Genomic DNA, 55102 nt, shown 5'->3' on the forward strand with positions numbered 1-55102 from the left:
TGCGTGGCGTTGGGCGCGCGGGGATCAGGCACCGCGCCAAAGTAGCTCTCAAGGCAGGAAATGGCAGTCGCTCCTTCATTGGACTGCCTCTCCAAAGAATCCTTTCTCAGCCTAAACTCAACCCCAAAAAACGCCATATGCGATTCCCCTGCCCGCAAGGGGGAGATTAGCAGCTTCAGCGACGGCTTCTCGCGGCCAGCGTCCGTAACCTCAACCCATTGAGCCGAATGAATCCCTCGGCGTCCTTCTGGTCGTAGGCGCCGCGGTCGTCCTCGAAGGTGACGAGCGCATCGGAATAAAGCGTCTTTTTCGACTTGCGGCCGGTGACCATGACATTGCCCTTGTAGAGCTTCAGCCGCACCGTGCCTTCGACGTCTTCCTGGCTCTTGTCGATCATCGCCTGCAGCATGAGGCGCTCGGGCGAAAACCAGAAGCCGTTATAGATGAGCTCGGCGTAGCGCGGCATGAACTCGTCCTTGAGGTGGGCGGCGCCCCGGTCGAGCGTGATCGATTCGATGGCGCGGTGGGCGGCGATCAGGATCGTGCCGCCGGGCGTCTCGTAGACGCCGCGCGACTTCATGCCGACGAAGCGGTTCTCGACCAGATCGAGGCGGCCGATGCCGTTGTCGCGGCCGAGGTCGTTGAGCGCCGCCAGCATGGTGGCCGGCGACAACTTCTTGCCGTTGAGCGCGACTGGGTCGCCCTTGAGGAATTCGATCTCGATTTCGGTGACGGCATCGGGCGCGTCCATCGGCGAAACGGTGCGCTGATGCACGAATTCCGGCGGCTCGCTCCACGGATCCTCCAGCACCTTGCCCTCGGAGGAGGAGTGCAAAAGATTGGCGTCGACCGAGAAGGGCGCTTCGCCGCGCTTGTCCTTCGCGACCGGGATCTGGTGCTGCTCGGCGAAGTTGATCAGATCGGTGCGCGACTTGAACGTCCAGTCGCGCCAGGGCGCGATGACCTTGATGTCGGGGTTGAGCGCATAGGCGGACAATTCGAAGCGGACCTGGTCGTTGCCCTTGCCGGTGGCGCCATGGGCGATCGCGTCGGCGCCGGTCTCTTTCGCGATCTCGACCAAGTGCTTGGAGATCAGCGGCCGGGCGATCGAGGTGCCGAGCAGGTAGGTGCCTTCATAGACGGTGTTGGCGCGGAACATCGGGAAGACGAAGTCCGCGACGAATTCCTCGCGCACATCGACGATGCGGATGTCCTTGATGCCCATCATCTCGGCCTTCTTACGGGCCGGCTCCAGCTCGCCGCCCTGGCCGAGATCGGCGGTGAAGGTGACGACTTCGGCGCCGAGCTCGGTCTGCAGCCATTTCAGGATGATGGAGGTGTCGAGGCCGCCGGAATAGGCGAGCACGACTTTCTTGACGTTCTTGATCTTGGACATTTTTGGCGGTTCCGCGGGAAAAGAGCTTCGCGGGGCGAGGTATCACGGCCTTTCCGGGCGGCGCAAGAGACGAACAGAGGCCTGGCTCCAGCACAGGCTGGGCCAGAAGTTTGCCCGGGCAGACGCTGGCGGAGCAAAAATGGTCGCGTTATAGGCTGCGCGATCTCTCCCAGGGCCGCGCGCATGTCCTTCATTCCCGACACTTCGACGCTCATCCAGTTCGCCATCGCCACCGTCATCCTGGCGATCACGCCGGGGCCGGACATGACGCTGTTCGTCTCGCGCACGCTGAGCCAGGGCCGCGCCACCGGCTTTGCCTCGATGGCGGGCGCGCTCACCGGCACGCTGATCCACACCACGCTGGTTGTGGTCGGCATCTCGGCGCTGATCGTCGCCTCGCCGATGGCCTTCTTCGTCCTGAAGATTTTTGGCGCCGGCTATCTGGTGTTCCTAGCCTGGCAGGCAGTGACGAAGGGCTCGGCCTTCTCGCCGGAGAAGAGGACGGGACCGCAAGTCTCCCTGTTCTGCAGCTGGGCGGCCGGGCTCGGCGTCAACCTGCTCAATCCCAAGATCATCCTGTTCTTCATGACCTTCCTGCCGCAATTCGTCTCCGCGCACGATCCGAACGCGTCCGAAAAGCTGTTCTTCCTCGGCATGATGTTCATCATGCTGTCGATCCCGGTGACGGTGCCGATGGTGCTGGCGGCGGAAAAGTTCTCGGCGGCGATGAAGGCAAGCCCGCGCGTCACGCGCGTGGTCGACTATCTGTTCGCTGGCGTGTTCTCGGCCTTCGCGCTCAAGATCCTGACCGCGCAGGCGAAGTAGGGTTCACGGCTCCGCGTCGAGCAAGGGCGCGCGACGCCAGCTTCCGGCCCAGCGACCGGCGGAGAGCCAGTAGAAGATGCCGCCGACCATGCCGGCGCCGATCACGGCCAGCCTGGCGTTGGTCTCGGTGACATCGAAATTCGCATCGCCGACATTGTGCACGAAGCCGAGAAAGACGATGGCGATGACGGCGCCGCCGAGCGCGTAGAACAGCCAGTCGCGGCGGCCAAGCACCTCGGCGATCAAAATGACGACCGCCGCCGGCATGAAGGCGAAATAGGCGACAAACAGCGCCACGAAAGGCACCGAGAAATAGAGCGAGGCGGTGGCCGTCGGCTCCGGATCGGCCGGGGTGTAGCCCAGATGCGCCAGGACCAGGACGTTGAGGAAGGCGCTGGCCGCCAGCGAGGCGACGACATAGCCGACCAGGATGGCGGCAAAGCGGATGAGGTAGGCGATGATGCGCCTCACGCCTCGCCGTGTCCCGCGATCATCATGGCTTCGAGCGCCAGCCGGTCGACCTTGCGCATGCGCTCGGATTCCGACTTGAGCTGGCCGCAGGCGGCGAGGATGTCGCGGCCGCGCGGCGTGCGGATCGGCGATGCGTAGCCGGCATTGTTGATGTAGTCGGCAAACTTCTCGATCGTCTCCCAGTCCGAGCACTGATAGTTGGTGCCGGGCCAGGGGTTGAAGGGGATCAGGTTGATCTTGGCCGGGATGCCCCTGAGCAGCTTGACCAGCGCCTTGGCGTCGTCGAGCGAATCGTTGACGTCCTTCAGCATCACATATTCGAAGGTGATGCGCTTGGCGTTGGAGAGGCCGGGATAGGCTTTGCAGGCGGCGATCAGCTCCTTCAGCGGGAACTTCTTGTTGATCGGCACCAGCAGGTCGCGCAGGTCGTCATTGGTGGCGTGCAGCGAGATCGCCAGCATCACGCCGATCTCCTCGCCGGTGCGGAAGATTTCCGGCACCACGCCGGAGGTCGACAGCGTGATCCGCCGCTTCGACAGCGACAGCCCGTCCCCGTCGGACGCGATCAGCAGCGCCTTCTTCACCGCCTCGAAATTATAGAGCGGCTCGCCCATGCCCATCATGACGATGTTGGAAACCTTGCGGCCCTCGGCCGGCACGATGGCGCCGTCCGGCGTGTCGCGGTCGGGGAAGTCGCCGAGCCGGTCGCGCGCGGTGAGCAGCTGCGCCAGGATCTCCTCGGCGGTGAGGTTGCGCACCAGCTTCTGCGTGCCGGTGTGGCAGAAGGAGCAGGTGAGCGTGCAGCCGACCTGCGAGGAAATGCAGAGCGTGCCGCGGCCTTCCTCGGGAATGTAGACGGTCTCGATCTCGACGGGACGGCCGGCGCCGCGCGGCGGAAAGCGGAACAGCCATTTGCGCGTGCCGTCGGAAGAGATCTGCTCCTCGACGATTTCCGGCCGCGCGACGGTGAAATGCTTGTCGAGCTCGGCGCGCAGGTCCTTGGAGATGTTGAACATATGCGCGAAGTCGGAAACGCCGCGCACATACATCCAGTGCCAGAGCTGCTGGGCGCGCATCTTGGCCTGACGCTCCGGCACGATGCCGGCATTGATGAGAGCTTCACCGAGCTCGGCGCGGGTCAGGCCGATCAGCGACGGCTTCTCGGCCGGTGTTGCGCGGCGCAAGGCGTCACGAGCGCCTTCGGCGGTAAGATCAAGCGAAACGGTCATGGTGGCGCCAATATAAGCGATTTGCGGCCGATTTCAGCATCGGCCGCAGATGGAAGCGCGGCGCATAGCACAGCTCGGCGACGGAGTCATGCGCCCCGCAGGTTCAGGCGTCGGCTTCCGCCTTGCGGCGATGGCCGCTGACCTGCTGGCCGTCTTCCGGATGCAGGAAGAAGAACCCCGGTATGGAAAGCAGCGGGATCACCGCCGTCAGCAGGAACGCCCAATGGAACTGATCCGCCGTCGGCGCATGCGCCTGGCTGGAGACGAGGCCGAGCACCATGGCGGCGATCGAGACGCCGAGCGAAACGCTGAGCTGCTGCAGGACGCCGCCGAGGCTGGTGGCGCGGCTGAGCTTCTCGCCTGGCAGATCGGCATAGGACAGCGTGTTGGACGACATGAACTGCGCCGAACGCACGATGCCGAAGAAAAAGACATAGAGGCCGATCAGCCAATGCGGGCTATCGGCATCGAGCAGGGCAAAGCCCGCCACGGCAACAGAGCCGACCACCGCGCTGCCGCTCAGCACGGCCTTGAAGCCGAAGCGCCGCAGGAAGAACGACAGCAGCGGCCGCATTAGAAGCGCGCCGAAGCTGCCGACGAAGGTCAGCGAGCCGGACGTGACCGGGCTCATGCCGAAGCCGACCTGCAGCATCAGCGGCAAAAGGAACGGCGCGCCGTTGAGGCCGATGCGGCACAGCCCCCCGGCCAGCGTGCCGACCCAGAAGGAGCGGAAGCGAAACAGCGTGAGATCGACCGCAGGCGCCGCGACGCGGCGGGCATAGCGGCCGAAGGCGAGCAGCAGCAGGACCGACGCGGCCAGCACCAGCATGGTCGCCAGCGAGGAAATGATCGGCCTGCCGATATTCTCCAGGCCGAACTGCAGCAGCGCGGCGCCGGCCCCCACCATGAGGAAGCCGGCGAAGTCGAAAGGCTGCGCTCCCTCGCCGTGGAAATCGTCGACGAAGCGCAAGGCGGCGAAGATGCCGATGAGGCCGAACGGCACGTTGACGTAGAAGATCCAGCGCCAGGATGCATAGGTGGTCAGCAAGCCGCCGAGCAGCGGCCCGATGACGGGACCGACGATCGCCGGCAAGGTCATGTAGGTCATGGCGGTGATCAGCCCGCTGCGCGGAAAGGAGCGCAACAGGATCAGCCGCCCGACCGGTGTCATCATGGCGCCGCCCAGCCCCTGCAGCGCGCGCATGGCCAGGAGCATGCCGACGCTGTCGGCCACGCCGCACAGGACCGAGCCGAGGGTGAAGGTGAAGAGCGCCAGGGCGAAGATTTTTCGAGCGCCGAACCGGTCGGCGAACCAGCCGCTGACCGGAATGAACACCGCGAGCGTCAGGATGTAGGTGGTGATCGCCAGGTTGAGCCGGACCGGGGTGGTGTCGAGGCTTTGCGCGATGGCCGGGATAGCGGTGGTGAGGATGGTGGAATCGAGCTGCTCCATCAGGAAGGCGATGGCGACGATTGCCGGGATGATCAGCTTGAGACGCGGGTCGCGCTCGGTCGCAAAGAGATGCTGTTCCAATTGTCCGCCAGTTCCGTCGTGCAGGAAGCGGTCGCCCGCCTGTGGGCCATCCACGATCAAGCCGGCGTCGATGTCGTGCGGCCCAGCCGGCCTGGCCTTCCCACCGCACCCGACTGCTTTATGTCCCGATCGATGCGAAGTGATAGCGATTTCGACTGGCACAGGGGTCAACAAATTTTGAGCCCTGCCGCCTGTGCCAGGGTGGAACGGAGCTGGCTCCCGCCATGGTCGGCTGAAAATCGATCACATATTCGTGTTGGCGTAACCAATCGAAGCGCATCCGCGAACCTGAAAGGGGCGACCATGCCCCTCAACAATGGGAGTTGTTCTGATGCACTCGATCAAGTTCGCACTCGTTGCCGGCCTCGCCGGTCTTTGCGCCTCGCAGGCCTTCGCCGAGGACACGATGGGCGCCATGACGATGATGAAGGGCGGGCAGGTCACCGCGATCATGCCGGACGGTCACATGGGCACCATGATGCCGGACGCCAAGATGAGCGCCGATATGATGAAGATGGCCAAGCCGATCAAGCATTGCATGATGATGATCACCGACGCCAAGGGCAAAGCCTACATGATCGATACGTCGACCAAGAAGGCCCAGGCCGAATGTGAAAAAATGGCGATGTGAGATCCACCTTGCCCGCCTGACATTCCCGCCGGCATCGGAGCCGGCGGGACAATCTTGAGCGCATGCACGATTACGCCTGCGCGGTCTTGATCGACCCTCAGCCTGTGCTAGGGCTGAATTCCATCACGAGGGCGGACATGGCCGGCATATCCCGAAAGAATCGTATGCTGCGGCGCTCACAGGCGATGTGGGTGTCGCGGCGCGTCTGGCAGCCGCGTCTGGTCTTCTGGGCCGGCGCCATCTCGATCGGCCTGATCAGCGTCCTGTTCGCATTGCTCGCCGACCGCGCGCAAACCCTGTTCCATCTCATGACGGGCAATGACGGCGGCTGGCGCTTCTATCTGCCGCTGGTCGTGACGCCGCTCGGTTTCGTCCTTTGCGCCTGGCTGGCGCATTCCTTCTTCCCGGGATCGCAAGGCAGCGGCATTCCGCAGGCGATCGCGGCACGGCATCTGCGCGACGAGGACGACCGCAGCCACATTTTGTCGCTGCGTTTGGCGGCGGGCAAGATCGCGCTCACCATCGTCGGCCTCGCCTGCGGCGCCTCGATCGGCCGCGAAGGCCCGACGGTGCAAGTCGGCGCTTCGCTGATGCTGCAGGCGGCGCGCTGGGGCGGCATGGCGCAGGCGCGGGGCCTGATCCTTGCCGGTTCGGCCGCCGGCATCGCGGCGGCCTTCAACACGCCGCTCGCCGGCATCGTCTTCGCCATCGAGGAGATGGGCCGCGCCTATGAATCGCGCACCAACGGGCTGGTGCTGACGGCGGTGATCCTTGCCGGCCTTGCCTCGCTGGGGCTCATCGGCAACTACACCTATTTCGGCGTCGCCAAGGACACGGTCGCCTTCGCCGCCGACTGGCCGCTGGTGCTGGCCTGCGGCATCATCGGCGGCGGTGTCGGCGCGCTGTTCTCGCTCTTGGCGCTGAAGGTCATGCGCCGCATACGGCGCTGGAACGCGCTGCAGCCGCTGCCGCGCACGCTGGTCGTGGCGGCTGTCTGCGGCCTAGCCGTGGCCGCGATCGGCATCGCCTCCGGAGGATTGACCTTCGGCACCGGCTACACGCAGGCGCGCGGCGCGATCGAAGGCACGCCGCTGCCGGCCTTCTTCTTCGTCGAGAAATTCGCTGCCGGCCTGCTGTCGATGGTGTCGGGGATACCGGGCGGCATCTTCGCGCCGTCGCTGGCGGTGGGCGCCGGGCTGGGCAGCACGCTCGGCCTCGCCTTCGGCGCGGCCACGGGAACCGCGGCGCTGCTCGGCATGGCCGGCTATTTCGCCGGCGTCGTGCAGGCGCCGATGACGGCCTTCGTCATCATCCTCGAAATGACCGGCAACCACGACAATGTGATCGCGCTGATGTGCGCTGCGGTGCTGGGCTACGGCACGGCGCGGCTGATCTCGCACGAGCCGCTCTATCACGCGCTGTCGCGCGTCTTCATCGCCGAGGCGATCCGGCGGCGGCGCGCGGAGACGAGCGAAGCAGTCAAGGCGTAGCGCTTCGAAGGTGGGTCGTCGTCACAAAACCCAACGGAACGCGCGCCTGAGTTCGGCGGCGCCGTCTTTGTCATACCATCGGCCATGCGCGATTATGACGCGCTCCGGCTGCCAAGCGAGCATCTGGCGAACCGCCGCCCGCAAGGCCCGACGACGGCGAAAGAAGCTCAGCCGCATGTCGATCGGCGCCTTGCCGTCCGGATCGATCGCGCCGGCGAGCCTGACGAGCAATCGCAGAAACCAGCTATGAATCCGGCCTGGCTCGAAGTTCTCTATCAGGTCGGTGAGGATCAGCGTTTGCGATGCGCGATGGAACAGCACGGCCTCGGTGAGGACGTCGCCGCGCACGACCAAAAGGTCGATCTCAGCGGGCCAGGGCGAGGCGCGCCCCACCAGCAGCCGGTCCACGGCGATAGGACGCTTTGCCCGTTCCCGCAGGCCGCGCACGGCCAAAACCTCCGCCCTAGGCATGGCGACCTTCCAATCGGGCAGCCACCAGTAGTGAAGGGAGTTCGGCGCGACCAGGAAGCGGACTGGCCCCAGAAGCTCGACCGCGGACCGGAGCGCGGGCGCAAGCGCGACGGGCGAATGCAGGATCAGGTCGCCACTGCGAAGCCGCACGACCGTCATGCGGGTGGTGAAAGGAAATTCAAACGGTCCGACGCCGAAGCCGATCCGTGGTCCATCCACGATCCACAGATCGGGAGCGACGGGTTTCAGGACATCGATCGGCTCATAGAGATCGAGAGCGGACCTGTCGGCGGGCGATTCCTGGGGCATGGCTGCTCGGCGGTAACTCGAAGCGCGATGCGGTCAGCCGAAACCGTCCGGTGCCTGTGAGCCATATGGCGCGCCTTCGTCTGGAGGGAAGCGCATGGCTGCACGCATCGCCAGCCACTCGCGAAGCGCGACACGGATTAATTCCATGCGTCCGAGCTTCATGCGCGCCGCGATCGTCGACAGCGCAATTTCGGTGGCCGGGTCGAACGACATGGACGCGGAATCGCGTAGCATCGCCGCGGCGCGAAAATCGGCGAGCCGCGCGTCCTCGGCCGGACCGGCTTGCCCTTCGCCCGGTTTTGCATTCGCAGTCGCCTGCGACTTTGCCGGGCCCGTGGCGGTGTCGCAGTCCCGGATCGCAACGAGGTTGTCACCTTTGATCGTAACGAGGACGAGGCGCGACCCCCGCGGATAATATCGGAGCAAGGCAGCGGCTTGATCGGCGAGGATGGCGCCGTTCCATTCGCAGAGCTCGCCGCCGAGCAGCCAGTTCCGCTGCCCGCCATTCGCCATCACGGCGATGTATTCTCCATCGCAAGGATAACCGATCAGTGCGATTTCCTCGTAGTCTTCCAATCTGCGCATCGCAAATAAGTCCCTGGTCGATGAAGCCGTGCTCATCTCTTCTTGCGCGAAAACGGCCCGGCAACCTCCAAGCCGAGATGCCGGGACGTCGGGAAGCGCCCGCGCGCAGCGCTTCCCGGGTCACCTTCCCGGGTCACCTGGGGAGCCGGTAACCTGCGACAGCATCTCGTTCGCGCAGGCAATCAGGGGGACGGTCGAATTCGGCAGCCGCGCTTGCGACAGCCACAATCGGCGGTGCTCCTGCGACAGGCCCTTCATCGCGGTGCGAGCAGCGGAGGTGATCTCGAATGGCCCGCAGGCGGCACACTGGAACTCCACCTTGCGGAGCATGACCTCGGCTTCCAGGGCCACTCCGGCGCAAACGGGACAGGTGGACGGATAGTATCTCCTTTCGAACGGCAGGAGTTTCATCGCGCGGACTTATCCGACGGCATGCGGCATCGGCGGATCGTGAATTCCAGCTTCGCGTGCATTCTGTCTCCCTTGTCCGGCAGCCGGCGGCCGCGATCAGCCTCTTGTCTTGGGCGCGACGCTCCGGCGCGTGGCGACCTCGATCTGCTTTGCTTCCACTTCGAGCCGATCCGGCGCGGCGGACCCCATCAGCGCATAGGCGGTACCCCCAGACTGCCAGTAAACCGTCGGCACGCGGCCGTCGGTGGCAGGCGTCGGGGGAACGGCGTCCTCGCCGTTCATCGGTGCCGCCACAAGTGTGATGCGCCCGACGCTTGGTGTATCGGCCGTCACGACCAGGCTCTGCTGTCCGTTCCAGGGCTGCACCTGGACATCCTTGACCACCCATGCCGAGGGCAGCGTCGGCATGCTGACGTTGACGGCGCCAACCAGCCGCTGGATCTTATCCTGTTTGAGCTCGACGCCCTTTTCGGGACCGGCATTGAGTTGCGCGACGCGCAGCGCATCCCGCGCGGCCAGGATGAAGGTTTCATCCGCCGTCTTGCCGCCCTGGCGAAGCGGCACGGTCAGCGAGTTGGCCGACCATCCGATCGCGATTAGCGCGACGGCGGCGACTTGAAGTCGGAGCATCGCGAACATCCGCCTGCGGCGAAGCGCCTGTTCCAGCTGTCTCGCCTTGTCGACGGTCGCGCCGGGCGGAAACAATCGCCTTGGTTGGGAATCGCGCAACGCATCCATGCGTTGCGCGTGGGCAAAGACCTCCGCTGCCAGTTCCGGCTCGCGGGCAAGCCGGGCCTGCAGCTCGGATCGCTGCGACGGCGACAGCTCGCCATCCAGCAAGCGGCCGATATCCTGCTCGGAAACGCGACTATCGGGCCACATCACGCCCTCCAATGATCTTCAGATGACGGGAAGCTCCGTCATCCATATTTTCCATGTTGTGCTTCAAGGCAGCGCGAGCCCGGCTGAGACGGGACATCACGGTTCCCGTCGGCACGCCCAGAAGTTCGGCCGCCTCGGAATAGGTAAAACCCAGCACGCCGACCAGGTGCAGTATTTCGGCCTGGTCGGTCGGCATCCGGGCGAGGGCCCTGCCGACGTTGGAAAGTTCGGCGCTGTGCTCCTGCGGCGGCGGCGAGGCGGCATCCGACATGTCGGCGATGGACGCAAGGCGCCGCCTGTCGGCATCGGCCTGACTGGCACCGGTGAAGAAGGTATTGCGGACAATCCTGATCAGCCAGGGAAGCAGCGGCCGGGAGGGATCGTAGCTGCCGGCCATCGACAACGCACGGGCGAGAGATTCCTGCACAAGGTCATCGGCGTCGGAATCATTGCCGGTGAGCACTCTGCCGTAACGCCACAGATCCTCCAGATGCGGTATGACGTCGAACTTCGCTTTCATCCCATCTCATGCCGCCCGTCTCATGCCCGTGTTGGCGCAAGCCGGGCCTACCTTACTGCGCTGTCCAGCCAAAGCCGGCGCGAAAAGCGGCCCAGCGGTCAGGGACAGGGGGACAGGCAACCGCTGGGCCGGCTGGGAGCGTGCTCCTCCCGACTGCAAGCCCTGAAAGACACTCATCCCCAGTGCTTGCCGCCGCTCCCTGTTTCCGGCGCGGCCCTGAAAATGACGGGCCGCGTCAGAACGTGTTCTTCCTCTTTGCGCTATCTACCGGGCTTGGCGGGAAACTATTCCGTCGGCCGCGAAATTTTTCCGGGCGATTGGCCGCGGGTATGAATTCCCGGCCGTGCCTCGCCGACGCCGCCCGCCGAGACGAACCGGCACGGATACAAGGCAAGCTGAAGGGAAAAGGCCGGACCTGATGGCCCGGCCTTGCGTCAGTTCATTCGTCGTTTGGCGGTTTGTGGCTCTTGCCTATTTGCACTTGGCGATCGAGGACAGCGCGGCTGAGATGCCCTTGAGCGAGAAGACGTAGGAGGTGGGGTTGCCGCGGCCGGACTTCGCCTGCACCTTCATGTCGGAGCCGGTCTTCATGGCTGCGATCAGCACCGGCTCTTCGGCGGCGTTCTCGACCCAGGCCGACTTGCCGCGGGTGAACATCGAGAAGGATTTCTTGTCGATGGTGACGGTGGCCTTCGAGCCTTCCTGGAAGTTGTAGCCGGCGATGAACTGCGGCTCGTAGGAGACCTGCTGTCCGGGCCGCTGGCTGACGAAGAAGAACATGTCGCCATGGTCGAGCGTCGCCGGCTGCTTGTCGGTGGGCACGGTCAGCACATAGCAGACCTTGCCGGCGGCCGACTGATAGCTGTAGGTGCCCCAGGCATTGTGCTGGCCGATCTTGGTGGCCTGTTGCGCCAACACCGGCACTGCCGAGGCCACCAGGACCAGGCTGGAAACTATAGCAATCAATCCGCGCATCGTTCTTCCCGTATTCCAAATGGTGCGGAGGCGGGCCGCGTGGCGTCCTGCCGTCGCTTCATTTTGATTTAATCAGGGTTACCAAACGGTGAATTGTCCTCGAAGAAAAGGAACTCACCCCAGGAAACCGCCACCATCCGCGCCGCCACTGTGGATTGAGGCCGGCGCGACGTCCCGGCGCGGAGTTGGATGCCACGAAAACGGCAAGAGTTTGTCTTTTCGCACGCGCTGATTTACGGGCGTGAGGCGAGGCGAGATCAGTTCTTGTCCGCCAGCGCGTCCCTGGCGGCCTGCCTGTGGGCAGGCGTGATATGGGCGCTGACGGCGGTGATCGCGGCGGTCAGCACGGCAAGGTCGTCGGTGAAGCCGAGGCCGACAACGAAATCGGGAATGAAATCGAACGGCAGGACGAAATAACCCAGCGCGCCGAGCAGGATTGCCTTGGCCCGCATCGGCGTGTCCTTGTCCATGGCGCAATAGTAGGCGGCGACCACCTCGTCCATGAACGGAATCTGCCGCGCCGCCTTCTTGGCGGTGCGCCAGAATTTCTCGCGGACCTCGCCCTCGCCGGCAAGCTTGTCGCCGAAGCCGAAGAAATCGAAACCGGTACCTTGCGTCATCAGTCGCTCCTTGGCGGCCGCTCGCAACCCATGCGTGCCAACCCGCCGCGAAAGATGTGGTGAAAGCGGGGGGCTGCTACAAGAGTTTGGGCGGTTGCTTGGCCGGAAAATCGGAAAGGGATGCTGGCCAGCGGTGACCTGGCTGGCGATCGCCTAGTTTCTGCGATTGGCCGAGGCATCCCTCCCATCGTCTTCCAGGGTCTGCGGGCGTCGCTTCGCTCCTTGCTTCGCCTGGAATGACGAAGAAAGGCGAGTCTTTTCGCCCTCAGCCGAAATACCGGTTCATCCGCTTTGCCAGCTCGATATCCAGCGCCGTCACGCCGCCGGCGTCATGCGTGTTCAGCGTCACGTCGACGGTCTTGTAGACATTCGACCAGTCCGGGTGATGGTCCATCTTTTCGGCCGCCAGCGCCACGCGCGTCATAAAGGCGAAGGCTTCGGAGAAATTCTTGAAGACGAAGCTGCGTTTGATGGAAGCGCCGTCGGCGGCGAGCGACCAGCCCTCGAGCTCGGCCAGAGCCGTGGCGATCGCGTCCTTGGTCAGTTTTTCCCTGTTCATGTGTGGTCCCTGTGCTATTCGAAAATGGCCTGCACCATAGTGCATGTCGCCCAAAAGTGCGCGGCGGTTTTGGGGTGACGACATGCATGAAAGCAAAGATTTAAACCTGCCGGATCGATGCGCGAAAAGCCCTTAAAATCCATTCTGTTCGTCTGCCTCGGCAACATCTGCCGGTCACCGCTTGCCGAGGGCGTTTTCCACAGCGTGCTGGCCGAGCGCGGGCTGGCCGGGCGCATCGTGCTCGATTCGGCCGCGACCAGCGGCTGGGAGGTCGGCTCCGCGCCCGATCCACGCTCTGTCGCGGTGGCGGCAAAGCATGGCGTCGACATTTCAGGGCAGAGGGCGCGCAAGGTGCTGGCGGAGGATTTTTCGCGCTTCGACCTGATCCTCGGCATGGACAAGGCGAATGTGCGTGACCTCAAGGCGCTGGCGCCAGTGACCGCGCGCGAACGGGTCCATCTCTATCTGGATTTCGCGACGGGAAAGACCGCGGACGTGCCGGATCCCTATTACGACGGCGCCGAGGCCTTCGCTTCGGTCTATCGCATGATCCGCGAGGCATCTGCGGCGCTGGCGAAGCGGCTCGAGGCCAGCGCTTCGCCGACCAGCGGCCAGGCTTCTTCGACGATGTAGGGGCCGCCGCCGACCGAATCGCGCGACGACATCAGGACGAAGCGGCCGACGCGGAAGGGCAGCGCAGCGAAATTGCCGCGCGCCGAAAGATATTGCGCGACATCGAGCGGGCTCCCATTGCGCAGGCGCGCCAGCGTCACATGCGGCGAGAATTTGCGCGGGTCGGCCGGCAGGCCGAGCCGCTGGCAGATGCGGTCGATCTCGCCCTGCAGCGCCGCCAGGTCGGGCGAAGCCGACACGCCGGCCCACACCGCATGCGGCTTCTTGCCGCCGAAGGCGCCGACGCCGGAGAGCGTCATTTGAAAAGAGGGGCGGTCGACCCGGTCGAGGGCGTTGGCGATCTCGTCGGCGACATGGCCTTCGACATCGCCGATGAAGCGCAGCGTCAGATGGTAGTTTTCGACGTCGATCCAGCGCGCTCCTGGCAACCCGCCCCGGAGCAGGGACAAAGAGAGGGCGGCATCACGCGGAATTTCGAGGGCGGTGAAAAGACGTGGCATGTGAAGCCTCCTGTCCTCGAATCGAAACTCTCGTCCCTAGCGAATCATCGATATAAGCGCGGGGCAAGAGCTTTGTTGTCCACAAAGTTTCCCCAGCGGAAACCGTGGCGTTTTGGACTCACGACGGGCCGCCATTGTCGGCGATCGCCCTCTCGACGGTGGGCAGGATGCGCTCGACGATCACGTCGACCCCCTTCGGATTGGGGTGCAGGCCGTCCTCCAGCTGCAGGTCGGGGTGGCCGGCGACGCCGTCGAGAAAGAACGGATAGAGCGGAACGGCATATTTGGCGGCAAGCTTCGGGTAGATGGCGTCGAAGGTCTTCTGGTAGTCGGCGCCGAGATTGGGCGCGGCGCGCATGCCGGCGAGCAGCACCGGGATGTTGCGCTGCTTCAGCTTGCCCAGCATGGCGTCGAGGTTCTTCTCGGCGATGTCGGGAGCGACGCCGCGCAGCATGTCGTTGGCGCCGAGTTCGAGGATGACGAGGCTGGTGCCGTCCGGCACCGACCAGTCGAGCCGCGCCAGCCCGCCGCTCGATGTGTCGCCGGAGACGCCGGCATTGGCGACGGTGATGTCGAGGCCCTTAGCCTTCAGCGCCGCCTGCAGCCTGTCGGTGAAACCCTGGCCGGGGCCAAGGCCGAAGCCTGCCATCAGGCTGTCGCCGAAGCCGACGATGGTGAAGGTGGCGGCGCGCGCCGGCGTAATGGCGCCGCAAACGGCGAGGAAAAGCATGAGGGCTGCGGCAAAACGGTGTTTGAATGCCATGCGGCGAGCCCCATATGACCGAAACAACCCAAGGAAAGAGACACGGGCCGTCTCCTTTTTCCACATATAGGGCACTTTCATTGTGACAGAAGCCGTCATCGCGCTGAGGGACGTATCGCTGACGCTCGGCGAGGGGGCTTCCTCCGTCCACGTGTTGAAAGGCGTCAGCCTCGATGTCGCGGCCGGCGAAGCCACCGGCATCGTTGGACCGTCGGGCTCGGGCAAATCAACCCTGCTGATGGTTCTTGCCGGCCTGGAACGGGTCGATTCGGGTACCGTCCAGATCGCCGGTGAGCTGCTCAACGGCAAAAGCGAGGACCAGATCGCATCGTTTCGTGGGCGAAACATTGGCATCGTCTTTCAGTCCTTCCATCTCATTCCCAACATGACGGCGCTCGAGAACGTCGCGGTGCCGCTCGAGCTTGCCGGCCATGCCGACCCGTTCGGCGTCGCCGCGCGCGATCTCGCCGCCGTCGGCCTAAGCGACCGCGTGACGCACTATCCGGGCGAGCTCTCCGGCGGCGAGCAGCAGCGCGTGGCGATCGCCCGGGCGCTGGCGCCGTCGCCGCGCATCCTCATCGCCGACGAGCCGACCGGCAATCTCGACCAGGCGACGGGAAAGCAGATCGCCGATCTTCTGTTCGCCAAGGCGGCGGAACGCGGCATGACGCTGGTGCTGGTGACGCACGACCCGGCGCTTGCCACGCGTTGCGCGCGGCAGGTCTCGATGCGCTCGGGGCGGATCGAGGACGCGCCGAAAGCCGTGAAGGTTCCCGCCTGATGCGGACATTGAAGCTCGCCATCCGCTTCTCGCTGCGCGAGATGCGCGGCGGCCTGTCCGGCTTCATGATCTTCCTTGCATGCATCGCGCTCGGCGTCGCGGCGATCGGCGGCGTCAATTCGGTGGCGCAGGCGATTTCCGCCGGCGTCGCCAATCAGGGCCAGACGCTGCTTGGCGGCGATTTGCGCTTCCAGGTCAACCAGCGCAGCGCTTCGGATGCCGAGCTCGGCTTCATCAAAGGCCTCGGCACGGTCTCACTGACTTCCGGCATGCGCTCGATGGCGCGGCTGGAGGACGGCTCCGACCAGGCGCTGGTCGAGGCAAAGGCCGTCGACGACGCCTATCCGCTCTACGGCGCGCTGGAGACGGATCCGGCGCTGCCGAAGGACCAATTGTTCGGCGAAAGGTCCGGCGTGTTCGGCGCCGCCGCGCCCGACCTGTTGTTCGACCGGCTCAATGTTCATATCGGCGACAGGCTGAAGCTCGGCAGCGCCATTTTCGAGTTGCGGGCCAGGCTGGTCAGCGAGCCGGATGCGGTGTCGGACGGTTTCGGTTTCGCGCCACGGCTGATGATTTCGCGCGAGGGCCTTGCCGCATCCGGCCTGGTGCAGCCCGGCAGCTTAGTCGAGAACGCCTATAAGGTGCGGCTGCCCGACGGCGCGTCCGAGGCCCGGATCAAGGACATCCAGGCCGAGGCCGCGAAGGATTTCCCGCAGGCCGGCTGGTCGATCCGCACGCGCAGCAACGCCGCACCCGCGCTCTCAGCCAACATCGAGCGCTTCTCGCAGTTCCTGACGCTCGTCGGGCTGACGGCGCTGGTGGTCGGCGGCGTCGGCGTGGCGAATGCCGTGCGCGCCTATCTCGACGGCAAGCGCGGCGTCATCGCCACCTTCAAGAGCCTCGGCGCCTCGGGCGGTTTCGTCTTCACCGTCTATCTGGTGCAGATCCTGTTGATCGCGGGCCTCGGCATCGTGCTCGGGCTGATCCTGGGCGCCGCGATGCCGTTCGTGGCGAGCGCGCTCCTGCAGTCCGTCATCCCGGTGCCCGCGCAAGGCGGCTTCTATCCTGGCGCGCTTGCCATGGCCGCACTGTTCGGCCTGCTGGTGACGCTGGCCTTCGCGCTGCTGCCGCTCGGCCGCGCCGGCGACGTGCCGGCGACGGCGCTGTTCCGCGAAATGGGATTCGAGAGCCGCGGCCTGCCGCGCCTGCCCTATACGGGCGCTGCCCTGGCGATCGTCGTCGCGCTGGCGGCGCTGGCGATCCTCTCGGCCAACGACTACCGCATCGCCTCGATCTTCGTCGGCGCCACGGTTTTCGCCTTCCTGGTGCTGCGGCTGGTGGCGATGCTGGTGCAGTGGGCGGCAAAAAAAAGCCCGCGCGTGCGTTTCGTTTCGCTGCGGCTGGCGCTCGGCAACATCCACCGTCCGGGCGCGCTGACGCCCTCGGTGGTGCTGTCGCTTGGCCTCGGGCTGACGCTGCTGGTGACGCTGGCGCTGATCGACGGGAATCTCAGGCGGCAGATCTCCGGCAGCCTGCCGGAGCGGGCGCCGAACTTCTTCTTCGTCGATATCCAGAGCAGCGACGTCGACGCCTTCGCCAGCCTCGTCGGCAAGGAGTCGCCTCGGGGAACACTGGTCAAGGTGCCGATACTGCGCGGCCGTATCATGGCGCTCAACGGCGTCGACGTCGACAAGGTGAAGATCCCGGCCGACGGCGCCTGGGTGCTGCGCGGCGACCGCGGCCTGACCTATGACGCGAAACAGCCGGAGAACGCGACGCTGACCGAAGGTGCGTGGTGGCCGCAGGACTATTCCGGGGAGCCGCTGGTGTCGTTCTCGGCCGAGGAAGGCAAGGCGATCGGGCTGAAGCTCGGCGACACCGTCACCGTCAATGTGCTGGGACGCAACGTCACGGCGAAAATAGCCAATTTCCGCCAGGTGCAATGGGAGACGATGGGCATCAACTTCGTCATGGATTTCTCGCCCAACACCTTTGCCGGGGCGCCGCATGGCTGGCTGGCGACGCTGACCGACAAACAAGCCGGCACGGCCGACGACGCAAGGCTGCTCAACGCCGTCACCCGCGCCTTTCCGGCGGTGACGACGGTCCGCGTCAAAGACGCGCTCGACATCGTCAACCGGCTGGTCGCGCAATTGGGCACGGCGATCCGCGCCGCCGCCGGCGTGGCGCTGATCGCCTCGGTGCTGGTGCTCTCCGGCGCGCTTGCCGCCGGCAACCGGGCGCGCATCCACGACGCGGTGGTGCTGAAGACGCTCGGCGCGACGCGGCGGACGCTGATTACGGCCTTCTCGCTGGAATATGTGCTGATTGGCCTCGCGACCGCGCTGTTCGCGCTTGCCGCCGGCGGCATCGCCGCCTGGTTCGTAGTCGCGCATATCATGACGCTGCCGTCGCATTTCATGCCGGAGGTCGCGGTGGCGACGATCCTGGTTTCGCTGGCGGTCACCGTCGGAATCGGCCTTGCCGGCACCTGGCGGGTGCTTGGCCACAGGGCAGCGCCGGTACTGCGCAACCTCTGACGGAGGGCCGAGAGCCGCCCGCTCGGTTAAATCTTTGTAAGAATGCCGCCCGGAAGACCCGAAAACCGGCCTTTTGCCTTCTCACAAAGCGTTACGGCCCGTTACCGTCTTGTTCTTGACGTCAAGAACCATCATATTTCGCGCTAGGCATGCTGGAGCTCCGCCAGCGGCGCCTGGTCCCTGGACCGCTCCGAGCGGACCTGTCACCGGACGGGGCAGAAGCAACAGAGGATTTCCAATGGCTGATCCCATTCGCAACTACCAGACGTCCGCCGCCCCCGGCGCGCGCGTCGATATCGATCAGGGCCTGCGCGCCTATATGATCAAGGTCTACAACCTCATGGGGCTTGGCCTTTTGATCACCGGCCTTGCCGCCTGGGGCGCCTTCCAGCTCGCCGTCACCGGCGACGGCCAGCTGACCGCCTTCGGCCAGCTCATCTATGCAAGCGCGTTCCGCTGGGTCGTCATCCTGGCGCCGCTCGCCGCCGTGATGTTCCTGTCGTTCCGTATCCAGTCGATGAGCGTTGGCGCGGCGCAGGCCACATTCTGGGTCTATGCCGGCCTTGTCGGCCTGTCGCTGTCGACGATCTTCCTCGTCTACACCGGCACCAGCATCACCCAGACCTTCTTCGCCACGGCCGCGGCCTTCGGCGGCCTGTCGCTCTACGGCTACACGACCAGGCGCGACCTGTCGGCGTTCGGCTCGTTCCTGATCATGGGCGTGATCGGCCTGCTGATCGCGATGCTGATCAACATCTTCCTGCAGTCGTCGGCGCTTGGCTTCGCCATCTCGGCGATCGGCGTGCTGGTGTTCGCCGGCCTCACCGCCTACGACACGCAGAAGATCAAGGAGATGTATTTCGAAGGTGACGTCGCCGACGTCGCCGGCCGCAAGGCGATCATGGGCGCGCTGCGCCTCTATCTCGACTTCATCAACCTGTTCATGTTCCTGCTGCAGTTCATGGGCGACCGCCGCTAGAGCAGTTCGCCGTTTCACGGAAACGGCGAACCACTCTATCTCCTTGTTTGACGCAATTCCGGACGGCGCACACTTTTCCTGGAATTGCCCTAAAGGCGGTTACCCGGTCTCAGTGGACCATAGACTTTGCGACGGGCGGCCCAACGGCCGCCCTTTCTTTTTGCGCAGTCCTCTGCTGTTATCGAGGCAGGAAAGAGAACTGCACAAATTATGAGCAATGTTGCGATCAGGGCCGCCACCGCGGCCGACCTCGACCGAATCACCGAAATCTATGCCGATGCGGTCACGCATGGCACCGCGAGCTACGAGCTGGAGCCGCCCAGCCGCGCCGAAATGGGCGACCGATTCGACGCTCTGGCGGCCGGCGGCTTTCCGTATCTCGTGGCCGAGAAGAACGGCGCCGTGCTCGGCTATGCCTATGCCGGGCCGTTCCGGCCCCGCCCCGCTTACCGATTCGTCATCGAGGATTCGGTCTATGTCGCGCCGGAGGCCAAGGGGCAGGGCGTCGGCTTCCTGCTGATGCAGGCGCTGATCGAGATGGCGCGCGCGGCGGGCTTCCGCCAGATCATCGCGGTGATCGGCGACGGCCACGCGGACAGCGCCTCGGTACGGCTGCACGAGAAGCTCGGCTTCCGCCATTCCGGGCGTCTGGAGGGATCCGGCTACAAGCACGGACGCTGGCTGGACACGGTGTTCATGCAGCTTTCGCTGAATGGCGGCGCGGAATTGCCGCCCGATCCGAATTCGCTGCCGGAACGGAAGTTTCGCGAAAGGCTCAAGGGGAATTGAAGAACTGGGGAGTTGGGGCAATTGAAGAAAGGGTATTCAGAGTCCCTTTCTCCAGTTCCTCAATTCCTCTTTCCGGACTACGCCTCGACAACCTTGAGCTTCGCATCGAACACGCCAAGCACGCGGCCGAGTTCCTGGCTGCGCTTCAGGATGCGGCCGCCTGCGGCGATGACGGCAAAAGCGCCTTGCCGGCGTGCCAGCCTGGGGTCCTTGACGATCTGGAAAAGCGGCACTTCGCTGGCCCGGCGGAAGACGGAAAAGACAGCGCGATCAGTGAGGTGGTCGATCGCGTAGTCGCGCCATTCATTGGCCGCCACCATGCGTCCGTAAAGCCTCAGAATCTGGTCGAGCTCGCGCCGGTCGAATCGCACCGGCTGGTCGAGGCGGGCGTTGCGCGCCTCGTGCAACGGGATCAATATTCCGGATGCTTCCCCATCCTCCGTCCCGCTGCTGTGATCGGTCATGCCTCGATCCTTCGATTGAATCATGCGCCGGCCAAGGTTCGCGCTTTCGCGGTCGAATTGCAAGGCCTGGCTAAGCAGGCCCGATGGTCGCGCGGTTTCCCAAACGTCCAGTCACGTTTGCGAAACACATGTTGGAATTGGTGATGCTCTGCCACATTCTCGCCACAAATAATCCGCGCTCATGCCCCAATGTCCGACGAATTTACCGGCGTTGCCTGAGACGGTTCGGTCCGGCACCGGCTCGTAAACCCCAAGCCCCCCGCCCACGGGTCAGCGTCGGATCGAACCAACCTCGGTTTTTCCTTGGAAAAATCAGGTGCGACGATCCCAAAACCTGAATGACCGGCGTCAGAAGCAAGCTGACGCCGGTTTTTTGTTTTCCTTCACCCTTGTCTACGGCATGCACACATTTCCAAGCGGCTGGTCTTGGCGATAGCGTGAATGGCAGCTTGGCGCATGCATTGTCTTATGCAGCGCTGGTCGACCCCCACTCCGTCTCGGCTTCGCCGAGCCACCTCTCCCCCGATCGACGGGGTAGAGGAAAGGCGCCAAGCTTTTTGCCGTCAATGCTCGTCCAGCAACGCTCCCTTCCTTTCCCTCCGGAGGGGGGAAAGGTGGCGCTGCGAAGCAGCGACGGATTGGGGGAACCACGTGGCAATCAGGTCTTCGGCCGATCAATCACGCCGATCAAGGCATGCCGGCTATCCGAACTCCCAAAGATTGCCCTGCCTTGTGGTGAGAAGCGGTCCGCGCGCGAGCGGACGAGAAGCCAATTGCTAGAAGGCGGGAGCTAAAGCCGGTCGGGCTTGCGAATGAAGGCGGCGCCGAGGATCGGGCCGGGCATGCCGTCCTGACCAACCGACTGCAGCAGCACCGCGCAGCCGCCCTTCTTGGCGATCTCGGTCATCGGCAATTCGTAACGCTGCGCCTTGCCGTGCCACATGCCGGCGGTCTGGATGTCGGAAACGGCGTTCCAGTAGGTCAGGCTGCGGCCGCTGTTCTCGCCCTGGCCTATCTTCACCATCTGCGGCGGATCGAAATAGACGATCACCAGATGGGCGTCGGTCGGGCCGTTGCCGGCATCGCCCGCGTCGATCACGACACGGTCGCTGGTGCGGCTAACCTTGATGGCGACCCGCATGCCCTCGCCGGTCCTGTCCATCCGCGCCAAGGCGCCGTCGACATCCTTGCGGCTGGCGCCGTTGACGTGGCTGCGGCCGTTGATGACGGCCTGCGGCGTGTAGACCGAGCGGCTGCCGAAGGCCCGCATATAGTCATACTGGCGCTCGGTGTTCTCCTTGGTGCTCAGCGTGTCCTGCCAGCCGAGATAGTCCCAGTAATTGACGTGGTAGGCGAGCGCGACGATGTCGTCCTTGCCGGCGAGCTCGGCAAACAACTCGTCGGCCGGTGGGCAGGAACTGCAGCCCTGGCTGGTGAACAATTCGACCACGCCCAAAGGCTTGTCGGCTTGAGGCTTGCCGGTCGCGGCCTTCTCAGGCTCGGCTGCCAGGGCCACGCCGCCCAACGCCGTAAGGGCCAGCGCTACTGCCGCAAGCCGCAATCGTCCTCGAAATGCCATGACTTTTCCAATTCCCGCCGGTGACGCCGGCCTTGTTCTGATTGCTAAAATATGTGGCAGAAGCGCCAGTCAACGGGAAGTCACGTTGCGGTGAAATTTTTGCTGTTGCAGCCGCAGGTAAGGGCGCAATAGGAGAGGCGATTGCATTTCAAGGCGTGGTTCGATTCGGGAGCAGCATCCTCACCATGTGGCAAACTCTCCTGACCCCTGTCGATCTCTATTGCGAACGGACGGGGCCTGGACTTTGGGCCGAGCCGGCTAATGCTTTGACCAACCTGGCTTTCATTGCCGCGGGACTATGGGGCGTCCAGCAGGTGCGGCGATACAAGACCGGCGCCTTCGCCGAAGTGCTGGCCTGGTGGGTGGTGGCGATCGGCATCGGCTCGACCCTTTTCCACACCTTCGCCAGCAAAGGCACGATCTGGGCCGACATCCTGCCGATCGCCGGCTTCACGCTGGCCTACACGCTGTTCAACCTGCGGCGTTTCCTCGGCATGGAATGGGGCAAGGCGATCCTGGTCTTCGTCGCCTTCTATGCCGTGGCCGGCCTGATCGCCTTCGCCGTGCCGGACTGGCTGCGCCAGGCGTCGAACGGCACCACGGGCTACCTGCCGCCCTTCCTGGCGCTCGCCTTCTTCGGAGCGTGGGTGGCGGCCACCGGCAACCGGGCCGGCTGGTACAATCTGACCGGGTCGGCGATCTTCGTCGTCTCGGTCCTCTGCCGCATGATCGACCCGCTGGTCTGCGCCAGCTTCCCGCTCGGCACGCATTTCCTCTGGCATGTCTTCAACGGGCTGATGCTCGCCGTGTTGCTGGCGGCGACGGCGCGGTTTGGGAAGCCGCAGGTAAGGCAGTAGGCAGTAGGCAGTAGGCAGTAGGCAGTAGGCAGTAGGCAGTAGGCAGTAGGCAGTAGGCAGTAGGCAGTAGGTGTCCTTTCCCTACTGCCTAATGCCTAAGCCCTATTCCCTGGCCGCTACGCGGCCAGGTCGCGCAGCACGTATTGCAGGATGCCGCCGTTCTTGAAGTAGTCGAGCTCATCCAGCGTATCGATGCGGCAGATGATCGGCACGTTCTTCACCGTGCCGTCGCCATAGGTGACCTTGGCCACCATCTTCTGGCGCGGCTTGATGGCGTCCAGGCCGTCGATCTCGACCAGCTCGTCGCCCTTCAGGTTGAGCGAGGCCCATGAGGTGCCGTCCTCGAAGACGAAGGGGATGACGCCCATGCCGACCAGGTTGGAGCGGTGGATGCGCTCGAAGGACTGGGCGATGACCGCGCGGACGCCGAGCAGGTTGGTGCCCTTGGCCGCCCAGTCGCGCGACGAGCCGTTGCCGTATTCGACGCCGGCGAAGATCACCAGCGGCACGCCTTCCTGCTTGTATTCCATCGCAGCGTCGTAGATCGACATCTCCTCCTTCGAGGGATAGTGGATCGTGTAGCCGCCCTCGCGGCCATTCTCGCCCAGCATGTGGTTGCGGATGCGGATGTTGGCGAAGGTGCCGCGCATCATCACCTCATGGTTGCCGCGCCGCGTGCCGTACTGGTTGAAGTCGGCGACGCCGACGCCATGCTCGGTCAGATACTTGCCGGCCGGCGATGCAGCCTTGATCGAGCCCGCCGGCGAGATGTGATCGGTGGTGATCTTGTCGCCGAAAAGGCCGAGCACGCGCGCGCCCTTGATGTCGCCGACCTTGCCGAAGGAGCGGCCCATGCCGGCGAAATAGGGCGGGTTCTGCACATAGGTCGAGTGGTCGTCCCAGGCATAGGTCTGGCCTTCCGGCGCCTTGACCTTCTGCCAGTAGGCGTCGCCCTTGAAGACGTCGGCATATTTGCGGGCGAACAGCTCGCGGGTGACGTTCTTCTCGATGAACTCCTGGATCTCGGCCGAGGTCGGCCAGATGTCCTTGAGATAGACCGGCTTGCCGTCGCTGCCTTCGCCGAGCGGCTCGGTGGTGAGGTCCCTGGTCACCGTGCCGGCCAGCGCATGCGCCACCACCAGCGGCGGCGAGGCGAGATAGTTCGCCTGCACGTCCGGCGAGACGCGGCCTTCGAAGTTGCGGTTGCCGGAAAGCACCGCGGCGGCGATCAAGCCTTTATCGTTGATGGTCTTGGAGATCGGTGCCGGCAGCGGGCCGGAATTGCCGATGCAGGTAGTGCAGCCGAAGCCGACCAGGTTGAAACCGATCTGGTCGAGCTCCTTCTGGAGGCCGGACTTTTCGAGATATTCGGCCACCACCTGGCTGCCGGGAGCGAGCGAGGTTTTGACCCACGGCTTCTGCTTCAGGCCGCGGCGGTTGGCGTTGCGCGCAAGCAGGCCGGCGCCGATCAGCACGCTCGGGTTCGAGGTGTTGGTGCAGGAGGTGATGGCGGCGATGACGACGTCGCCATGGCCGAGATCGTAGTCGGTGCCTTCGACGGCGTAGCGCTTCGAGATCTCGGCGGCCTTCTTGTATTCGGTTTCCATCGCCTTGGCGAAGCCGGCGGGGATGTCCTGCAGGGCGACGCGGCCCTCTGGGCGCTTCGGGCCGGCCATCGACGGCACGACGTCGCCGAGGTCGAGCTCGAGCAGGTCGGTGAAGACCGGATCGGCCGAGCCTGTGTCGCGCCACATGCCTTGCGCCTTGGAATAGGCCTCGACCAGCGCGATGCGGTTCTCCTCGCGGCCGGACATGGTGAGGTAGCGGATGGTTTCCGAGTCGACCGGGAAGAAGCCGCAGGTCGCGCCATATTCCGGCGCCATGTTGCCGATGGTGGCGCGGTCGGCCAGCGTCATGTTGGAGAGGCCGGGGCCGAAGAACTCGACGAATTTGCCGACGACGCCCTTCTTGCGCAGCATCTGGGTGACGGTGAGCACGAGGTCGGTGGCGGTGACGCCTTCCTTGAGCTTGCCGGTGAGGCGGAAGCCGATGACTTCCGGCAAGAGCATGGAGACCGGCTGGCCGAGCATCGCGGCCTCGGCCTCGATGCCGCCGACGCCCCAGCCCAAAACGCCGAGGCCGTTGATCATGGTGGTGTGCGAATCGGTGCCGACGCAGGTGTCGGGATAGGCGGTGGTTTCGCCGTCTTCAGCGTTGGTCCACACGACCTGTCCCAGATATTCGAGGTTGACCTGGTGGCAGATGCCGGTGCCGGGCGGCACGACGCGGAAGTTGCGGAAGGCCTGCTGGCCCCATTTCAGGAATTTGTAGCGCTCCTCGTTGCGCTCATATTCCAGCTCGACATTGCGGGCGAAGGCCATCGGCGTGCCGAACTCGTCGACGATGACGGAGTGGTCGATGACGAGGTCGACCGGCACCAGCGGATTGATCTTCTCCGGATCGCCGCCGAGCGCCTTGATGCCGTCGCGCATCGCCGCCAGGTCGACCACCGCCGGAACGCCGGTGAAATCCTGCATCAGCACGCGGGCCGGGCGGTAGGCGATCTCGACCCCGGCGGTGCCCTTGTCGGTCAGCCAGGCGGCGACCGCCTGGATCGATTCCCTGGTGACCGAACGGCCATCCTCGTTGCGCAACAGGTTCTCCAGCAGCACCTTCATCGAATAAGGCAGCTGGGCGATGCCGGTGAGGCCGTTCTTCTCGGCCTCAATGAGGTCGAAGTAAACATAGTCCGCGCCACCCGCGGTCAGGGTGCGGCGGCAATTGAAACTGTCGAGGGATTTGGTCACGGCGATCCGTCCTTGTCTGTTCAGCCTGAAAGGGAACGGACGCCGTTGGCATGCAATCACGCGCAAAGGTGCGGGTACGGCCATTTCCGCTGTCCGCTCCCAAGCAACCCGAGCCGTTCAAGGCGGCGCGTGCGCTGGTTCGGCGCTAATTCTGATCCCGCGCCGGCCGCTGGCACGGATGAACCGCATATAGAGAATTTCCTGGAATAGTTCTAGACAGTCGAAGGACGAATTTGCGTGAGCCGGAAACGGCCGCGAAACGGTGCTTTCGGGACGGGCAAGAATGCGGCTGATCGCCGAAAATCTAGGCGGCGAGCGCGGCGGCGAGACGGTTTTTTCCAACATCGGCTTCGCGCTGGACAAGGGCGAGGCGCTCATTGTCACCGGTCCGAACGGCTCGGGCAAATCGACGCTGCTCAGAATCGTCGCCGGCCTGCTGCCGGCCGCGCAGGGAAAGGTGCGGTTCGAGGATGGCGGCGAGGCCTTCCCGACGGTCGCCTCTGCTTCGCATTATCTCGGCCATCTCAACGCGATGAAGACGGCGCTCAGCGTCGAGGAGGATCTCGGCTTCTGGCACGCCTTCCAGGGCGAGCCGGGACTGGGCGTCGAGGAGGCGCTGGAGACGGTGGCGCTCGGCGGTCTCGGACATCTGCCCTTCGGCTATCTGTCGACAGGGCAGCGGCGGCGGGCCTCGATCGCGAAGCTCCTGGTGAGCCGCCGGCCGGTCTGGCTGCTCGACGAGCCGACCGCGGGGCTGGACAAGGCCTCGGAGGAGCGATTCGCGGGGCTGATGAAGGCGCATCTGCGCGACGGAGGGATTGTCGTGGCGGCCACGCATCTGCCGCTGGGGCTGGGCGGGGCGACGGAATTGAGGATGGGCGACTGATGTCGGCGCGAGGCACCCCCCTCTGTCCTGCCGGACATCTCCCCCGCAAGGAGGGAGATTGGCAGCTTCGGCGCCGGCATCTCCTTCGCGGCGTCGGTGATTGGCGAAAGTCCGCGCGACATTCGATCTCCCCCCTTGCGGGGGAGATGGCCGGCAGGCCAGAGGGGGGTGTGCCGGAGCGCCAGCCTTGCCAAGGGATCCCTTTATAATGTGGCCCCTCTTCCTGCGCGACATCCGCCTTTCCATCCGCGCCGGCGGCGGGGCGCTGATCGGGGTCATCTTCTTCCTCGCCGTCATCGTCACCATCCCGTTCGGCGTCGGTCCCGACCTCAACCTCTTGTCGCGCATCGGCCCGGCGATCCTGTGGATCGCCGCCCTGCTTGCCTGCCTGCTCGGGCTCGATCGCCTGTTCCAGGCCGACCGCGAGGATGGCTCGCTCGATCTCCTTGTCCTGAACAACGACCGCCACATGCTGGCGCTGACGGTGCTGACGAAGTGCCTGGCGCATTGGACCGGCAGCGTGCTGCCGCTGGTCGTCGCGGCGCCTCTGCTTGGCCTGTTCATGAACATGGAGCCGCTCGGCATCGGCGCCACGGCGCTCACGCTTCTCGTCGGCACGCCGGCCATCACCTTCATCGGCGCCGCGGGTGCCGCGGTGGCGGTGGCGCTGCCGCGCGGCGGATTGCTGATTTCGGTGCTGGTGCTGCCCTTGACCATTCCGGTGCTGATCTTCGGCGTTTCGGCAAGCTATGGCGCGGTGGCCGATCCGGCGCCATTCCTGCAGCCTTTCCTCATTCTTGCCGCGCTGACGCTATTTCTTGCAGTGCTTGGTCCCCTGGCGGCGGCATTGGCACTGCGGCACGGGACGGATTGAGACGACGAGAACGTTCCTTCACTGCGGCACCGCGACAAATTGCGGAACTGCCGGCGCGAGGTTAAGGGAAGACATGATCGCAACGATTGGCACGGCGGAGAGCGAGGAGCGGCTGACATGAGCGCGCATGCCCTCTTCGTCACCGCCGCCTATGCCATCACCGCCGTGGTGCTCGCCGGGCTGGTCAGCTGGATCCTGCTCGACCAGCGGGCGCGCAAGCGCGAGCTCGCGGCGCTGGAAGCGGCCGGAGTGCGCCGGCGCTCCGACAAGGCTGTCAAATCATGAGCATCGAAACCGAAACGCCGGCGCCGCGGCGCCGCCTGTTCGTGCTTCTGCCGCTGCTGGTGTTCCTGGGGCTGGCGGGGCTGTTCCTGTGGCAGCTGCTTTCGGGCCGCGACGCCTCTGAAATCCCCTCGGCATTGATCGGACTGCCGGCGCCGCAGACCAGCCTGCCGCCGCTCGAAGGGACCAGCCTGCCGGGGCTGGATACAAAGTCCTTTACCGGCAAGGTGACGCTGGTCAACGTGTTCGCGTCCTGGTGCGCGCCGTGCCGGGAGGAGCATCCGGTGCTGCTCGGCCTGTCGCAGGACAAGCGCTTCACGCTTGCCGCGCTGAACTACAAGGACCAGCCGGAAAACGCCCGCCGCTTCCTTGGCGATCTCGGCAATCCGTATCAGGCGATCGGCGTCGATCCGGCCGGGCGCGCGGCGATCGACTGGGGCGTCTATGGCGTGCCCGAGACCTTCGTCATCGGCAAGGATGGCAGGATTGCCTACAAGCATGTCGGGCCGCTGACGCCCGAGTCGGTCAGGGCGTTGCTGTTGCCGCAGATCGAGAAAGCGCTGGCGGCGCATTGATATTCAGGTGAGGCCGGCCTGCAAGTGCCGGCTTCCTGCGCTTCCGGTGCTCACGTACCTAAAAGTACGCTCCGCTCCGGTTCTCGGCAGCCACCACTTTCGACTCGGCCTGACCTGAATCTCAACGCGCCGCGAGGTCGAGCTGCGGGTCGAAAAAGGATCAACCATAGATCTGCTTGTGGACCTGGTAGAGCATTTCCGAACGGTCGGCGCGCAGATCGGCGAGATCGCGGCTGGACAGGTTCTCGATTTCGGCGACGAGGCGGTTGTAATGACGGCGCTTGGCCATGCTGGCGCGGGCGCGGGAGACAAGATTGTCGAACATGACAGGGTTCCTTCTTAGTTGTTCCTCCCTGACGATTGTGAGGATGACATAGGAATGATGCATTGCAAAAGAAAGATGTTGCAATGCACCATTGCAACCAGCGCATAGCCGGTTAATCGCGGGCTAACAGGCTATGCGTCCGACGCGGTACGCAAGACCCGCTTCACGCAGTTCTCATCTGTTTTGTCATACAAATTACGGGCCTGCCGTCTTGCCAGATCGCTTCCAGGCTGGCTTGATCCGCCCGTCACCTGATGCCGGGAGGAAATGCATGGCGGCCGAAGACTATTACGACGTTCTCGATCCGCGCTTCGCGCGCCTGTTCAACGGCAGCGCCCAGGTGGAAAAGCTGTTCACCGGGTGCCGCTGGGCGGAAGGGCCGGCCTGGTTCGCCGCCGGCCGCTATGTCGTCTGGTCGGATATCCCGAACAACCGCATGCTGCGCTATGACGAGACCGACGGCAGCGTCAGCGTGTTCCGGCAGCCGTCCGGCAATTCCAACGGCAACACCGTCGACCGGCAGGGCCGGCTGGTGACCTGCGAGCATTCCGGCCGCCGCGTCAGCCGCACCGAATTCGACGGCTCTATCACGACCATCGCCGAGAAGTGGAAGGGCAAGCGGCTGAACTCGCCCAACGACGTGGTGGTGCGCTCCGACGGCTCGATCTGGTTCACCGATCCGAGCTACGGCATCGACACCGATTATGAGGGCGACAAGGCAGAGAGCGAGATCGGCGCCTGCAATGTCTATCGCGTCGATCCCGATACGGGCGATGTCGAGGCCGTCATCACCGACATGGTGCGGCCGAACGGGCTCGCCTTCTCGCTCGACGAGAGCCTGCTCTATGTCGTCGACACCGGCCGCACGCATGGCGAGAAGAACCCGGCGCATATGCGCGTCTTCAACGTCGGCAAGCACGGCAAGAAGGTTTCCGGCGGCAAGGTCTTCGCAGACTGCACCGCCGGCCTGTTCGACGGGTTCCGGCTCGATTCCGACGGGCGCATCTGGACGAGTGCTGCCGACGGCATCCATTGCTACGATCCGGACGGCACGCTGATCGGCAAGGTCAAGGTGCCGGAAGTGACCGCCAACTGCGTGTTCGGCGGCAACAAGCTCAACTGTCTCTACATCGCCGGCACCACCTCGCTCTACATGGTGCGGCTGATGGTGAATGGGGCGAAAACCTATTGAAGGTTCTGCAGGCGCTTCTTCGGCCATTCCTGGCCTTTCTGCGCATCCCAGCAGCGCCCGCGGCGCTGCGGCTCCCGCAACCACCGCCATCCGCTTTGCCGGAGCGAATTGCCAAACCGTCGCCTGACGCCAAACGGAAGAAACCACGGGGAGAACATCATGCCATTCGTCAACATCCGCATCGTCAAGGAAGTGATCGCCGCCGATCCGGCCGGCAAGAAGGCTGACATCGCGAAGAAGGTGACCGCGGCCATCATGGACGCCACCGGGCTCGGCAATGACGATGTCTGGGTGGTGTTCGAGGAGGTCAACGCCCGCGACTGGTATGTCGGCAAGACCGATGTCGAGACGCTGCGGAAGGGGTAAGACGCAGCAGGTTCGGGTGCCTGCGAGGTTCTTTCGGCGACGGCGAGATGTGGGCGCTTCCCTTCGCGTTCGTCATCCTCGGGCTTGACCCGAGGATCCATTCCGTGACCTTCGACGTCGAGCGCAACGGCGCAGAATTCTGTAAGCGTTGCAACGCCTTAGCGTCAGGGTCTGCGCCGCGTCGCTTCGCTCCTTGCTCCGCCCTAGAATGACGACCTTATGTTTGTCCGCGAATAAAACCCGCAAAACCCCGCACCGCCTCACGGATCGCCCGCCGGTTCGCATCCTCGCTGAGGATCGCCTCCATCTCCGCCGGCTTCTTGCCCAGCAGCGCGATCTCCAGCGTCCCCTCCTCATACATCGCGAACGACATCGTCCGCATGATCTCGGCCAGTGCCGCCCGCGCATAGAGCGAACGGGGCGAGGCGTGGACCAGCATCGCCGGCTTGCCCACCGCGGCGTCGCGCGAGACCAGCCAGTCCAGCGCGTTCTTCATGCCGCCGGGCACGCCATGCGCATATTCCGGGCAGGAGACGACGACGCCGTCGGCCTGGGTGACCATCTCGATCAGACGTGCCGCTTCCGGCGGCGTGCGCTCGCCCTCGTCGTCGGGGTTGAAGATCGGCAGCCGGCCAAGGCCGTCATAAACCTCGACGCGGCAGTTCGCGGGCGCGTTGGCGGCCAATGCGGCAACCAGGGCCGAGTTGGTCGAGGCGGCGCGCAGGCTGCCCGATATGGCGATGATCTCGATCAAGGGAGGGAGCCGGACGAAGGGTTGAGTCGTCCGCGAAGCCTACCACATGGTCTGGCGGTAATCGTCGTCCAGCTCGCGGTCGATCTCGCCGGCGCTTTCGCCAAGGGCCAACTGGTCGCGTATGATCTGGCCGAGCGTCGGCAGGGTCGCGCGGTCGTACCAGGTCTCCGGCTTCCACAGATCCGATCGCATGAAGGCCTTGGCGCAGTGCATATAGGCGGCCTTGACCGTCACCACGATCACGCTTTGCGGCTCCTTGCCGTCGACCGCAAGGCGCTCGCGCAAGGTGGGATCGACGGTGATGCGGGCATCGCCATTGACGCGCAGCGTCTCGTTCATGCCGGGGATGAGGAAGAGCAGCCCGACCGATGGGTTGCGGATGATGTTTTCCAGCGTGTCCAGCCGGTTGTTGCCGGGACGATCGGGAATGGCGATGGTGGAGTTGTCGAGGATGGCGGTGAAGCCGGGCTTGTCGCCCTTACAGCGCCGCGCGTCCTTTGGACGCGCAAAGGACGCTGTAACACTTTTGATTTGGCGCATGATCCTTTCCGAAAATCGATTTCGATTTTCGGGGTCATGCGCTAGGCGTCACGTCGGCATTGCCGGCGCCGTCGGAGGAGCCGATCAGCACGAAGGGACTCTTGCCGATGAACGAACGGCAATGGCCGTCGAGGTTTTTGAGCTCCTTGCGGATCGAGCCGTCGGTCGGCCGGGGCGTCTTGTAGATCGTCCTCAGCTCGTCATGCGTGGTGAGGAATTCCATGCCGCCCCCTCTTTGTTTCGACGCAACTTCGGATGGAAAACCGCTGCACGCTTTTCCCGGGTTGCTTTAATTCCCGGCCTTCTCTTCCTTGGCTTTTTCCTCCAGCGAGTGGCGCATGATCAGCGGCATCTGGCTGAAGGTGAACAGCAAGGTGATCGGGATCGTGCCCCAGACCTTGAAATAAAGCCAGGTCGCCTCGGAAAAGTTGCGCCACACGACCTCGTTGAGCACGGCGAGGAAGAGGAAGAACAGCCCCCAGCGGAAGGTCAGCTTGCGCCAGCCCTCGGCATCGAGCTGGAAGGCGGAATCGAAAACGTAACCAAGCAGCGACCGGCCGAACAGAAGCCCGCCGAGCAGCGTGACGCCGAACAGCGAATTGATGATCGTCGGCTTCATGAAGGCGAAGGTCTTGTCCTGCAGGTAAAGCGCCAGCGCGCCGAAGACGAAGACGACGATCGCCGAGACCAGCGGCATCAGCGGCAGGCTGCGCGTCAGCAGCCAGGAGACGCCGAGCGAAAGCGCCGTCGCGACCATGAAGAAGGCGGTGGCGATCAGGATCGGCTCGCCGAGATGGCTGAGTATCGGAAATTTCTCGGCCAGCCACTCGCCGCGGATGGTGGTGAAGAAGAACACGAGCCCTGGCCCGAGCTCGAGCAGGAACTTCAAGCCGGGGTTGATCGGCTTGCGGCGAGGATCGGACGGGTCGCGTTCGAGGATGTTCATAAAAGTCCTTCTTGCGCATGATCTGGCCGAAAAGCAGGCGGCCCTTCCAAGATCGCGCCTTTGTTCAAGCCACGCCGGCGATCGCCCTGGCGAATTCGCTGGCGGAAAACGGTTCGAGGTCGTCGACCTGCTCGCCGACGCCGATGAAATAGACCGGCAGCCGATGCTTGGCGGCGATCGCCACCAGAATACCGCCGCGCGCCGTGCCGTCCAGCTTGGTCATCACCAGCCCGTTGACGCCGGCGACGTTGCGGAAGATCTCGACCTGGTTCAGCGCGTTCTGGCCAGTGGTGGCGTCGACCGTCTGCAGCACCGTATGCGGCGCTTCCGGATCGAGCTTGCCCAACACGCGCACGATCTTTTCCAGCTCCGCCATCAGCTCGGTCTTGTTCTGCAGGCGCCCGGCCGTGTCGATGATCAGCACGTCGGAGCCGGCCTCCTTCGCCTTCTCGAAGGCGTCATAGGCGAGGCCGGCCGCATCGGCGCCGAGCTTGGAGGCGACGACCGGCGATTTCGTGCGCTCGCCCCAGATCTTGAGCTGCTCGATCGCGGCGGCGCGGAACGTGTCGCCGGCGGCCAGCATCACCTTGAGGCCGCCGTCGGTGAGCTTAGCGGCGAGCTTGCCGATGGTGGTCGTCTTGCCGGTGCCGTTGACGCCGACGACCAGGACGACATGCGGCTTATGGCTGAGATCGAGCTCGAGCGGCCTGGCGACCGGCGCCAGCACCTTCTCCACCTCCGCCGCCATCACGGCGCGGACTTCCGCGTCGGAGACATCCTTGCCGTAGCGGCTCGAGGCGAGAGAATCGGTGACGCGCAGAGCTGTCTCCACGCCGAGATCGGCGCGGATCAGCACGTCTTCCAGATCCTGCAGCGTGTCCTCGTCCAGCTTGCGCTTGGTGAAGACGCCGGCAATGTTGCCGGTGAGCTCGCGCGAGGAGCGGGCGAGCCCTTCGCGCATGCGCTGGAACCAGGAGCGCCGCGGCGCCGGCTCCGGCGCCTTTACCGGCTCCGCCTTCTGCTCGACCTTCTTTGAAACCGTCACCTTGCCGGCAGAGGGCGTGGGCTTTGACGGCGGCACGGCCTCCGGTTCCGGCGCGATCTCGGCCAGGATCGGCTGCGGCTCGACGGGCGCTGGCTGTCGAATAGGAGGCGCGATTTCCGCGCCGGCTTCGGCGGATGGTTCCACAGAGGGCGGCGCCACTGACGGAACCTCGATGGGCGGCGGCGTTTCGACCGGGACTTCGGCAGGCGGCGTCGGCACTTCGACCGGTGGCTGCTCCGGCTGCGGTTCCGGACGCGAAGGCTCGATGTCCGGCTGAGCCGGCGCGGGTGCGGGCACTTCCTGCGGAGCAGGTTCGGGTTCTGGTGTCGGCGCGGGTAAGGGCTCGGGTTGTGCCGGCGGCACTTCCTCGGGGGCAGGCGGCTCCGGCTTCTCGGGCGCCGGTTGCGGCTCTTCTTCCGGCTCGGGCTGCGGCAGCGGTTCCGGCTCGGCGGGAATGGTCGGCTCCGGTGCCGGCGGGATGGATGGAGCAGGCTCGGGCTTCGGCTCTTCGGGAACCGATTGAGGCTCGGCCTCCGGCTTCAGCGCGTCGAGCGCGTCCCACTTGATCGGCGGCAGCGTCTCGTCGGCGCGCTCCTCGACGACCTCTTTTCTGCCGAACGAAAATATCTTCTTGAAGAAACCAGCCATGCGTCTCGCAGTCTCAGGCGGCTTGCGCGGCAGAGGGCGCCGCAATCAGTCGGGCGCCGTCATGGCCGGCGATCACGGCATCGACGATCTCCCCGGGCGCGCCGGTGTCGATCGCGACCAGCGTGAAACCCTCGGTGCGGCCAAGTCCGTCGCGCTCGACCAGGATCGACTGTCGCGTGCCGGGAAGCGACGAAAGGTGACGACGATAGGCGGCCTCGCCCGCCGCGCGCAGCCTTGCGGCGCGCGCCTTCACCACCTCGCGGCGGACCTGGGGCATGCGTGCGGCGGGCGTGCCTTCGCGTGGGCTGAACGGAAAGACGTGGAGATGCGTCAGCCCGCATTCCTCGATTATTCTTTCCGAATTCTCGAACATCGCCTCGGTCTCGGTCGGGAAGCCGGCGATGATGTCGGCGCCGAAGACGATTGCAGGACGCAGCTTGCGCACGTCCTCGCAGAAGCGGATCGACTGGTCGCGCAGATGCCGGCGCTTCATGCGCTTCAGGATCATGTCGTCGCCCGACTGCAGCGACAGGTGCAGATGCGGCATCAGCCTCTGCTCGGTGGCGATGGCGTCGAGCAGGTCGTCGTCGGCCTCGATGGAATCGATCGAGGACAACCGCAGCCGCTTCACGTCCGGAACCTGGCGCAGGATCGTCTTCACCAGCTTTCCAAGCTTTGGGCTACCGGGTAGGTCGGCGCCGAAGCTGGTCATGTCGACGCCGGTCAAAACGATCTCGGCATAGCCGTTGCCGGCCAGCCGCTTGACCTGCTCGACCACCGCGCCCATCGGCACGGAGCGCGAATTGCCGCGGCCGTAAGGGATGATGCAGAAGGTGCAGCGATGGTCGCAGCCGTTCTGGACCTGGACGAAAGCGCGCGCCCGGCCCTCGATGGCGTCGACCATGTGGCTTGCCGTCTCGCGCACGGAAAAGATGTCGTTGACGCGCGCCTTCTCGGTGTCGTTGACGCCGAAATCGGGCAGCGCGCGGTAGGAGTTGGCCTTGAGCTTTTCCTCATTGCCAAGCACCAGGTCGACCTCGTCCATGGCGGCGAAATTCTGCGGCTCGGTCTGCGCCGCGCAGCCGGTGACGATGATGCGGGCCGAAGGGTTCTCGCGGCGCGCCTTGCGGATCGCCTGCTTGGCCTGGCGCACCGCTTCCGCCGTGACGGCGCAGGTGTTGAAGATGACAGCGCCGCCCTGGAGCGCGCCGAGGCCGGCGCTTTCGGCCTCGCGGCGCATCACTTCCGATTCATAGGTGTTGAGGCGGCAGCCGAAGGTGACGACGTCGATACCCTTGCCGGTGGGGGCTTGGGGCGCGCCCTTTTGAAGGGCGGACATCAGGCGGCGCTTTCGGTGTCGCGGGCCCAGGCGCCGGTCGAGGGATCGAAGCTGCCGGAAAATTCCCATTCGGCCGCGCCGGTCAGGATGACGTGGTCGTCATTGCGCCATTCGACATTGAGCTCGCCGCCGCCCGGCGTCAGCAGCGAAACGCTGCGGCCGGTGCGCCTGGTGCGGGCGGCCGCGACCACGGCGGCGCAAGCCGCCGAGCCGCAGGCCTTGGTGAGGCCGGCGCCGCGCTCCCAAGTGCGGATGATCATGGTTTCAGGCGAGGTCACCTGGGCGATGGTAATGTTGGCGCGCTCGGGAAAGATCGGATGGTTCTCGAGCAGCGGGCCGAAGCGGTCGAGCTCGTAGGACCAGACGTCGTTGTCGACCCAGAAGATGGCATGCGGGTTGCCCATCGACAGCGCCGAGGGCGAATGCAGCACCGGGGCGTCGATCGGGCCGATCTGCAATTCGATCATGCGGGTATCGCGGAATTCTTCCGCCAGCGGGATCTCCCGCCAGCCGAAGCGGGGCTTGCCCATGTCGACCGAGATCAGGCCGTCGGGGTGCTCCTGCGCATTCACGATGCCGGCGCGGGTCTCGAAGCTGAAGCTCTTGTTGCCCGTCTCGGCAGCCAAAGCCTGCGCCACGCAGCGCATGCCGTTGCCGCAGGCCTGCGCACTGGTGCCATCGGAATTCAGGATGTCGACATAGTAGGCGGTGCCCGGCGTCTTCGCATCATGGATCGCCATGATCTGGTCGAACTTCGTCGCCTCGCCGGCATTGAGCGCGATCGCCGCCGCGGCCGTCACCTTGTCGGCGCGACCGCGCATATCGGCAACGATGATCTCGTTGCCGATGCCGTTCATCTTGGCGAAGGGGGCGGTGCCTGCCATCTAACCGGTCATTCCAATCCGTTTGGGCGCTATATGGCGGAAACGGGCGGGAATTACCAGTCCAGCCAAGTGGCGACGACCAAGAGGTCGCGTCGCGACGACTAAGCAGTCGCGCTGCGACGACCAAAAGGTCGCGCCGCGACGACCAAGGGGTCGCGCTTAAGTTACTGCAAAGACGCCGAGCACGATCAGCAGGAAGATGATCAGCACGATGCCGATAAGGATGCGCGCGCCCGTGGCGGCGGCGCCGGCCAGCGCCGGCATGCCAAGCAGGCTCGCGGCGGCGGCGACAATCAAAAGGATGATGATCCACTTGATCATGGGGAAGCTCCGGCGAAATTGCGTCGCGAACCAACGCGTTTCGCCGGCTTGGGTTCCTTTGTCAGACGGGCGGCACGTCCCATACCTCTGCGGGCCGCATGGCGTGGAATCGTTCCGAGGGCAAGCCTTCAGCCGCCAGCGCCTCGGCCAGTTTTTGCGCCGGCTCCTCGATCGGCTCGTCGGTGAGATGGAATGTGCCCCAATGGCAGCCTGCGACGTGAGCCGCATTGCACAGCTTCATGCCCTGAACGGCTTCCTGCGGGTTCTGGTGCTGCGGCGCCATGAACCAGCGCGGCTCATAGGCGCCGATCGGCAGGATGGCGAGGCGGAAGCCGCCATGCTTTTGCGCCATCAGCCGGTAATTGATGCCGTCATGGAAACCGGTGTCGCCGGCGAAATAGATATTGCCCGCCGCCGTCTCGATGACGAAGCCCGCCCACAGCGCCATGCGGCGGTCGCGCCCGCCGCGCGCCGACCAGTGATGCGCCGGCTCGATGTGGATGGCGGCCGCGCCGACGCTCAGCCTGTCGCCCCAATCATGCACGCTGAGCCGCATGCCGGGCGCCGCGCGGCCGATGATGGCGTCGTTGCCGAGCGGCGCGATCACCAGCGGGTCGTGGCTCTTTTTCAGCCGCTTCAGCGTGGCGAGGTCGAGATGGTCGTAGTGATTGTGGCTGATCAGGACCAGGTCGATCGGCGGCAGGTCGGCGAAGATAATTCCCGGCGCATTGACCCTTTTCGGCCCGGCGAAGGCGAAAGGCGAGGCGCGCTCCGACCAGACCGGATCGGTCAGGATGTTCAAGCCCGCCGTCTGGATGAGTAGCGAGGCATGGCCGACCATGGTGAGCCTCAGCGCGCTGCCTTCCACCCGTAGGTCCGGCTTGGCCGGGGGATAAGGGCTCGGAATCGTTGCCGGCCATTTCGCCCGCCCGCCGCCGAATTGCCATTTGAGGAGATCGGTGAAGCGCCCGGGCGGCTTGCCGCCGGGATTGAAGAACAAGGCGCCGTCGAAATGATCGCTGGGCGGCCCGCTGTAGTAGCGGTTGGCGGTTCCTGTTCTCGCGGCCATTCTGTTTCCCGCCCGTTTGTGTCGTTTCCTGAGATAAGGACGTGCCTGTCTGGCGCAAGCATTTTGCCGGCGAATGCCAATGGCCGAAGCCCGGCTCGTCTAGGATCGGGAGAGAGGGGTGATCGCCATGGCAATGAAGCGAACCAAGACACCGTGGATGAAGGCCGAGGATTTCGGCCGCTCGCTGCCGCATGGGGTCGGCGTCAACTTGTTGGTCACCGACATGACGGCGATGGAGGCTTTCTGCCGCGACGTGCTTGGCGCCCGGATCATCTATGCCGACGAGGATTTCGCGGCGATCGAGCTTCTGGGCTCGATCTTCATGCTGCACGCCGACCATTCCTATCTGGACAATCCGATGACCGGCGTCACCGCGGGCGCCGAGACTCGCGGGGCCGGTATCGAACTGCGCCTTTACGGCGCCGATCCGGATTCGGTCGAGAAAAAGGCGGCGGCGCTCGGCCACGTCGTGCTGGCCGGCTCGATCGACAAGCCGCATGGCTTGCGCGAATGCTACATCGTCGGCCCGGACGGCTATGTCTTTGTGCCGAGCGCCAGGATTTAATGCTCCATTTCAATAGCTTAGGAGAGTGTTTCGGCATTTTCCCGGCTTCGGCTCCCGGCTGCGATAAATTTGCAACAGCTGGCTCGAAAACCCTATTTTAACCATATCAGGTTGAAATTCTGCCACCTTCGCCATCTTGGTGAAGCAGAGATTACGCGGATGGCTCCCCCCGGCCGGATCCGACGGAGGTTTTGATGAATTTTTCGATGACCCGCCCCTTTTCGCGGCTTCACCTCTTTTCGAAGAGTGGCCTCGTGGCCGTATCGCTGGCCGCGCTGGTTGCGAGCGGCTGCTCGACCTCGCGCTTCTCGTCGATGGACGACCAGCAGCCGGCGCCGCTGACCCCGGCGCCCTCCGGCACGGTGACGCAGAATCAGCTGCCGCCGCCGGTCTCCCCCGGCGCCACCGATCCGTCGCAATTCCCGACCGCTCCGAAGAACAGCCAGGTCGCCTCGCTGCCGCCGGATGGCACGGCGCCCGCCGGCGCCACCGATCTCACCGCGGCCAGCGTCGCCGGCGTCTGGAACGTCAACGTCTCCGGGCAGAGCTGCAAGGTGGCAACGCCGCAGACCAAGTTCGGCGCCGGCTACCGCGCCGGTCCGCTGCATTGCCCCGCTCCGATCGACGGCATCAAGTCGTGGAACGTCGCCGGCAAGCAGCTGACGCTTTATGACGAAAATGGCGGTACGCTGGCCAGGCTCTATTCGTCGGGCGGCGAAAAGTTCGACGGCCAGACTTCCAGCGGGCAGCCGATCTCGCTTACAAGGTGAGCGAAACCGACTATTGCTTCCACGCAATTCCGGGCGGAAAGCCGGAATTGCTCCAGCTGACGTGACCCATGCATCTTCGCGACGGTATCCAGACCCATGCGACCGTCAGGCAGCGCTATGACCATCTCGTCCAGAGCGGCGCGGTCGAGCGCGACCCGGCGCAGGAGCGCATCGTCGCAGCGCTCGACCGGCTGATCGAAGAGATCTCGGCAAAAAGGCTGGCGCAGAAATCGAGCGCGCTGGGCTGGCTGTTCGCGGCCAAGCGGCAGCCGCGCGAGCCAGTCAAGGGCCTCTACATCCATGGCGGCGTCGGCCGCGGCAAGACCATGCTGATGGACATGTTCTTCGAATTGCTGCCGGTCCGGCGCAAGCGCCGTGTGCATTTCAACGACTTCATGGCCGATGTGCAGGACCGCATCCAGAAGCACCGGGCGGCGCGAAAGAACGGTGACGTCAAGGAAGACGACCCGATCCCGCCTGTCGCCCGGGCGCTGGCCGATGAAGCCTGGGTGCTGTGCTTCGACGAGTTCTCCGTCAGCGACATTGCCGACGCGATGATCCTGTCGCGGCTGTTCTCGGCGCTGTTCGCCAGCGGCGTGGTGCTGGTCGCCACCTCCAACGTGGCGCCGGAGAACCTCTATCGCGACGGGCTGAACCGCCAGCTCTTTTTGCCGTTCATCTCGCTGCTCGAGCGCAACGCCCATGTGATGACGCTCGATGCCGAGAAGGACTACCGGCAGGAAAAGCTCGACCGCCAGCCGGTTTATGTCACGCCGGACGATGCCGCGGCCGAGCGCGCGCTGGACGAAGCCTGGAAGGCGATGACGTATGGCCAGCCGGCCGGCGAAGTCATGTTGACGCTCAAAGGCCGCCACCTCGTCGTGCCGCGCGCCGCCGGCGACGCCGCGCGCTTTTCCTTTGCCGATCTTTGCGAAAAGCCGCTCGGCGCGCGCGATTATCTGGCGATCGCCGGCCGCTTCTCGACCGTGTTCATCGACCATGTGCCGGTGCTTGGCGAAGGCATGCGCAACGAGGCCAAGCGCTTCATCCTTTTGATCGACACGCTTTACGACCACCGCATGCGGCTGGTGATGAGCGCCGCGGCGCCTCCGCAAGGGCTCTACACGGCCAAGCGCGGCACGGAGGTGTTCGAATTCGAGCGCACCGCCTCGCGCCTGGTCGAGATGCAGAGCCGCGACTGGCTGGACGACTGGACGGAGCGGCGGAAGGACGGGGCGGCGACCGCCGCGGCGAGACAGGCGCAGGGGTAGAAGGGATTACCTTCGTCATTCTAGGGTCTGCGCGCGTCGCTTCGCTCCTTACTCCGCCCTAGAACGACGAAGCGGAGGGGTCTTCGGCTAGCCTCAAAGCCGATACACATACATCACGAAATCCTCCGCCTTCCCATGCGGCTCCCGCCTTGTCTCGTAAAGCGCCCGCGCCGGCTCGTTGTCGGGCTCGGTCCCCACCCATGCTTCCTCGCAGCCATGCTCGCGGCCGATCTCGAACATGGCGTCGAGCATTTTTCGCGCGATTCCCCGCCGCTGGAAGGGCGGCGCCACGCCGACCTCGTCGATATAGAACTCGCTCACCTTGTCCGGGTGGCGGTGGATGACGGCGGCGCATTGGCCGACCACGGTTTGGCCAACTATAGCCACGATCATGAAATGGCCGGGCGCGGCGAGACAGGCGGCGAGGCGGTCGGGCCGCACCGGCTCGTCGAACACGTCGTCGGCCACCCGCATCACAAGGGCGTCATCCCCGGGATGAAGCCTTCTGATTTCGACGTTCATTGTGTAAATTCTCCTCAGTCGGCTCACAAACTTTGACGTTTACGTAATTCCCGATGCATCTAACCGATTGAAAATGTTGGGCTCAAAATAATCGTTTGAATTTCTTCCGTGTCGGAGTTATTCGATGCGGCCAATCTCGCGGTTTCCCGCATCCTTTCGGCCTCCCTGGCCCGTCACGACCTCGTCACAGACAAAGGAAAACATCCTCACATGGCACGCAACAAGATAGCGCTCATCGGCTCGGGCATGATCGGCGGCACGCTCGCCCATATGATCGGCCTCAAGGATCTCGGCGACGTGGTGCTGTTCGATATCGCCGAGGGCATTCCGCAGGGCAAGGGCCTCGACATCGCGCAGTCTTCTCCTGTCGACGGGTTCGATTCCAGGCTGACCGGCGTCAACGACTATGCCGGCATCGAGGGCGCGGATGTGTGCATCGTCACCGCCGGCGTGCCGCGCAAGCCCGGCATGAGCCGCGACGACCTTCTCGGGATCAACCTCAAGGTGATGGAACAGGTCGGCGCCGGCTTGAAGAAGTACGCGCCGAAGGCTTTCGTCATCTGCATCACCAACCCGCTCGACGCGATGGTCTGGGCGCTGCAGAAGTTCTCCGGCCTGCCGACCAGCCATGTCGTCGGCATGGCCGGCGTGCTCGACAGCGCCCGTTTCCGCTACTTCCTGGCCGAGGAATTCAAGGTCTCGGTCGAGGACGTGACCGCTTTCGTGCTCGGCGGCCATGGCGACTCGATGGTGCCGATGATCCGCTATTCGACCGTGTCGGGCATCCCGCTGCCCGACCTCGTCAAGATGGGCTGGACCTCGAAGGAGAAGCTCGACCAGATCGTGCAGCGCACGCGCGATGGCGGCGCCGAGATCGTCGGCCTGCTCAAGACCGGCTCGGCCTATTACGCGCCGGCGGCCTCGGCGATCGCCATGGCCGAATCCTACCTCAAGGACAAGAAGCGCGTGTTGCCCTGCGCCGCGCACCTCTCGGGCCAGTACGGCATCAAGGGCACCTATGTCGGCGTGCCGGTGGTGATCGGCGCCGGCGGCGTCGAGCGCGTCATCGAGATCGACCTCTCCAAGACCGAGCAGAAGATGTTCGATTCCTCGGTGGCGGCGGTCCAGGGCCTGACCGAGGCCTGCACCAAGATCGCCCCGCATCTCGCCGGCAAGTAAACCGTCCTCCCCGGAGACCAAGCGCATGAACATCCATGAGTATCAGGCCAAGGCGCTGCTGAAGACGTTCGGCGCGCCGGTTGCAAGCGGCGTTCCGGTGTTCAAGGCAAGCGAGGCGGAGGCCGCGGCACAAGCGCTGCCCGGCCCGCTCTATGTCGTGAAGAGCCAGATCCATGCCGGCGGCCGCGGCAAGGGCAAGTTCAAGGAACTCGGCCCGGACGCCAAGGGCGGCGTGCGGCTGGCGAAGTCGGCGGCCGAAGTGGTCGCCAACGCCAACGAGATGCTCGGCCACACGCTGGTGACCAAGCAGACCGGTCCGGCCGGCAAGCAGGTCAACCGCCTCTATATCGAGGACGGCGCCGACATCGAGCGCGAACTCTATCTGTCGATCCTGGTCGACCGTTCGGTCGGCCGCATCGCCTTCGTCGTCTCGACCGAGGGCGGCATGGATATCGAGACGGTCGCGCACGACACGCCCGAAAAAATCGTCACCGTCGCCATCGACCCGGAAAAGGGCGTGAGCGCCGACGACGTGAAGAAGCTCAACGCCGCGTTGAAACTGGACGGCGACGCGGCCAAGGATGGCGGCACGCTGTTCCCGATCCTCTACAAGGCCTTCGTCGAGAAGGACATGAGCCTGCTCGAGGTCAATCCGCTGATCGTCATGAAGGACGGCCATCTGCGCGTGCTCGACGCAAAAGTATCGTTCGACAACAACGCGCTGTTCCGCCACCCGGACGTGATGGAACTGCGCGACACCACCGAAGAGGACGAGAAGGAGATCGAGGCGTCGAAATACGATCTCGCCTATGTCGCGCTCGACGGCAATATCGGCTGCATGGTCAACGGCGCCGGCCTTGCCATGGCGACGATGGACATCATCAAGCTCTACGGCGCTGAGCCGGCTAACTTCCTCGACGTCGGCGGCGGCGCTTCGAAGGAGAAGGTGACGGCGGCGTTCAAGATCATCACCAAGGACCCCGCGGTCGAAGGCATCCTGATCAACATCTTCGGCGGCATCATGAAGTGCGACGTCATCGCCGAAGGCGTCATCGCCGCGGTCAAGGAAGTCGGCCTGAAAGTGCCGCTGGTGGTGCGGCTGGAAGGCACCAATGCCGAGCTCGGCAAGAAGATCATCAACGACAGCGGCTTGAACGTGGTGTCGGCCGATGATCTCGACGACGCAGCCAAGAAGATTGTCAAGGCGGTGAAGGGCTGAACGGATGCCCCCGCGCAAGATAAACTTGGTCGAGGCAGCGGATCGGACGATCACCAAGGTCTTCGATCCGCATATCGCCGGCGACGTCAACGACAGCCAGGCGAAGGTCGCCAAGTTCGGCGAGGTTTTCGACTGGCACGCGCATGACAACGAGGACGAGGCCTTCCTGGTGCTGCGCGGCAGGATCGCCATCGATTTCCGCGACGGGCCGGTCGAGCTCGGCGAGGGCGACTTCATCGTCGTGCCGAAAGGCACCGAACACCGGCCACGCTCGCTCAGCAAAGAACCTGTGGTGCTGATGTTCGAGCCGGCGACAACGCTCAACACCGGCAATGCCAAGAGCGACCTCACCGTCGCCGATCTCAAGCGGCTGTGACCATGACCGCGCAGTCTTCCACGACCAACGGTTTTTAGAAAAGGGCCACCATGTCCATTCTCGTCGACAAGAACACGAAGGTGCTGGTGCAGGGCCTGACCGGCAAGACCGGCACGTTCCACACCGAGCAGGCGCTGGCCTATCACGGCACCAAGATGGTGGGCGGCATCCATCCGAAGAAGGGCGGCGAGACCTGGACGGGCGCCAAGGGCGAGAGCTTGCCGATCTTCGCCACGGTGGCCGAAGGCAAGGCAAAGACGGGCGCCAACGCCTCGGTCATCTATGTGCCGCCGGCTGGTGCTGCCGAAGCCATCATCGAGGCAATCGAGGCGGAGATCCCGCTGATCGTCTGCATCACCGAAGGCATCCCGGTGATGGACATGGTCAAGGTCAAGGCGCGTCTCGATCGCTCCACCTCGCGGCTGATCGGCCCGAACTGCCCGGGCGTGCTGACGCCCGACGAATGCAAGATCGGCATCATGCCCGGCAACATCTTCCGCAAGGGCTCGGTCGGCGTTGTTTCCCGCTCGGGAACACTTACCTATGAGGCAGTCTTCCAGACCACCAATGTCGGCCTCGGCCAGACCACGGCGGTGGGCATCGGCGGCGACCCGGTCAAGGGCACCGAATTCATCGATGTGCTGGAGATGTTCCTCGCCGACGACGAGACCAAGTCGATCATCATGATCGGCGAGATCGGCGGCTCGGCCGAGGAAGACGCCGCGCAGTTCCTCAAGGACGAAGCCAAGCGCGGCCGCAAGAAACCGATGGCGGGCTTCATCGCCGGGCGCACGGCGCCGGCCGGCCGAACCATGGGCCATGCGGGCGCGGTGATCTCGGGCGGCAAGGGCGGCGCGGAAGACAAGATCGCGGCGATGGAATCGGCCGGCATCAAGGTTTCGCCGTCGCCGGCGCGGCTCGGCACGACGCTGGTCGAGGCGATCAAGGGTTAAGGCAGTAGTGAGTAGGCAGTAGTCAGTAGTGAACAGGGAAGAACGGGCGAGTAGCAGCTGAGCGGGAATTTCCATCGTTCTACTCACTACTGACTACTCACTATTCCCCTCGAAAGGAGACGGAGCCAGGCTCCGCAGACGAAAATGGCAAGACAAGATCAGGCCAACGACCAATTCTCGCTCACCTCATTCCTCTATGGCGGCAATGCCGACTATATCGACGCGCTCTACGCCGCCTATGAAGACAACCCCGCCTCCGTCGATCCGGAGTGGCAGGACTTCTTCGCGGCGCTGAAGGACGACGCGGGCGACGTCCGCAAGAACGCCAAGGGCGCCTCCTGGGCGAAGCCGTCCTGGCCGCTGACTGCCAATGGCGAGCTGGTCTCGGCGCTCGACGGCAATTGGGGGCTGATCGAGAAGGCGATCGAAAAGAAGGTGAAGGGAAAGGCGGTCATCAACGGCGCCGTGCTTTCCGACGCCGACGTGCACCAGGCGACGCGCGATTCCGTGCGCGCCATCATGATGATCCGCGCCTACCGCATGCGCGGCCATCTGCACGCCAATCTCGACCCGCTCGGCATCGCCAAGCCGCTCGAGGATTACAACGAGCTGTCGCCGGAGAATTACGGCTTCATCGAAGCCGACTACGACCGGCCGATCTTCCTCGACAATGTGCTGGGGCTCGAATTCGGCACCGTGCGGCAGATGCTGGACATCCTGGCCCGTACCTATTGCTCGACGCTCGGCGTCGAGTTCATGCACATCTCCGACCCGGAAGAGAAGGCCTGGATTCAGGCGCGCATCGAAGGCGCCGACAAGGAGATCACCTTCACCGCCACCGGCAAGAAGGCGATCCTGTCGAAGCTGGTCGAGGCCGAGGGCTTCGAGCAGTATATCGACGTCAAGTACAAGGGCACCAAGCGTTTCGGCCTCGATGGCAGCGAGTCGCTGATCCCGGCGCTGGAGCAGATCGTCAAGCGCGGCGGCCAGCTCGGCCTGAAGGAAATCGTGCTCGGCATGGCGCATCGCGGCCGCCTCAACGTGCTTTCCCAGGTGATGGCCAAGCCGCATCGCGCCATCTTCCACGAGTTCAAGGGCGGCTCGGCCGCGCCCGACGAGGTCGAAGGCTCGGGCGACGTGAAGTACCATCTCGGCGCCTCGTCGGACCGCGAGTTCGACGGCAACAAGGTGCATCTGTCGCTGACGGCCAATCCCTCGCATCTGGAAATCGTCGACCCCGTCGTGATGGGCAAGGCGCGCGCCAAGCAGGACCAGCTCGCCGGCCGCGAGCGCGGCGAGGTCGTTCCGCTGTCGGAGCGCGCCAAGGTGATGCCGCTGCTTTTGCATGGCGACGCCGCCTTCGCTGGCCAGGGCGTGATCGCCGAAATTCTCGGCCTGTCGGGCCTGCGCGGCCATCGCGTCGCAGGCACGCTGCATTTCATCATCAACAACCAGATCGGCTTCACCACCAATCCGCGCTTCTCGCGCTCCTCGCCCTATCCGTCGGATGTGGCCAAGATGATCGAGGCGCCGATCTTCCACGTCAACGGCGACGATCCGGAAGCGGTGGTGCATGCCGCCAAGGTCGCGACCGAGTTCCGCATGAAGTTCCACAAGCCGGTGGTGGTGGACATGTTCTGCTACCGCCGCTTCGGCCACAATGAGGGCGACGAGCCGGCCTTCACCCAGCCGATCATGTACCGCAACATCCGCACCCATAAGACCGTGGTGCAGGTCTATGCCGACCGGCTGATCGCCGAAGGCCACGTCACCCAGGCCGAGGTCGACAAGATGCGGGCCGACTGGCGCGCGCATCTGGAAGCCGAATGGGAAGTCGGCCAGCACTACAAGCCCAACAAGGCCGATTGGCTGGACGGCGCGTGGTCGGGTTTGCGCACCGCCGACAACCAGGACGAACAACGGCGCGGCAAGACCGCCGTGCCGGTGCGCACGCTGAAGGAGATCGGCAAGAAGCTGACCGAGGTGCCGAAGGATTTCGAGGCGCACAAGACCATCCTGCGCTTCCTCGAGAACCGCCGCCAGGCGATCGAGTCCGGCGAAGGCATCGACTGGTCGACAGCCGAGGCGCTGGCCTTTGGCGCCATCCTGCTCGACGGCAATCCGATCCGGCTTTCCGGCCAGGATTCGGAGCGCGGCACCTTCTCGCAGCGCCATTCGGTGCTTTACGACCAGCGCGACGAGAACCGCTACATCCCGCTCAACAATCTGTCGGCGGCGCAGGCCGGCTACGAGGTCATCAACTCGATGCTGTCGGAAGAGGCGGTGCTCGGCTTCGAATATGGCTACAGCCTGGCCGAGCCCAAGGCGCTGACGCTCTGGGAAGCGCAGTTCGGCGACTTCGCCAACGGCGCCCAGGTCGTGTTCGACCAGTTCATCTCGTCGGGCGAGCGCAAGTGGCTGAGAATGTCGGGTCTCGTCTGCCTCTTGCCGCATGGCTATGAAGGCCAGGGGCCGGAGCATTCGTCGGCGCGCCTGGAGCGCTTCCTGCAGCTCTGCGCGGAAGACAACATGCAGGTCGCCAACGTCACCACGCCGGCCAACTACTTCCATATCCTGCGCCGGCAGTTGAAGCGCGACTTCCGCAAGCCGCTGATCCTGATGACGCCGAAGTCGCTGCTGCGCCACAAGCGGGCGGTGTCGACGCTGCCGGAAATGTCGGGCGAAAGTTCGTTCCACCGCCTGTTGTGGGACGATGCGCAGCTGCTCCCCAACCAGCCGATCAAGCTGGTGAAGGACTCCAAGATCCGCCGTGTCGTGCTGTGCTCGGGCAAGGTCTATTACGACCTCTACGAAGAGCGCGAGAAGCGCGGCATCAACGACATCTATCTTTTGCGCGTCGAGCAGCTCTATCCGTTCCCGGCCAAGGCGCTGATCACCGAGCTGTCACGCTTCCGCAACGCCGAGATGGTGTGGTGCCAGGAGGAGCCCAAGAACATGGGCGCCTGGTCGTTCATCGACCCCTATCTCGAATGGGTGCTGGCGCATATCGATGCCAAGCATCAGCGGGTGCGCTACACCGGCCGGCCGGCCTCGGCCTCGCCGGCGACAGGGTTGATGTCGAAGCATCTCAGTCAGCTGGCCGCGTTGCTCGACGATGCTCTCGGCGAATAGGCGCTTGGTGAATAAGCAGACCTGATTAAACAGACCTCAAGAAGACAACGGACAGGCACAATGGCTACCGAAATCCGCGTCCCCACTCTCGGCGAATCCGTGACCGAGGCGACTGTCGGCAAGTGGTTCAAGAAGGTCGGCGACGCGATCGCCGCGGACGAGCCCCTGGTCGAGCTCGAAACCGACAAGGTGACGGTGGAAGTGCCTGCCGCGGGCGCCGGAACGCTGGCCGAGATCGCCGTCAAGGAAGGCGAGACAGTCAATGTCGGGGCGCTGCTCGGCTCGATTTCGGCGGGTGGGGCGGCCCCGGCGACCAAGCCGCAGGCAGTCGCCCAGGCCTCCAGCCCGGATGCCGCATCCACCGGCAAGCAGGCCGCGGCCGAAACCGCCAGGATCGCTGGCGATGCCGGCCAGATCGAGCCGCGCACCATGCCGCCGGCGCCTGCCGCCGCCAAGCTGATCGCGGAGGCCAATCTCTCGGTCGACCAGTTGTCCGGCTCCGGCAAACGCGGCCAGGTGCTGAAGGGCGACGTGCTCGACGCCATCGCCAAGGGCGCGCCGTCGCAGCCCGCCGAGACGCCGAAGGCTGCTCCGGCGCCGGTCGTTGCCCGGGCGCCGTCCTCGACCGAGGATGCGCCGCGCGAGGAACGCGTGCGCATGACCAAGCTGCGCCAGACCATCGCACGCCGCCTGAAGGAGGCGCAGTCGACCGCCGCCATGCTCACCACCTTCAATGAGGTGGATATGAGCGCGGTGATGGCGTTGCGGTCCAAGTACAAGGACGTGTTCGAGAAGAAGCATGGCGTGAAGCTCGGCTTCATGGGTTTCTTCACCAAGGCGGTGACGCATGCGCTGAAGGAAATCCCGGCGGTCAACGCCGAGATCGACGGCACCGACATCATCTACAAGAATTTTGCCCATGTCGGCGTCGCCGTCGGCACCGAAAAGGGCCTCGTCGTGCCGGTGGTGCGCGATGCCGACCAGATGTCCATCGCCGAGATCGAGAAGGAGATCGGCCGGCTTGGGCTGGCAGCGCGAGACGGCAAGCTGTCGGTCGCCGACATGCAAGGCGGCACCTTCACCATCTCCAACGGCGGCGTTTACGGCTCGCTGATGTCCACGCCGATCCTGAACGCGCCGCAGTCCGGCATTCTTGGCATGCACAAGATCCAGGACCGGCCGGTGGTGGTCGGCGGCCAGATCGTCATCCGGCCGATGATGTATCTGGCGCTCAGCTACGACCATCGCATCGTCGACGGCAAGGAAGCGGTGACCTTCCTGGTGCGGGTCAAGGAGAGCCTAGAGGACCCCGAGCGGCTGGTGCTCGATCTGTGATCGGATCGGTCGTGCCGTGAGCAGCTGGCTGGAAAAGTTCGGGTTCGGGCTCGGCCAGACGGCGCGCGGCATGCGGCGGACTTTCCGGTGCGGCCCTATCCTGCTTGGCTTCTCCGCCGCCATCCCATCGCTCGCCGTGGCCGCCGACTGGGATCCGGCGACGGCGAGCAGCAATTTCGGCATCTTTGCGCTCTCCGACGCGCAATTGGCGGAGCGCAAGATCGCCGTCACGCCGATTGGCGAGCTCGAACTCCCGACCGGCGAGATCATCGCCTGCGATCCTCTGATCACCACCGACGACTGGCCGGCGCTGGCGCGCAGGGTGAAGCCGGGGCGCTATCCGGTCATGCTGTTCGAGGCGCAGGGCCGCGTCGCCGCCGCATTCCTTCGCTTCCGGCCCGGCGTGCCGGTGCGCTGGGAGCTTGCCCTTCTGCCAGGACAGGACGTTTCGACGCTGAACGGCGACGAGATCTTCGGCTATCCCGTCGATGCCGGCCTCGGCTCGTTCATGGACAAGGCCGCGATGGCCCTGATGTCGGCGGCGCAGGACAAGCTCAAGCCGGATCAGAACTATTATGACGATGTGCTGGCGGCCGAGTTCGCGCCCAACCAGGACCGGTTCGTCATGCACCATCCGGACGCCGGCAATCCGGTCAACGTCGCGATGTTCTGGAGCGGCTGGGGCGATGGCTTCTATCCGTCTTTCTGGGGACTGGACGCAGCCGGCGACCCGGTCGTCCTGATGACCGATTTCGGCGTGCTCGAAAACGCCGACGGCCGAGAAGGCGACCAGGCCAAGTGATGACGAATGCCGCCTCGCCCATGATCGGATTGATGGCCGGATCGCTGGTGCTGACGGCTGCGACTTCCGGCGCGCAGGCCGCCTGTCCGATCCAGCTCGCCGTCTATGGCGAAGCAAAGAGCGGCGCCGAAATCGACTTCGCCGCGGCCGGCAGCTCGGCGACGATCACCAACACTTTCCGCATGATCCTCGACAACAATGTCGTGCTCGACGGCATCGCGATGTGGACCGAGGGCAGCGCCGCGCGGCCGCATGGCTCGCTGATGTACAAATGCCCGACCGGCGACGTCACCGGCGAGGAGCTTGCCGCCTGCACGGTCTGGGAAGGCGTCATCTACAGCGCCGACGAGAAGGGCACGATCGGCCTGCTGCCGGCCGAAGGCGCCGATGCGCCGAAAAGCCTGATCTTTCCCGATCTCGGGCCGTCGCTCGAAATGTCGGCCGCTTATGGCCCCGCCGGCTTCTCCAAAGTGCCGTGGGACATCTTCGTGCTGAAAGGCTGCCAGGAATGAATGTGGACAGGAAGACACTGCTGGTCACCGGCGGCAGCCGCGGCATCGGCGCGGCCATCTGCCGGCAGGCGAGTGAGGCTGGTTATCGCGTGGCGGTGAATTACGTCTCCAACCAGTCGGCTGCCGATGCTCTTGTCGCCGAACTCAAAGCCGCTGGCGGCGACGCCTTCGCGGTCAAGGGCGATGTCGGCAACGAGGCCGATGTCATCGCAATCTTCGAAGCCGTGGACCAGGCCTTTGGCCGGCTCGACGCTTTCGTCAACAATGCCGGCATCGTCGACGTCAAGGCGCGGGTCGACGAGATGAGCATGGCGCGGCTGGAGCGCATGATGCGCATCAATGTCGTTGGTTCCTTCCTGTGCGCCCGCGAGGCGGTGAAGCGCATGTCGATGAGGCATGGCGGCAAGGGCGGCGCCATCGTCAACCTGTCCTCGGCGTCCGCGAGGCTCGGCTCGCCCGGCGAATTTGTCGACTATGCCGCCTCCAAGGGCGCGATCGACACCTTGCCCATCGGGCTGGCGCGGGAAGTCGTGCTGGAAGGCATCCGCGTCAACGCGGTCAGCCCCGGCATCACCGAGACCGAAATCCACGCCTCGGGCGGCCAGCCAGACCGCGTGGCGCGGATGCAGGACGCGCTGCCGATGAAACGCGCGGGAACGGCGGATGAAGTCGCGAGCGCGGTTCTCTATCTTCTGTCGGACGCGGCCTCCTATATAACGGGCACGATCCTCGATGTGAGCGGCGGCCGCTAAAGCAATTCCAGGAAAAGTGCGTAGCGGTTTTCCGGTTCGGAATTGCGTACAAGGAAATAATCTGGAGTGGTTCCTATCCGAACCGATCCGGCGCCAGGACAAGGAAAAAGACATGGCTTATGACGTCGTTATCATCGGATCGGGGCCCGGCGGCTATGTCTGCGCCATCAAGGCGGCGCAGCTCGGGCTGAAGACGGCGGTGGTCGAGAAGAACGCCACTTTCGGCGGCACCTGCCTCAACATCGGCTGCATTCCGTCGAAGGCGCTGCTCTACGCCTCCGAGATGTTCGCGGAAGCCGGCCACGCCTTCGATACGCTGGGCGTCGAGATACCGGCGCCGAAGCTCAATCTGAAGAAGATGATGGCGCACAAGGACACGACGGTCGCCTCCAACGTCAACGGCGTCGCCTTCCTGTTCAAGAAAAACAAGATCGATACCTTCCGCGGCACCGGCAAGGTGATTTCCGCCGGCAAGGTGTCGGTGACCGGCGAGGACGGCAAGGTCGAGGAGATCGAGACCAAGAACATCGTGATCGCCACCGGTTCGGACGTCGCCGGCATTCCGGGCGTCAAGGTCGATTTCGACGAGAAGGCGGTCGTCTCCTCCACCGGCGCGCTGTCGTTGGCCAAGGTGCCAGCCACCCTGGTGGTGGTCGGCGGCGGCGTCATCGGGCTGGAGCTCGGCTCAGTCTGGGCAAGGCTCGGCGCCAAGGTCACGGTCGTCGAGTTCCTCGACACCATCCTCGGCGGCATGGACGGCGAGGTGTCGAAACAGTTCCAGCGGCTGCTCTCCAAGCAAGGCTTCGAGTTCAAGCTGGGCGCCAAGGTCACGGGCGTCGCCAAGGCCAAGAAGGGCGCGACTGTCACCTTCGAACCAGTCAAGGGCGGCGCGGCGGAAACCATCGAGGCCGATGTCGTGCTGATCGCCACTGGGCGGCGCCCCTATGCCGACAGTCTCGGATTGAAGGAAGCCGGCGTCGAGCTCGACGAGCGCGGCCGGGTCAAGACCGATGGGCATCTCAGAACCAATGTGCCCGGCATCTATGCCATCGGCGACGTCATCGCCGGACCGATGCTGGCGCACAAGGCCGAGGATGAAGGTGTGGCAGTCGCCGAGACCATCGCCGGGCAGGCCGGCCATGTGAACTACGACGTCATCCCGAGCGTCGTCTACACCAGCCCGGAGATCGCTTCGGTCGGCAAGACCGAGGAAGAGCTGAAGAAGGCCGGCATCGACTACAAGGTCGGCAAATTCCCGTTCAGCGCCAATGGCCGCGCGCGCGCCATGCTGCACACCGACGGCTTCGTCAAGATCCTGGCCGACAAGGCCAGCGACCGCGTGCTCGGCGTCCATATCGTCGGCTTCGGCGCCGGCGAGATGATTCACGAAGCGGCGGTGCTGATGGAATTCGGCGGTTCGTCCGAAGATCTCGCCCGCACCTGCCACGCGCATCCGACGATGTCGGAAGCGGTGAAGGAAGCGGCTCTGGCGACCTTCTTCAAGCCGATTCATATCTGATCGCCGAACACACATCGCTTCGTCATACGCGGGTCAAGACCGAGTATGACGAAGGCGTGGTTGCCAAAAACAAAACGGCCCGCCTGTTGGCGGGCCGTTTGTCGTTTGATGCCGTCCTATTACTGAGCCGGTGCCGGTGCCGGAGCTGGCGCAGGGGCGGGTGCAGGGGCGGGTGCAGGTGCCGGAGCGGGAGCCGGGGCAGGCGCCGGAGCTGGCTCAGGGGCTGGAGCCGGCGTTGCAGGCGCCGGAGCCGGCGTGCTGGCGGCCGGCGGCTCAGCCGGGGCCGGCGCATGCTCGCCGCCGCTTCTGCCAAAGACATAATAGGCAACAATGGCCAGGATAATAACAACTAGGGCGATTAGCCACCCGCTGCCGCCACCACCCGACTTGGGAGGCGTGCTCGAAGGGGTGAAGGGGTCGTTAGGGTTCGCCATGAAACGTGTCCTCCTTGGATGAAAGTCATCAAAATAACAGCCATCAACGCGCTGAGCCCGCATCGGGTTTCACGCGGACGGACGGAAAGCGCTGAAAAACCGGCGTTTTCAGGTCCGCCAGCCGTCAGACGACTCAGTTGACGGCGGTAACACTATACCCTGCCTTGCGAAAATCCTCGACCAGTCCTTCCGGACCGGGCAGATGCATGGCGCCGACGGCCATGAAAACGTTGCCCTTGGCCAAAATCGGCCCGGCATGCGCCGCCATCACCTTGTTGCGGCTGGTGATCATGGTCTGCTCGAAGGCGGCATAGCCGGCCTTGTCGTCCGCCGTCTCCGGCAGCACGGCCCGGAAGAGCGGCCAGAACATGCCGACCTCGCCACGCTGGTAGAGCACGATCATCGTCTCGTTGACGTCGTTCACCTTGTCGCCAAGCTTCATCGTCTCGACCAGGCTCTTCATATGGAATTCGAGCGGCAGCGAGGCCATGGCGCGCAACTGATCGACGGCGGTCTCGAGCCCTTCGATGTCTTTCCCCGAAGCCTTGGCGTCCGAGGCGAGCTTGACGTCCAGCACGGGTTCGCCGGCGCTCTGGCGCGCCACCTCGCAGGCCGGCAACGCCATCATCGCCGACAGGATCCACGGCTTCATCTTGGCGACCGTCGCCGGCGGAATGCCGCGGGCGTCGAGCCCCTTGTCCAGCGCCGCCGCATCCTGCGGCGACAACAGCGACGACAGCGTGGTGTTGTCGGTGAACATCATCAGGCCGGGTTCGCTGGCCATGGCGGCCATCATCTTGGCCTTGTCGAGCGCGTCGGTGGTCTCGATGACTATTGTGCCGGCGCCGTCATAGGCCTTCTGCGCGGCGGCCGGCAGCGTGGTGACGCGCGTATCGGTCATGTGCATGGTGCCGAACAGATAGGATGGCTTTTCGCCCGGCTTCTCCAGCTTCCAAAGCAGGCCCTTGCCGTTGGGAACGGCCGCCGCTTCGGTCTCGACCTTCTTGAAGGCGGCGGGGTCGTTCTTTTCCAGAGCGGTCAAAAGATCGGTGCCGGCGCAACTGGGCGCTCCGGCATGCGCTCGGCCGGCGATCAGCAGAACGACGAGGAAAGACAGGAAAAACAGCAGGTTGAGCGCCGCAAGCAGCTTCAACGAGACAAGGGCCGCGCGGTCGGCGATGGCGATGACGCGTTTCATGGGAAGCATCTTAGCGCCGAAAAGCGGCAAAACGGTTAATTGGGTCGAGGAAATTGTCTTCGGTGCGTTGAGCTCTTTTGACGTTCGCTCGGGTTTTCGGAGAGAATGCTTTGGCCGCAACGCTTATCGCTTCGTCATTCCAGGGTCTGCGCGCGTCGCTTCGCTCCTTGCTTCGACCTGGAATGACGAAGTCCGGAGGGCTTCGCGCCATCCCCCAGCGGCTTCAGGCCCTTGGATGCGCCTTCTCGTAAATATCCAGCAGCCTTGCCGTGTCGACGCCGGTATAGATCTGGGTGGTCGACAGGCTGGCGTGGCCGAGCAGTTCCTGGATCGTGCGCAGGTCGCCGCCGCGGCCAAGCAGATGGGTGGCGAAGGAATGCCGCAAGGCATGCGGCGTCGCCGTGTCCGGCAGGTTGAGCGCCGAGCGCAGCCTGGTCATCTCGCGCTGGACGATGGCCGGGTTGAGCGGGCCGCCGCGCGCGCCGCGGAACAGCAGTTCCTTGGTATCGATGTGGAAGGGACAGAGCCGGCGGTATTCGATGACCGCCTTGCGGGCCACCGGCAGCACCGGCACCAGCCGCGTCTTGCCGCCCTTGCCGGTGACGCGCAGCACGGTGTCGGCTTCCGTCGCGAGATCGGCGCCGGTCAGGCCGAGCGCCTCGGAGATGCGCAGGCCGGAACCATAGAGCAGCGTCAGCACGGCGGCATTGCGGGCGGCGATCCATGGCTCGTCCGCGAGCTGGCCTTCCGTCGCCACCACTTGCTTGGCGTCGCTTGCCGTCAGCGGCTTGGGCAGCGATTTCGGCTGGCGCGGCGCGCGCAGAGCAGCCGCGCCGGCGGCATTGACCAGACCGCGCCGTTCGAGAAAGCGCAGCAGCGAGCGGATGCCGGCAAGGCCGCGGCCCAGCGTGCGCGCG

The 55102-nt window shown here is 64.7% G+C and carries 57 protein-coding genes and 1 pseudogene (1 of these 58 cut by a window edge); 28 read left to right on the top strand and 30 right to left on the bottom strand.

Features of this window, described 5'->3' with window-relative positions; translation table 11 throughout:
- Window positions 1–175 precede the first annotated feature (175 nt).
- Complete coding sequence (locus FJ418_RS11570) at window positions 176–1396, bottom strand: argininosuccinate synthase (protein ID WP_140865586.1); 1221 nt, start codon at window positions 1394–1396, stop codon at window positions 176–178.
- 183 nt (window positions 1397–1579) lie between these two features.
- On the opposite strand from FJ418_RS11570, the gene FJ418_RS11575 reads away from it, so the two are divergent.
- The gene (locus tag FJ418_RS11575; protein WP_140865588.1) at window positions 1580–2221 is read left to right on the top strand and encodes a LysE family translocator; all 642 of its coding nucleotides are present in this window, start codon (window positions 1580–1582) and stop codon (window positions 2219–2221) included.
- Window positions 2222–2224: 3 nt separating this feature from the next.
- On the opposite strand, the gene FJ418_RS11580 is transcribed toward FJ418_RS11575, so the two are convergent.
- From FJ418_RS11580 to FJ418_RS11590, 3 genes are all read right to left on the bottom strand, one after another.
- On the bottom strand, window positions 2225–2692 hold the full coding sequence (locus FJ418_RS11580) for a hypothetical protein (protein WP_140783172.1): 468 nt from the start codon (window positions 2690–2692) through the stop codon (window positions 2225–2227).
- Window positions 2689–3921 (bottom strand): 23S rRNA (adenine(2503)-C(2))-methyltransferase RlmN, encoded by a 1233-nt coding sequence (rlmN, locus tag FJ418_RS11585; protein ID WP_140865590.1) that lies wholly within the window; start codon window positions 3919–3921, stop codon window positions 2689–2691. The genes FJ418_RS11580 and rlmN overlap by 4 nt, the downstream gene beginning before the upstream one ends.
- Before the next feature lie 103 nt (window positions 3922–4024).
- Window positions 4025–5509 (bottom strand): DHA2 family efflux MFS transporter permease subunit, encoded by a 1485-nt coding sequence (locus FJ418_RS11590; RefSeq protein WP_246683033.1) that lies wholly within the window; start codon window positions 5507–5509, stop codon window positions 4025–4027.
- A gap of 277 nt (window positions 5510–5786) precedes the next feature.
- Here FJ418_RS11590 and FJ418_RS11595 point away from each other — a divergent pair, with 277 nt between their 5' ends.
- Complete coding sequence (locus FJ418_RS11595; protein ID WP_140647862.1) at window positions 5787–6086, top strand: hypothetical protein; 300 nt, start codon at window positions 5787–5789, stop codon at window positions 6084–6086.
- A 137-nt stretch (window positions 6087–6223) separates the two neighbouring features.
- Window positions 6224–7576 carry a chloride channel protein gene (locus FJ418_RS11600; protein WP_140865592.1) on the top strand — a complete coding sequence of 451 codons (1353 nt, stop codon included), beginning with the start codon at window positions 6224–6226 and terminating at the stop codon, window positions 7574–7576.
- 21 nt (window positions 7577–7597) lie between these two features.
- On the opposite strand, the gene FJ418_RS11605 is transcribed toward FJ418_RS11600, so the two are convergent.
- The 8 genes from FJ418_RS11605 to FJ418_RS11640 all read right to left on the bottom strand — a co-directional run bounded on the left by FJ418_RS11605 (window position 7598) and on the right by FJ418_RS11640 (window position 12908).
- A complete protein-coding gene (locus FJ418_RS11605; protein WP_246683019.1) occupies window positions 7598–8206 on the bottom strand; it encodes a DUF4336 domain-containing protein in 609 nt (202 codons plus the stop codon).
- A gap of 183 nt (window positions 8207–8389) precedes the next feature.
- Window positions 8390–8932, bottom strand: a complete 543-nt coding sequence (locus FJ418_RS11610) for a hypothetical protein (RefSeq protein WP_140865596.1) — start codon at window positions 8930–8932, stop codon at window positions 8390–8392.
- 129 nt (window positions 8933–9061) lie between these two features.
- Window positions 9062–9352: a hypothetical protein gene (locus tag FJ418_RS11615; RefSeq protein ID WP_140647858.1), complete on the bottom strand. Its 291-nt coding sequence runs from the start codon at window positions 9350–9352 to the stop codon at window positions 9062–9064.
- 96 nt (window positions 9353–9448) lie between these two features.
- Complete coding sequence (locus FJ418_RS11620) at window positions 9449–10234, bottom strand: hypothetical protein (protein WP_140857993.1); 786 nt, start codon at window positions 10232–10234, stop codon at window positions 9449–9451.
- On the bottom strand, window positions 10221–10754 hold the full coding sequence (locus FJ418_RS11625) for a sigma-70 family RNA polymerase sigma factor (RefSeq protein WP_140658628.1): 534 nt from the start codon (window positions 10752–10754) through the stop codon (window positions 10221–10223). The genes FJ418_RS11620 and FJ418_RS11625 overlap by 14 nt, the downstream gene beginning before the upstream one ends.
- A gap of 471 nt (window positions 10755–11225) precedes the next feature.
- Window positions 11226–11729 (bottom strand): invasion associated locus B family protein, encoded by a 504-nt coding sequence (locus tag FJ418_RS11630; RefSeq protein WP_140658627.1) that lies wholly within the window; start codon window positions 11727–11729, stop codon window positions 11226–11228.
- Window positions 11730–11986: 257 nt separating this feature from the next.
- On the bottom strand, window positions 11987–12349 hold the full coding sequence (locus FJ418_RS11635; RefSeq protein WP_140865598.1) for a YkvA family protein: 363 nt from the start codon (window positions 12347–12349) through the stop codon (window positions 11987–11989).
- Window positions 12350–12614: 265 nt separating this feature from the next.
- Window positions 12615–12908: a 4a-hydroxytetrahydrobiopterin dehydratase gene (locus tag FJ418_RS11640; protein WP_140707239.1), complete on the bottom strand. Its 294-nt coding sequence runs from the start codon at window positions 12906–12908 to the stop codon at window positions 12615–12617.
- 117 nt (window positions 12909–13025) lie between these two features.
- On the opposite strand from FJ418_RS11640, the gene FJ418_RS11645 reads away from it, so the two are divergent.
- A complete protein-coding gene (locus tag FJ418_RS11645; protein ID WP_140865600.1) occupies window positions 13026–13541 on the top strand; it encodes a low molecular weight protein-tyrosine-phosphatase in 516 nt (171 codons plus the stop codon).
- Here FJ418_RS11645 and thpR read toward each other — a convergent pair.
- Together thpR and FJ418_RS11655 are read right to left on the bottom strand one after the other, a co-directional pair.
- Entirely contained in the window at window positions 13448–14041 is a 594-nt protein-coding gene (thpR, locus tag FJ418_RS11650) for an RNA 2',3'-cyclic phosphodiesterase (protein ID WP_140865602.1), read from the bottom strand. The two genes, FJ418_RS11645 and thpR, sit on opposite strands and share 94 nt — an antisense overlap.
- Before the next feature lie 118 nt (window positions 14042–14159).
- Window positions 14160–14804, bottom strand: a complete 645-nt coding sequence (locus FJ418_RS11655; protein ID WP_140865604.1) for an arylesterase — start codon at window positions 14802–14804, stop codon at window positions 14160–14162.
- Window positions 14805–14886: 82 nt separating this feature from the next.
- On the opposite strand from FJ418_RS11655, the gene FJ418_RS11660 reads away from it, so the two are divergent.
- The 4 genes from FJ418_RS11660 (at window position 14887) to FJ418_RS11675 (ending at window position 19893) form a co-directional block, all read left to right on the top strand.
- Complete coding sequence (locus FJ418_RS11660; RefSeq protein WP_140865606.1) at window positions 14887–15585, top strand: ABC transporter ATP-binding protein; 699 nt, start codon at window positions 14887–14889, stop codon at window positions 15583–15585.
- Window positions 15585–18125 carry an ABC transporter permease gene (locus tag FJ418_RS11665; RefSeq protein WP_140865607.1) on the top strand — a complete coding sequence of 847 codons (2541 nt, stop codon included), beginning with the start codon at window positions 15585–15587 and terminating at the stop codon, window positions 18123–18125. Before FJ418_RS11660 ends, FJ418_RS11665 begins: the two co-directional genes overlap by 1 nt.
- A 238-nt stretch (window positions 18126–18363) precedes the next feature.
- On the top strand, window positions 18364–19104 hold the full coding sequence (locus FJ418_RS11670; RefSeq protein ID WP_140647847.1) for a Bax inhibitor-1/YccA family protein: 741 nt from the start codon (window positions 18364–18366) through the stop codon (window positions 19102–19104).
- Window positions 19105–19314: 210 nt separating this feature from the next.
- Window positions 19315–19893, top strand: a complete 579-nt coding sequence (locus tag FJ418_RS11675) for a GNAT family N-acetyltransferase (RefSeq protein ID WP_140865609.1) — start codon at window positions 19315–19317, stop codon at window positions 19891–19893.
- 77 nt (window positions 19894–19970) lie between these two features.
- On the opposite strand, the gene FJ418_RS11680 is transcribed toward FJ418_RS11675, so the two are convergent.
- Entirely contained in the window at window positions 19971–20357 is a 387-nt protein-coding gene (locus FJ418_RS11680; RefSeq protein ID WP_140658621.1) for a DUF2794 domain-containing protein, read from the bottom strand.
- Window positions 20358–21147: 790 nt separating this feature from the next.
- Window positions 21148–21936 (bottom strand): thioredoxin family protein, encoded by a 789-nt coding sequence (locus FJ418_RS11685; protein ID WP_140865611.1) that lies wholly within the window; start codon window positions 21934–21936, stop codon window positions 21148–21150.
- 185 nt (window positions 21937–22121) lie between these two features.
- Between FJ418_RS11685 and FJ418_RS11690 the strand changes: the two genes are divergently transcribed.
- Window positions 22122–22793, top strand: coding sequence for a ceramidase domain-containing protein (locus tag FJ418_RS11690; RefSeq protein ID WP_140865612.1), 672 nt, complete (start codon window positions 22122–22124; stop codon window positions 22791–22793).
- A gap of 116 nt (window positions 22794–22909) precedes the next feature.
- On the opposite strand, the gene acnA is transcribed toward FJ418_RS11690, so the two are convergent.
- Complete coding sequence (acnA, locus tag FJ418_RS11695) at window positions 22910–25600, bottom strand: aconitate hydratase AcnA (protein WP_140658618.1); 2691 nt, start codon at window positions 25598–25600, stop codon at window positions 22910–22912.
- Between the two features lie 283 nt (window positions 25601–25883).
- On the opposite strand from acnA, the gene ccmA reads away from it, so the two are divergent.
- From ccmA to FJ418_RS11720, 4 genes are all read left to right on the top strand, one after another.
- The gene (gene ccmA, locus FJ418_RS11700; RefSeq protein ID WP_140865614.1) at window positions 25884–26486 is read left to right on the top strand and encodes a heme ABC exporter ATP-binding protein CcmA; all 603 of its coding nucleotides are present in this window, start codon (window positions 25884–25886) and stop codon (window positions 26484–26486) included.
- Between the two features lie 208 nt (window positions 26487–26694).
- Complete coding sequence (ccmB, locus tag FJ418_RS11710) at window positions 26695–27360, top strand: heme exporter protein CcmB (RefSeq protein WP_140646001.1); 666 nt, start codon at window positions 26695–26697, stop codon at window positions 27358–27360.
- 117 nt (window positions 27361–27477) lie between these two features.
- The gene (ccmD, locus tag FJ418_RS11715; protein WP_140707219.1) at window positions 27478–27645 is read left to right on the top strand and encodes a heme exporter protein CcmD; all 168 of its coding nucleotides are present in this window, start codon (window positions 27478–27480) and stop codon (window positions 27643–27645) included.
- Entirely contained in the window at window positions 27642–28217 is a 576-nt protein-coding gene (locus tag FJ418_RS11720; protein ID WP_140865618.1) for a DsbE family thiol:disulfide interchange protein, read from the top strand. The genes ccmD and FJ418_RS11720 overlap by 4 nt, the downstream gene beginning before the upstream one ends.
- Before the next feature lie 160 nt (window positions 28218–28377).
- Here FJ418_RS11720 and FJ418_RS11725 read toward each other — a convergent pair whose 3' ends face one another.
- On the bottom strand, window positions 28378–28542 hold the full coding sequence (locus FJ418_RS11725; protein WP_181177681.1) for a hypothetical protein: 165 nt from the start codon (window positions 28540–28542) through the stop codon (window positions 28378–28380).
- 271 nt (window positions 28543–28813) lie between these two features.
- Here FJ418_RS11725 and FJ418_RS11730 point away from each other — a divergent pair, with 271 nt between their 5' ends.
- Window positions 28814–29734 (top strand): SMP-30/gluconolactonase/LRE family protein, encoded by a 921-nt coding sequence (locus FJ418_RS11730; protein ID WP_140865620.1) that lies wholly within the window; start codon window positions 28814–28816, stop codon window positions 29732–29734.
- 159 nt (window positions 29735–29893) lie between these two features.
- Window positions 29894–30100, top strand: coding sequence for a 4-oxalocrotonate tautomerase family protein (locus tag FJ418_RS11735; protein ID WP_013892236.1), 207 nt, complete (start codon window positions 29894–29896; stop codon window positions 30098–30100).
- A gap of 217 nt (window positions 30101–30317) precedes the next feature.
- Here FJ418_RS11735 and FJ418_RS11740 read toward each other — a convergent pair whose 3' ends face one another.
- The 9 genes and pseudogenes from FJ418_RS11740 to FJ418_RS11780 form a co-directional block, all read right to left on the bottom strand.
- Window positions 30318–30854, bottom strand: a complete 537-nt coding sequence (locus FJ418_RS11740) for an NADPH-dependent FMN reductase (RefSeq protein ID WP_140865622.1) — start codon at window positions 30852–30854, stop codon at window positions 30318–30320.
- Between the two features lie 39 nt (window positions 30855–30893).
- The gene (locus FJ418_RS11745; RefSeq protein WP_181166907.1) at window positions 30894–31394 is read right to left on the bottom strand and encodes an MSMEG_1061 family FMN-dependent PPOX-type flavoprotein; all 501 of its coding nucleotides are present in this window, start codon (window positions 31392–31394) and stop codon (window positions 30894–30896) included.
- Window positions 31395–31437: 43 nt separating this feature from the next.
- Window positions 31438–31617, bottom strand: a pseudogene (locus FJ418_RS11750) (pyridoxamine 5'-phosphate oxidase family protein); the annotation flags it as partial.
- A gap of 66 nt (window positions 31618–31683) precedes the next feature.
- Entirely contained in the window at window positions 31684–32340 is a 657-nt protein-coding gene (locus tag FJ418_RS11755) for a septation protein A (protein WP_140707212.1), read from the bottom strand.
- A 64-nt stretch (window positions 32341–32404) separates the two neighbouring features.
- A complete protein-coding gene (gene ftsY / locus FJ418_RS11760) occupies window positions 32405–34033 on the bottom strand; it encodes a signal recognition particle-docking protein FtsY (RefSeq protein WP_140865624.1) in 1629 nt (542 codons plus the stop codon).
- Window positions 34034–34046: 13 nt separating this feature from the next.
- Window positions 34047–35372 (bottom strand): tRNA (N(6)-L-threonylcarbamoyladenosine(37)-C(2))-methylthiotransferase MtaB, encoded by a 1326-nt coding sequence (gene mtaB / locus FJ418_RS11765; protein WP_140646008.1) that lies wholly within the window; start codon window positions 35370–35372, stop codon window positions 34047–34049.
- A complete protein-coding gene (dapF, locus tag FJ418_RS11770) occupies window positions 35372–36256 on the bottom strand; it encodes a diaminopimelate epimerase (protein WP_140865626.1) in 885 nt (294 codons plus the stop codon). Before dapF ends, mtaB begins: the two co-directional genes overlap by 1 nt.
- Before the next feature lie 159 nt (window positions 36257–36415).
- Complete coding sequence (locus FJ418_RS11775) at window positions 36416–36577, bottom strand: DUF1328 family protein (protein WP_066991727.1); 162 nt, start codon at window positions 36575–36577, stop codon at window positions 36416–36418.
- Window positions 36578–36638: 61 nt separating this feature from the next.
- The gene (locus FJ418_RS11780) at window positions 36639–37646 is read right to left on the bottom strand and encodes an MBL fold metallo-hydrolase (protein WP_140865628.1); all 1008 of its coding nucleotides are present in this window, start codon (window positions 37644–37646) and stop codon (window positions 36639–36641) included.
- A gap of 127 nt (window positions 37647–37773) precedes the next feature.
- Here FJ418_RS11780 and FJ418_RS11785 point away from each other — a divergent pair, with 127 nt between their 5' ends.
- The 3 genes from FJ418_RS11785 (at window position 37774) to zapE (ending at window position 40252) form a co-directional block, all read left to right on the top strand.
- Complete coding sequence (locus FJ418_RS11785) at window positions 37774–38211, top strand: hypothetical protein (protein WP_140865630.1); 438 nt, start codon at window positions 37774–37776, stop codon at window positions 38209–38211.
- 206 nt (window positions 38212–38417) lie between these two features.
- Window positions 38418–38981, top strand: coding sequence for a protease inhibitor Inh/omp19 family protein (locus FJ418_RS11790; RefSeq protein WP_140865923.1), 564 nt, complete (start codon window positions 38418–38420; stop codon window positions 38979–38981).
- A 68-nt stretch (window positions 38982–39049) separates the two neighbouring features.
- Window positions 39050–40252 (top strand): cell division protein ZapE, encoded by a 1203-nt coding sequence (gene zapE, locus FJ418_RS11795; RefSeq protein ID WP_140865632.1) that lies wholly within the window; start codon window positions 39050–39052, stop codon window positions 40250–40252.
- Window positions 40253–40345: 93 nt separating this feature from the next.
- Here zapE and FJ418_RS11800 read toward each other — a convergent pair whose 3' ends face one another.
- The gene (locus tag FJ418_RS11800; RefSeq protein WP_140865634.1) at window positions 40346–40774 is read right to left on the bottom strand and encodes a GNAT family N-acetyltransferase; all 429 of its coding nucleotides are present in this window, start codon (window positions 40772–40774) and stop codon (window positions 40346–40348) included.
- Between the two features lie 210 nt (window positions 40775–40984).
- On the opposite strand from FJ418_RS11800, the gene mdh reads away from it, so the two are divergent.
- The 10 genes from mdh to lpdA all read left to right on the top strand — a co-directional run bounded on the left by mdh (window position 40985) and on the right by lpdA (window position 52553).
- Window positions 40985–41953: a malate dehydrogenase gene (mdh, locus tag FJ418_RS11805; protein ID WP_140646014.1), complete on the top strand. Its 969-nt coding sequence runs from the start codon at window positions 40985–40987 to the stop codon at window positions 41951–41953.
- Between the two features lie 25 nt (window positions 41954–41978).
- Window positions 41979–43172, top strand: a complete 1194-nt coding sequence (gene sucC, locus FJ418_RS11810) for an ADP-forming succinate--CoA ligase subunit beta (protein ID WP_140865636.1) — start codon at window positions 41979–41981, stop codon at window positions 43170–43172.
- 4 nt (window positions 43173–43176) lie between these two features.
- Complete coding sequence (locus FJ418_RS11815) at window positions 43177–43548, top strand: cupin domain-containing protein (RefSeq protein WP_140646016.1); 372 nt, start codon at window positions 43177–43179, stop codon at window positions 43546–43548.
- A gap of 50 nt (window positions 43549–43598) precedes the next feature.
- Complete coding sequence (gene sucD, locus FJ418_RS11820; protein WP_140857948.1) at window positions 43599–44501, top strand: succinate--CoA ligase subunit alpha; 903 nt, start codon at window positions 43599–43601, stop codon at window positions 44499–44501.
- Between the two features lie 144 nt (window positions 44502–44645).
- Window positions 44646–47633, top strand: coding sequence for a 2-oxoglutarate dehydrogenase E1 component (locus FJ418_RS11825; RefSeq protein WP_140865638.1), 2988 nt, complete (start codon window positions 44646–44648; stop codon window positions 47631–47633).
- 60 nt (window positions 47634–47693) lie between these two features.
- Window positions 47694–48968, top strand: a complete 1275-nt coding sequence (odhB, locus tag FJ418_RS11830) for a 2-oxoglutarate dehydrogenase complex dihydrolipoyllysine-residue succinyltransferase (protein WP_140707184.1) — start codon at window positions 47694–47696, stop codon at window positions 48966–48968.
- 70 nt (window positions 48969–49038) lie between these two features.
- Complete coding sequence (locus FJ418_RS11835) at window positions 49039–49770, top strand: DUF4241 domain-containing protein (RefSeq protein ID WP_140865925.1); 732 nt, start codon at window positions 49039–49041, stop codon at window positions 49768–49770.
- Window positions 49770–50282, top strand: coding sequence for a hypothetical protein (locus FJ418_RS11840; RefSeq protein ID WP_140865640.1), 513 nt, complete (start codon window positions 49770–49772; stop codon window positions 50280–50282). Before FJ418_RS11835 ends, FJ418_RS11840 begins: the two co-directional genes overlap by 1 nt.
- Window positions 50279–51034 carry an SDR family oxidoreductase gene (locus tag FJ418_RS11845; protein ID WP_140865641.1) on the top strand — a complete coding sequence of 252 codons (756 nt, stop codon included), beginning with the start codon at window positions 50279–50281 and terminating at the stop codon, window positions 51032–51034. Before FJ418_RS11840 ends, FJ418_RS11845 begins: the two co-directional genes overlap by 4 nt.
- Window positions 51035–51146: 112 nt before the next feature.
- Window positions 51147–52553 (top strand): dihydrolipoyl dehydrogenase, encoded by a 1407-nt coding sequence (gene lpdA / locus FJ418_RS11850; RefSeq protein WP_140865643.1) that lies wholly within the window; start codon window positions 51147–51149, stop codon window positions 52551–52553.
- A gap of 567 nt (window positions 52554–53120) precedes the next feature.
- Here the strand turns inward: lpdA and FJ418_RS11860 are convergent.
- A complete protein-coding gene (locus tag FJ418_RS11860) occupies window positions 53121–54185 on the bottom strand; it encodes a TraB/GumN family protein (RefSeq protein WP_140865647.1) in 1065 nt (354 codons plus the stop codon).
- Window positions 54186–54408: 223 nt separating this feature from the next.
- A protein-coding gene (locus tag FJ418_RS11865; protein WP_140865648.1) for a tyrosine recombinase XerC crosses the window boundary here: on the bottom strand, window positions 54409–55102 show its 3' portion. It continues 245 nt past the right edge of the window; 694 of the gene's 939 nt are visible here — the last part of the coding sequence; the start codon falls outside the window, past its right edge — the gene reads right to left on this strand; its stop codon occupies window positions 54409–54411.

Source organism: Mesorhizobium sp. B2-8-3 (assembly GCF_006440815.1).
In the GTDB taxonomy this organism is placed as follows: Bacteria; Pseudomonadota; Alphaproteobacteria; order Rhizobiales; family Rhizobiaceae; genus Mesorhizobium.

Coding starts and splice junctions, on each gene's coding strand:
- FJ418_RS11625 (WP_140658628.1), bottom strand. CDS start 10,754: ATGAAAGCGAAGTTCGACGTCATACCGCATCTGGAGGATCTGTGGCGT.
- FJ418_RS11735 (WP_013892236.1), top strand. CDS start 29,894: ATGCCATTCGTCAACATCCGCATCGTCAAGGAAGTGATCGCCGCCGAT.
- FJ418_RS11645 (WP_140865600.1), top strand. CDS start 13,026: ATGCGCGAAAAGCCCTTAAAATCCATTCTGTTCGTCTGCCTCGGCAAC.
- FJ418_RS11825 (WP_140865638.1), top strand. CDS start 44,646: ATGGCAAGACAAGATCAGGCCAACGACCAATTCTCGCTCACCTCATTC.
- FJ418_RS11670 (WP_140647847.1), top strand. CDS start 18,364: ATGGCTGATCCCATTCGCAACTACCAGACGTCCGCCGCCCCCGGCGCG.
- FJ418_RS11755 (WP_140707212.1), bottom strand. CDS start 32,340: ATGAACATCCTCGAACGCGACCCGTCCGATCCTCGCCGCAAGCCGATC.
- FJ418_RS11725 (WP_181177681.1), bottom strand. CDS start 28,542: ATGTTCGACAATCTTGTCTCCCGCGCCCGCGCCAGCATGGCCAAGCGC.
- FJ418_RS11615 (WP_140647858.1), bottom strand. CDS start 9,352: ATGAAACTCCTGCCGTTCGAAAGGAGATACTATCCGTCCACCTGTCCC.
- FJ418_RS11685 (WP_140865611.1), bottom strand. CDS start 21,936: ATGGCATTTCGAGGACGATTGCGGCTTGCGGCAGTAGCGCTGGCCCTT.
- FJ418_RS11680 (WP_140658621.1), bottom strand. CDS start 20,357: ATGACCGATCACAGCAGCGGGACGGAGGATGGGGAAGCATCCGGAATA.
- FJ418_RS11800 (WP_140865634.1), bottom strand. CDS start 40,774: ATGAACGTCGAAATCAGAAGGCTTCATCCCGGGGATGACGCCCTTGTG.
- FJ418_RS11840 (WP_140865640.1), top strand. CDS start 49,770: ATGACGAATGCCGCCTCGCCCATGATCGGATTGATGGCCGGATCGCTG.
- sucD (WP_140857948.1), top strand. CDS start 43,599: ATGTCCATTCTCGTCGACAAGAACACGAAGGTGCTGGTGCAGGGCCTG.
- FJ418_RS11860 (WP_140865647.1), bottom strand. CDS start 54,185: ATGAAACGCGTCATCGCCATCGCCGACCGCGCGGCCCTTGTCTCGTTG.
- FJ418_RS11835 (WP_140865925.1), top strand. CDS start 49,039: ATGCGGCGGACTTTCCGGTGCGGCCCTATCCTGCTTGGCTTCTCCGCC.
- FJ418_RS11620 (WP_140857993.1), bottom strand. CDS start 10,234: ATGTGGCCCGATAGTCGCGTTTCCGAGCAGGATATCGGCCGCTTGCTG.
- FJ418_RS11720 (WP_140865618.1), top strand. CDS start 27,642: ATGAGCATCGAAACCGAAACGCCGGCGCCGCGGCGCCGCCTGTTCGTG.
- FJ418_RS11745 (WP_181166907.1), bottom strand. CDS start 31,394: ATGCGCCAAATCAAAAGTGTTACAGCGTCCTTTGCGCGTCCAAAGGAC.
- FJ418_RS11790 (WP_140865923.1), top strand. CDS start 38,418: ATGACCCGCCCCTTTTCGCGGCTTCACCTCTTTTCGAAGAGTGGCCTC.
- FJ418_RS11730 (WP_140865620.1), top strand. CDS start 28,814: ATGGCGGCCGAAGACTATTACGACGTTCTCGATCCGCGCTTCGCGCGC.
- FJ418_RS11665 (WP_140865607.1), top strand. CDS start 15,585: ATGCGGACATTGAAGCTCGCCATCCGCTTCTCGCTGCGCGAGATGCGC.
- FJ418_RS11570 (WP_140865586.1), bottom strand. CDS start 1,396: ATGTCCAAGATCAAGAACGTCAAGAAAGTCGTGCTCGCCTATTCCGGC.
- FJ418_RS11845 (WP_140865641.1), top strand. CDS start 50,279: ATGAATGTGGACAGGAAGACACTGCTGGTCACCGGCGGCAGCCGCGGC.
- FJ418_RS11600 (WP_140865592.1), top strand. CDS start 6,224: ATGGCCGGCATATCCCGAAAGAATCGTATGCTGCGGCGCTCACAGGCG.
- FJ418_RS11775 (WP_066991727.1), bottom strand. CDS start 36,577: ATGATCAAGTGGATCATCATCCTTTTGATTGTCGCCGCCGCCGCGAGC.
- odhB (WP_140707184.1), top strand. CDS start 47,694: ATGGCTACCGAAATCCGCGTCCCCACTCTCGGCGAATCCGTGACCGAG.
- FJ418_RS11655 (WP_140865604.1), bottom strand. CDS start 14,804: ATGGCATTCAAACACCGTTTTGCCGCAGCCCTCATGCTTTTCCTCGCC.
- FJ418_RS11815 (WP_140646016.1), top strand. CDS start 43,177: ATGCCCCCGCGCAAGATAAACTTGGTCGAGGCAGCGGATCGGACGATC.
- thpR (WP_140865602.1), bottom strand. CDS start 14,041: ATGCCACGTCTTTTCACCGCCCTCGAAATTCCGCGTGATGCCGCCCTC.
- ccmA (WP_140865614.1), top strand. CDS start 25,884: ATGCGGCTGATCGCCGAAAATCTAGGCGGCGAGCGCGGCGGCGAGACG.
- FJ418_RS11780 (WP_140865628.1), bottom strand. CDS start 37,646: ATGGCCGCGAGAACAGGAACCGCCAACCGCTACTACAGCGGGCCGCCC.
- FJ418_RS11605 (WP_246683019.1), bottom strand. CDS start 8,206: ATGACGGTCGTGCGGCTTCGCAGTGGCGACCTGATCCTGCATTCGCCC.
- ftsY (WP_140865624.1), bottom strand. CDS start 34,033: ATGGCTGGTTTCTTCAAGAAGATATTTTCGTTCGGCAGAAAAGAGGTC.
- FJ418_RS11785 (WP_140865630.1), top strand. CDS start 37,774: ATGGCAATGAAGCGAACCAAGACACCGTGGATGAAGGCCGAGGATTTC.
- rlmN (WP_140865590.1), bottom strand. CDS start 3,921: ATGACCGTTTCGCTTGATCTTACCGCCGAAGGCGCTCGTGACGCCTTG.
- FJ418_RS11640 (WP_140707239.1), bottom strand. CDS start 12,908: ATGAACAGGGAAAAACTGACCAAGGACGCGATCGCCACGGCTCTGGCC.
- zapE (WP_140865632.1), top strand. CDS start 39,050: ATGCATCTTCGCGACGGTATCCAGACCCATGCGACCGTCAGGCAGCGC.
- mtaB (WP_140646008.1), bottom strand. CDS start 35,372: ATGTCCGCCCTTCAAAAGGGCGCGCCCCAAGCCCCCACCGGCAAGGGT.
- mdh (WP_140646014.1), top strand. CDS start 40,985: ATGGCACGCAACAAGATAGCGCTCATCGGCTCGGGCATGATCGGCGGC.
- FJ418_RS11635 (WP_140865598.1), bottom strand. CDS start 12,349: ATGACGCAAGGTACCGGTTTCGATTTCTTCGGCTTCGGCGACAAGCTT.
- FJ418_RS11630 (WP_140658627.1), bottom strand. CDS start 11,729: ATGCGCGGATTGATTGCTATAGTTTCCAGCCTGGTCCTGGTGGCCTCG.
- FJ418_RS11575 (WP_140865588.1), top strand. CDS start 1,580: ATGTCCTTCATTCCCGACACTTCGACGCTCATCCAGTTCGCCATCGCC.
- dapF (WP_140865626.1), bottom strand. CDS start 36,256: ATGGCAGGCACCGCCCCCTTCGCCAAGATGAACGGCATCGGCAACGAG.
- FJ418_RS11690 (WP_140865612.1), top strand. CDS start 22,122: ATGTGGCAAACTCTCCTGACCCCTGTCGATCTCTATTGCGAACGGACG.
- lpdA (WP_140865643.1), top strand. CDS start 51,147: ATGGCTTATGACGTCGTTATCATCGGATCGGGGCCCGGCGGCTATGTC.
- FJ418_RS11595 (WP_140647862.1), top strand. CDS start 5,787: ATGCACTCGATCAAGTTCGCACTCGTTGCCGGCCTCGCCGGTCTTTGC.
- FJ418_RS11675 (WP_140865609.1), top strand. CDS start 19,315: ATGAGCAATGTTGCGATCAGGGCCGCCACCGCGGCCGACCTCGACCGA.
- ccmD (WP_140707219.1), top strand. CDS start 27,478: ATGAGCGCGCATGCCCTCTTCGTCACCGCCGCCTATGCCATCACCGCC.
- ccmB (WP_140646001.1), top strand. CDS start 26,695: ATGTGGCCCCTCTTCCTGCGCGACATCCGCCTTTCCATCCGCGCCGGC.
- sucC (WP_140865636.1), top strand. CDS start 41,979: ATGAACATCCATGAGTATCAGGCCAAGGCGCTGCTGAAGACGTTCGGC.